The following is a 57671-nucleotide window of genomic DNA, read 5'->3' as shown; positions in this document are numbered from 1 at the left end:
CTCCATGTTTCCAATCAGCCGGTGTGGCAACCTGATAATCAGCGGTGAGTTGCAATGAATCTATCACCCTCAAGATCTCATCAAAATTACGGCCAGTAGATGCAGGGTAAGTCAAGGTCAATTTTATCTTTTTATCCGGGCCAATAATGAACACCGAACGTACAGTAGCCGTTACCGAAGCATTCGGGTGAATCATATCGTAAAGCTCAGAAATATGATGATCTTCATCGGCAATAACCGGAAAATTCACTTCCGTCTGCTGTGTCTCATTGATATCCTTGATCCAGTTCAAATGATCATTTACATTGTCTACGCTCAACGCGATTGCTTTGACACCCCTTTTGTCAAATTCAGATTTCAATTTCGCCGTACGCCCCAGCTCAGTTGTACATACAGGCGTATAGTCAGAAGGATGTGAGAAAAATACCACCCAGCTATCTTTAATATAATCGTGAAAATCTATTTCACCAATAGTCGTTTGCGCTTTAAAATTTGGCGCTTCGTCTCCTAATCTTAAACTCATAATCTTATGTTTTAAATATGTTCAAAACCACATACTCTACAAATATAGTAGATTAAATTTAGCAAACAAATAATTCCCTGCTTTTTTAGATTCAGATGAAAAAACAGAACTTATATACTATGCAAGCATAATATATATTTTGTATATTTGATTATAAGCGAGCGCCTTCCAAGTTGCCTTGAGAAACAGGGCCAAGGATACAACGTAAAATATTTTTGCTTCAAGGCGAGTTGTTCACGTAGGACTGAAGGAGTACATTACTGGAGAAATAAAGTTATAGACCATAAAAATTGAGATATCATGAACTTTGAATTAAGCGAAGAACATAAAATGATCCGTGATGCAGCACGAGAGTTTGCTCAGGAACTAAAAGCAGGTGTCATACAACGGGATGAAGAAGCCCAATTTCCAACAGATTTTGTCAGACAAATGGCCGAACTTGGATTTATGGGTATCATGACCCCAGAGGCCTACGGCGGTGCCGGCATGGATACACTGGCCTATGTACTGGTATTGGAAGAAATCGCCAAAATTGATGCATCTGCAGCCGTTATTGTTTCAGCACATAATTCGTTGGTGCTTTATGGACTCAACGCCTACGGAACTGAAGAACAAAAACAAAAGTATCTGGTTCCACTTGCCCAGGGAGAGAAACTGGGTGCATTTGCACTTTCGGAACCTGAGGCTGGCTCGGACGCTTCCTCGCAACATACAATAGCCGAAGACAAAGGCGACCACTATCTATTGAATGGCACGAAGAACTGGATTACAAACGGTGGTCACGCCGATATCTACCTCGTTATTGCACAGACTCATCCAGAAAAAGGTCATAAAGGAATCAATGTGTTGATTGTCGAAAAGGGATTACCGGGTTTCACCATTGGGCCAAAGGAAAATAAATTGGGAATTCGAAGTTCAGACACACATTCCTTGCTATTTTCGGATGTTAAAGTTCCAAAGGAAAACCGTATCGGTGAGGATGGTTTTGGATTTAAATTTGCCATGAAAACCCTTGATGGAGGCCGTATAGGCATCGCGGCGCAAGCCTTGGGTATTGCCGCCGGCGCTTACAATCTGGCACTTGCCTACGCCAAGGAACGCAAAACATTTGGAAAACCCATTTCAGAACATCAGGCTATCCAATTTAAACTGGCCGATATGGAAGTCGATATCGAAACGGCCCGACTGTTGACCTATAAGGCTGCATGGACCAAAGATCAGGGACTGCCGTATGGAAAGGAGGCCGCAATGGCCAAGCTTCATGCCTCTGAGGTCGCCATGAAACATACCGTCGAAGCTGTTCAGGTCCACGGTGGTTACGGTTATGTGAAAGAATATCATGTAGAAAGACTAATGCGTGATGCCAAAATCACCCAGATCTATGAGGGTACATCCGAGATACAACGGCTGGTCATTGCGCGGGAAATCTTGCGGTAAGAACGTACAGCATTGCTTAGCATAAAAAAATTCAGTTCGCATTTAAAAAAACGGACTGATTTTTTTTATTGGTTATTCAATTTACTATCTATCATCGATAGGTACTGATAATCCTGAAAAGAAAAACTCGCCGTCTCAGCCATCGCCAAATTTAAGAGGAGCTTTGCTTTACGCAATAAATTATGCTGTTCTTCACCCTGTACATTCAACCCATCAAAGAAGAAGGTCAATGCCAGTGGATGTAGTTGCTGTGCTTGCAATTCTTCTCTTGAATAGGACGTAAGTTCATCGTCAGAGAGCTGCAGATAAAAATTGCGATCTTTGTCAAAAAACTTTTGATAGGCATCTGCAAATAAAGCGGGGTCACTGGGTTCGGCAAAAGCATCATATCCTTCGATCCAAATACGAAGAAATTTTCCGATATCTTCAACCCAACGCACCATTAAATCTTTTTTAAAACTTACTCCCATTTTGAAATCTATTATCGGATCTGTCCATTGCCACGGACAATCCATTTTTCTGTTACCAATTTTTCCAGTGCAAAGGGACCACGTGCGTGCAATTTTTGCGTTGAAATACCTATTTCAGCCCCCAGTCCAAATTCCCCACCGTCCGTAAAACGCGTCGAAGCATTTGCATAGACTGCTGCAGCGTCCACTTCATTCAAAAACCGTTCAATAGCCAACTCATTTGAAGACACAATACACTCCGAATGTTTTGAAGAATACTTTTCGATATGCTCCAATGCTTCGTCCAATCCATTGACTGTTTTTATCGAACACTTCAAATCTAGAAATTCTCTTCCAAAATCCGCTTCTTCCGCCGCCACTAAATTTGAAAATCCATGCTGCTCCAATAGCTCAAATGCAAAAGGATCGGCGAAAACTTCCACGCCGGCATGCTCAAAATAAGGTGCCAGTTTAATTAAAAACTCTGGTGCCACCTGCTGATCCACTAAAACTGTATCCAAAGAATTGCAGACTGACGGTCTGGAGATCTTTGCATTGGCGACAATTTTTGCTGCCATTTCGAGATCGGCAGTTTGATCCACATAGGTATGACATACTCCTGCACCAGTTTCAATCACCGGAACTTTCGCATTTGCCCGTACAAAATTTATCAGGGATTGTGAGCCTCGCGGAATAATAATATCCACATATTTAGTTGCCTCCAGCAATTCAGACACATGTTTGCGATCGACCGGTAATAATTGTACGATATCTTTTGGTATCTCCTGCTCTTCGAGGACAGCATAAATGACCTCCAGCAAGGCCATATTTGTATAAAGCGCATCAGAACCACCCCGCAACAGACAAACATTCCCAGATTGTATGCAAAGGGCTGCGACATCAATTGTCACATTTGGGCGGGATTCATAGATCACACCAACCACACCAAGAGGCACGGTAATTTTCTCTATTTCCAGTCCATTGGGCAGCACTTTCTTCAGCAACAGCTGATCCGTCGGGTCTGCCAAATCAGCAATCTGCTTTACACTATCGGACAGCGCTCTCAAACGATCACTATTCAGGAGAAGACGGTCTTTTTTGGGATCTTCATCGTCCATACGATCCAGATCCATTTTATTAGCCTTCAGGATCGGCGCTTCTTCTTCAATAAGAGCAGCAGCAATCGCATCTAATGTTTTCTTTTTACCTTCTGGAGAAAGCTGCTGCAAGAACTGTTTTGCCTTCGTTGCCGCCTTCAGTTGTTCAATTATTGTTTCACTCATAACAACACGATATCATTTGCATGCGCAATTTCTAAATTCTTTTTACTGGACTGGGATAACAAGGATGAATCCATTTTTGCCCGGGCCACTGCCACCGTCAGACCTTCGAGGTTCACAATATTCAGCACCTCCCCCTTCTCAAAATGTTCAACAATACGGGTTACCCCAACAGCCAATAAGCTTTTATGTTTTAATAAAGCCTCTTCGGCTCCACGATCAATCATCAATTCACCCTTAATTAAGCTTCCGCTCGCTAGCCATTTTTTTCGTGAAGAGATCTTTTTACTCTCAGGCAAGCACAAGGTACCCGTCTCATGTTTGATGGCTTTTGTGATTGCATCTTCGGTCTGCATGCTAAAAATAACCACCCCGATCCCCATCTGATTGGCAAGCCGTGCAAAATTCAGTTTTGAGGTCATACCACCTAATCCGACGGCAGATTTATCTTTCCTTGCCAATCCCAGAATATTCCGGTCAATGGTCTCAATAGTTTCTATAATTTTATTATTCGCATCCAATACCCCCGGAACAGAAGTACTAAACAATAATTTTTCAGCTCCAAATCCAACAGCAATAAGTGTTGCTAGTTCGTCGTTATCCGAAAACTTCAGCTCTTTATTGCTCACCACATCATTTTCATTGGCTACAGGGATAACATTGTTGCGCCACAGTTCCTCATAGGTATTCTTTAACTGCAGGAACTGATCCCGATTGGAAAAATGATGTCGCTCACATAAGCTTTGTGCCAATGAAATCTTAAAAGGCCTGAAATAGGTGGAATACGTATTAATCAATATCGGATTCCCAATAGCAGCTGCGGCTTTCCGCTCGGACAGCGTGCCTGTGTAACTGGGGAGAAAACGCTTGCCGGCAGCAACAGCACCCGAAGATACCAGGACAATATTATACTTCTTCTGTAAAGAAGCGATCTGCCGGGCAATCTCCAAAACAATACGTTCATCAACTTCTCCCTCTTTCGTGGTAATAGAAGCCGATCCAAATTTGACAACGAGAATAGGCTTTTTCATTGTAAGTATGCTTTAGTTTAGATTAAAGCTCTAATTTAGTGAGAAGAATTTGATTTTTGCAAAATATGTTAATATTTGAACAATATAGCGCAATAAAATACCAGACCTTGCTATCCAAAAAAACAGCTTACATGACGAATACCTGGAAGATGTTTTAAAATAATATAGACTCTCAAAGAATAAATAACTGAAATAAGCTGTGGAGAAATTCCGGTAAAGAAAACTGTCCAACCTTATTGGACAGCCTTCTTTTAAAGCAATTGTATCTTTACGATGAAAAGCGCTCTTCGTAGAGCTTCTCCAAAGAGAACATTTCGTCACGGTATTTTGCTGCTTCCAAGAAGTCCATTTCTTTTGCCGCTTTATCCATTTTCTTCCGCACATTGTCGATCGCTTTCTTCAGATCTTTCTCGCTCAGGTACTGCATGACTGGGTCCGCTGCAATAACCTGTGTAGGGTCTGGCTCAACGTAAATCTTCTGTTCAACGCCTGAAAAATCAGCAACAGAGGTCTGCTCCAGGATCTCTTCCCTGGTCTTTCCAACCGTGCGTGGCGTAATACCATGTTCTATATTATAGTTCATTTGCTTTTCCCTACGTCTATTGGTTTCGTCTATCGTGACACGCATACTATCCGTCATTTTATCAGCGTACATAATAACCCGCCCTTTATCATTCCGGGCAGCACGTCCGATGGTTTGGATCAGCGAGCGCTCCGAACGTAAAAACCCTTCTTTATCAGCGTCGAGAATAGCTACAAGTGTGACTTCAGGCAAATCCAATCCCTCCCGAAGCAAATTCACTCCCACCAATATATCAAATTCACCTAAGCGTAATCCCCTTAAAATCTCCACACGTTCCAAGGTTTTAATTTCGGAGTGTATATAACGTACTTTCAGATTCAGCTTGGTCATGTATTTGGACAGCTCCTCCGCCATCCGTTTGGTTAGGGTCGTAGCCAAGACACGCCCCCCTTCCTTGATTGTTTTATCGACCTCCTCCAAGAAATCATCGACCTGATTGATCGCCGGACGAACTTCAATAACAGGATCCAATAAGCCTGTCGGACGGATCACCTGCTCAACAACAACACCTTCCGTCTGCTGCAATTCATAGTCTCCGGGAGTAGCTGAAACATAAATGGTCTGATTGGTCAGCGATTCAAACTCCGGAAAATTGAGCGGTCTATTGTCCAATGCTGCCGGCAATCGAAAACCATGCTCCACCAAAGATACTTTTCGAGACCGGTCACCGCCATACATAGCCCGTAGCTGAGGCAGGGTAACATGACTTTCATCAATAACAAGTAGGTAGTCTTCAGGAAAATAATCCAGCAAACAGAAGGGACGCATACCCGGTTTTCTACCATCAAAGAAGCGTGAATAATTTTCTATCCCTGAACAATAGCCCAGTTCACGCATCATTTCAAGATCATAATTCACCCGCTCTTCCAGACGTTTGGCCTCTAGCATAAGTCCTTCCTCTTCCAGCTGCGTCTTACGCTGCATCAATTCGTCCTGAATAGCCCAAATGGATTCCTTGAATTTTTCCTTCGGCGTAACGAAAAGGTTCGCGGGGAAAAGCGCCAGATCTTCCATTTTATTCAAGGTCTTACCGGACACCGGATCGATCTCACTCAATTCATCAATCTCATCACCAAAAAATGAAATACGTATTGCAAAATCCAGATAAGCTGGATATACATCAACTGTATCCCCTTTCACACGAAATGTACCACGTTTAAATTCAGTTGTTGTTCTGGAATAGAGTATCTCGACCAATTTATGCAAAAAGGCATTCCGGGTGATTGTCATCCCTACACCAAAACGAAAAATTGACCGCGAGAAATCCTCAGGATTCCCCATACCATAAATACAGGACACCGAAGAGACCACAACAATATCCCGTCGTCCGGACATCAGTGAAGAAGTCGTTGCCAATCGCAACTTTTCGATTTCCTCATTGATCGCCAAGTCTTTTTCAATGTAGGTATTCGTTGAAGCGATAAATGCTTCCGGCTGGTAATAATCATAATAAGAAACAAAATAGTTGACCGAATTATTCGGGAAGAACTGTTTAAATTCGCCATACAGCTGCGCAGCCAATGTTTTATTATGACTTAATATCAGGGTAGGCTTTTGGGTTTCTTGAATTACATTGGCTACAGTAAATGTTTTACCGGATCCCGTAACCCCCAAGAGCGTCTGATATTGCTCGCCCTGCTCAACACCTGCTACCAATTCTTTGATTGCCTCTGGCTGATCACCCGTCGGTCTATACTCTGATGTCAATTCAAATCTCATACAATTCCTATTTCTTAAAGAAGACTATTTTAACCTTTCGGTACACATCACAGCAGGAGCTTCAATGAATTTCTGCTAAAAAAGTCCTTCACACTAACACCATGATGTAATCTACTGACGCTGCGATTTTGCAGTATACGGTCCAGGCCCATATTTTAGATGGTCTTCATACAAATTTACTAATTTTTTTACCATTTTATATCAAACTATAATTATGCTGAAGATGTTATTACTTTCAGTTGATTATTTACTATCTTTAGCTTTAACTGAACTAGCACGCACGTCATGGTCACTATTCTATCTACCCAAAACAGCATTGCAAATCATTTTATTGCAGAATTGAGAGATGTCACGATTCAGCGGGACCGCATGCGCTTCCGTCGGAACCTGGAGCGACTCGGAGAAGTATTTGCTTATGAGATCAGCAAAACCATGGCATTTAAACCTGTTGAAGTTGAAACACCGTTGGGCGTCGCCAAAACACATCTATTAATGGAACAACCGGTATTGGCGACCATCTTGAGAGCCGGACTTCCCTTCCATCAAGGCTTATTAAATATCTTTGACCAAGCAGACAATACCTTTATCGCGGCTTATCGGCACACCAAAAAGAGTGGTGAGTTTGAAGTTCATAAAGAATATGTAAATACCCCCAATTTAGATAATAGAACAGTCATCATCGTCGACCCGATGCTGGCAACCGGAAAGAGCCTCGTCTTATGCTGCAAAGATCTACTGGCCGAGTACGAGATTAAAGAGCTTCATATTGTTGCGGCAATTGCTTCGGAAGAAGGGTTAAACCATGTCAAGGCTTTCGTTCCGACCGCGCATATCTGGGTAGGCGATGTCGACCATGAATTGACAACAAAAGCCTATATTGTTCCTGGTCTTGGCGATGCAGGAGATCTGGCCTATGGTGAAAAACTTCATTAATGTGGATAATTATTTAAAATTAAATTAACACTCAGCTCATTGAAATTCAGTAAATTTATGTCAATGATGAAGTTTAATTTTTTTATATCTAATTTATACCACTATGAGATGGCAAAAATACAATGGCGAATCCATTCGCTCCACGATTTTCGATGCTGTTGAGGAAGTCATTAAACGAGAAGATGCCCTCGGGAACAAGCTCAAGGTTTATATCGGTACCGATTCCCAAGTAAAGAGAGGAATCATCGACTTCGCCACCGTCATCGTCTTTCTCAGGGAACATAAAGGTGGATTTATGTTTATCCAACGGGACAAAAGGCATCACCGGATGAGTATTAAAGAACGGATGCTACTCGAAGTCCAAAAATCCATCGACATCGCCTACCAACTCTGCCCCCTCCTCGAAAAACACAAAGTAGACCTCGAAGTCCACGCCGACATCAACACCAATCCAAATTTTCAGTCAAATGTTGCCCTCAAAGAAGCCATGGGATATATTATGGGTATGGGTTTTGTATTTAAAGCCAAACCTGAGTCGTTTGCGAGTACCAATTGCGCCAATAAACAGGTGCAGTAGTTAATTTTTGGACAGACTTTGTATCTTTAGGTGTAATTTTTAACACAGCAGATGCAGGATTTTTTTCAGCAGATTGCCAGTCAATTTGCCCAGACCACTTGGCTCGAATGGTTAGGTACACTAACCGGATTCCTTTGTGTTTATCTGGCCGCAAAGCAAAATATATGGAACTGGCCCATTAGCATCATCAGCGTGGTGTCCTATGCCATTCTGTTTTATGATGCAAAGCTCTATGGCGATACCGTATTACAATTTTATTTTCTATTCACGGCAGTGTATGGCTGGTATTACTGGCTTAAACGAAAGGAAGAAAAAAAGAAACCCATTGTTAAAGCCAATAAAAAACAGCTGATGCTAATCGTGCTCGCTATCATCTGTTTGACAGCCCTAATAGGTTACCTCTTGGACAATAAGACGAATTCCGATGTCCCCTATATCGATGCATTCTGTACCGCTGTTAGCTTTGTAGCCCAATTTCTAATGACGAGGAAAGTACTTCAGAACTGGCTTCTCTGGGTTTTTGTCGATATCTGCTATATTCCATTGTATATACACAAAGAGCTTATGCTAACAGCTGTACTGTATCTCGTATTCGCTATTATTGCCTGGAATGGCTACCGTGACTGGCAAAAAACCTATAAAAATTTTGCGTAATATTGCCTATCAAAAAGATAGATGTGGGAAAAGAGTTAATAAAAATTGCCGTCGTAGGCCCCGAGTCTACAGGAAAGTCAACCATGGCACAGTATCTCGCTGAAAAATTTCAAACGGTCTGTGTTCCGGAATATTCGCGCTATTACTGTCAGAGCCTCAATAATAAATATACGTTGCAGGATGAGGTCAACATGTTTTATGGACAGGTTGCTTTGGAAGAAGCACTCCTCCCTTTGGCAAAGGATAACATCCTGGTCTGTGACACCACTTTTATGACCGTGAAAATCTGGTCTGACTATCTATTCAAGCATACCCCAAAAGAAGTCACTGACAAGATCCGGCAACATCCCTATGATCTCTACTTACTGATGGATATCGACCTTCCCTGGCAGGACGATCCCTTAAGAGATTTTCCAGAGCAACGAGAACACTTTATGAAGGTGTGGAAAACAGAATTAAATGCTGTCAATGGTCAATATCACATTATCTCAGGCGAGGGACAGCAGCGACTGGAAAATGGCTTAGCAGCTGTTAACGATTTTCTGACATTGATTTGAGACAAGCACCTTGACGAAGCAGCCTTTTACAGCTATATTTGTACTTGTAAAGTATACCTTTAGTGCAATGAACAAGAAAATTAAAATGTAACTAAAAGCTGTACGCTACCGAATTAAATTAGAATATTAACATTTTACTTAAGAAATAATGTATCCAGAATATTTAGTAGCTCCAATGCGTCAAGAGTTAGTTGATGCGGGATTCGAAGAATTAAAAACTCCAGAAGCAGTTGATACTGCAATCGCTTCAGAAGGAACCGTTTTTGTGGTTGTAAACTCCGTTTGTGGTTGTGCGGCAGCAAATGCACGTCCTGCAGCAAAAGCGGCTGTAAAAAACGAAAAACATCCGGCAAAATTAGTTACTGTTTTCGCAGGTATGGAAACTGATGCTGTTAACACAGCACGTAACTACATGTTGCCTTACCCTCCATCTTCTCCAGCAATGGCATTGTTCAAAGATGGTAAATTGGTACACATGATTGAAAGACATATGATTGAAGGTCGCCCGGCACAAATGATTGCTGACAATTTAGTTGCAGCATTTGACGAGTACTGCTAATCACGTATTTTGATTTTTGAATTAAAACGGCTATCCGAATTATTTGGATAGCCGTTTTTGTAAACCCCATCATATACTTTACGATATTCCAGCCAGTTCATATTTCAAAGAAATACCCTCTCGCTTTATAAACACTTTTTTTTATTTTTAGGATATGAGAAAATTTTCAGTTATCGTTTTCCTCCTTTCCATGATCTTCCTTGCCTGTTCCCCTCAAGAAAAGGTAGACCTGATAGTATACAATGCCCAAGTGTATACCGTTGATTCCACCTTCAGCGTAGCACAGGCATTTGCAGTTAAGGACGGTAAATTTATTGCCATAGGATCAGACGAAGAGATTCAACGAAAATATAAAGCCAAAGAAAAAATAGACGCTGAGGGAAAAGCGATCTATCCCGGATTCTACGATGCACACGCGCATCTATTTGATGAAGCCGAACTGATGGATCAGGCTGATCTCAACGGCGCGGATTCTTTCGAAGAAGTAATTCAACGGGTTAAAAGTTATCAGCAAAAAAATCCCAATAAAACCTGGCTCATCGGCGGTGGCTGGGACCAAAATCGCTGGAAAGACAAATCCTTCCCTACAAAGGAACTACTGGATAAAGCTTTCCCAGATATACCAGTGTACCTGATACGGGTAGATTATCACGCCGCTGTGGTAAACTCCAAAGCTTTAGAATGGGCCAAATTGACAAGCATTCCCATTATTCATGGTGGCGTTGTCGGTGGAAGTAACAATATACCGAATGGTCTTTTGATCGACAATGCAATGGATCTGGTCAACAAAACAATCCCGGTACCCCATGAAAAAGAGTACCTGAGAATGTTAAAGCGAACCCAGGACTCGTTGCTTTCTGTGGGACTTACTTCCATTGTGGATGCCGGTTTATCAAAAGAAAGACTAGACCTCTTAAAAAAATACTACCAGGATGGGGAATTGAAATTTAGGGATTATGCCATGATCCTTGGCAATCCGCAGAATATCTCCTCATTTATAGCGCAGGGCTTTTATGAAACGGATCGTTTAGAAATCAAATCATTCAAATTACTTGCAGATGGCGCATTAGGCTCAAGGGGCGCCTGCCTCCTCGCTCATTATCATGATGCACCTACACATGGATTCTTATTGCATAGCCCACAGGAATATGAAAACATGATCAAAGCGATTGCAGCCAGTAATTTCCAGGCGAATACCCATGCGATCGGTGATTCAGCCAACCGTATTATACTGAACATCTATGGTAAATACTTACAGCCGCATACAGACCGTAGATGGCGCATTGAGCATGCGCAGATTATCTCGCCAGTAGATTTCGATAAATTCCGAAAATTCCAGATTATACCCTCTGTACAACCTACCCACGCCACATCGGATATGTACTGGGCAAAAGACCGTCTAGGTGAAGAACGGATGAAAGGAGCCTATGCTTACAAACATCTATTGAAGGAGTACGGTAAACTCGCTCTGGGAAGTGATTTCCCGGTTGAACATTTCAATCCGCTATACGGCTTTCACGCAGCCGTGGCCCGTGTCGATAAAAAAGGATATCCAAAGCAGGGCTTCCAGATGCAGGACGCCATCAGTCGGGAAGATGCATTGCGCGGAATGACCATCTGGGCAGCATACTCCTGCTTTCAGGAGAAAAAACGGGGAAGCATAGAAGCCGGCAAAGACGCTGATTTTGTTATCCTCGAGCACGACATCCTCAAAATACCGAATGAGCAGCTGCGAAACGTAAAAACAATGCGGACGGTGATTGCTGGAGAAACTGTTTTCAATAGACAACAATAATAGTTTCACACACACGGAGCTTCACTTCATCCCCTAGAAAAGTACAGTTCAAGGTATAATAGTGAAAATCTACAATAATTTTTATTTTTACGAATATTTCGTATATTTACGATATAAACATAATTTTATGAAATATTCATTATCCTTCTTATTATCGCTGACGATACAGATTCTATTTGCTCAAGAAAATTCGCCAGCAATAGCTAAAGTACATTACGAATTCAAACACATTAATGACACCACGCAACGTGATCAATTTATTCGCGACGAAACGATCACTTACCTTAATCAACAGGCCAGTTACTATACCTCATACTCCACAAATCGTATGCAGGATGAAGTCAAAAAACAGATGGATGCCCCCTCCTTTGACGGGAATATAACTATCCAGACACGAACAACTCCTTTAGGGGCATCGTATTTACTAGATGTCAACAACAACAAAATGACAGAATTGATATCCGTTGCCGGGGACAAATTTGCTATACCTCAAACTTACCCAGCTCAAGAATGGGAAGTATTAGGGGATCATAAGGAGATCGGAGGATACAGTTGTCAAAATGCAAAAACAACTTTCAAAGGTCGCACCTATGAAGTATGGTTTACGACAGAGCTGCCATTTCCTTACGGACCTTGGAAACTTCATGGACTACCAGGACTCATTTTGGATGCAAGGGATTCAAAAAACGAGGTCATTTTTGCATATGCTGGATTTGATAAACTGGAAGACAGCAAAGTACAGGTGGCGCTACCACAAGGCGTGATTACAACCTCACTAGAGGAAGTTCAAAAAATCCAAGCTGCATTTAAAGCAAATCCACAGGCCTATATGAACGCTCAATCGGCAAAGAGTCGAAGTATCAGTGTAGGTTCTAGCAATGCCATTACTGTTAAAAGCGGTTCAAGCGCTGGTATGAAAACAGGAGATGGTGGTATGGATGTCTCTAGGATCAAAAGTTTTAATATACGGAAAGATGAACTATATAAGCCTTCTAAAGTCACCAATAATCCGATTGAGCTAATACCTTAATGAAAGTACCTATATGTTTACTTTTAATCACTTGGTTTGGGCAAATTTGTTTTGCCCAACAAATGATTAGTGGGAAGGTACAAGAAGCAAATACACAGAAGCCAATACCTTTCGCAAGTGTAAATATCCTGTCTGAAAATAAAATCGTCGCTTTTAAAACGACTGATAAGGAAGGACGGTTTATGATGCAACTTTCTAAAGAATATACCACCGTCTACCTGCAGATCCACCATCTTACTTACGAAAAATTCGAACAGCAAATTGACAAAAAGTCGACCGATCTCCGGATTGTCTTAACCCCCAAAACCAATCTATTAAAAGATGTCGTAGTCAAGAGTAAACCCAAAGTAAGTCGTTCCAATGACACCATTTCTTATGATGTAGGTTCTTTCGCTAAGGAAGAGGATCGAAATATCGGAGATATCATCAAACGCCTACCCGGTATGGAGGTAACAGAATCCGGCTTAATAAAATATCAGGACAAAACGGTTTCCAAACTTTACATTGACGGTGATGATCTGTTAGAAGATCGTTACGGAATAGGCACACGAACAATTCCGCACAGAATGGTCAAAGACATTCAGGTCCTCGACAACCATGAACACTATAAAGTACTTAAAAACAAAAGATTTACAGACGATGTAGCAATTAACCTTGTCATCAAAGAAGATGCTAAGTTAAAGTTAACCGGACAGGCTAAAATAGCTGCTGGTACTCCCAATAACTATGACCCCGAGCTAAACACAATCCTTTTTAACAAAAAAGTTAAAATGCTGAATGTACTCAGTGCAAATAACATCGGTAGGGATCTTTCTGGTGATGTCGTAGGCAATAACCAGTCATCTTTACTCGCAAAGTTTGGCGCTTCCGCTATTCACAACCTCCTTGCAACAAGTACAACTGGAGCTCCCAATATTCCAAAAAACAACTACTACTTTAACAATACAGGTTCCCTCAACACCAATAATCTATATAATTTCAAAAACAAATGGCAATTGAAATCAAATATTCAGTTACTATTTGATAAAGAAAGACAGAATAACGCTGCTAGTACACGATATTTACTCGATGGAGGTGATGTGTCCTTTGAAGAACAAAACGGCATCAGAGCAGAGAAATGGCTGGGTGTGGCAAGACTCTCTGCATCTGTGAATACAGAAAAAAAATACATCAGCGAAATACTTTCCTTTGAATATGAAAAAAAAGATATAAAAGCCCTATTAACAAACTCGACCAGTAAAATTGACCAATTTCAAAAACACCATATCAAAGGAGTCAGCAACCAGTTCAGTTATATACCGCAATTAAAAAACAACGATATTATAGCAGTTAATTGGACATTAAACTATGGAAATAAACCACAATCTCTACAGATTTATCCAGGTGTTTTTTCTGAAATATTGAATGACAGCATTCCATACAAAAGTACCACTCAGCAGATCGAGGTTCCCTCATTTTTCACTGAGGTTTCGACAGGTTACCACTTCAATAAAAGTAAGATCAAACAGTATTATCAGATCGGTTTCAATACCGACCGCCAACATTTTACTTCATTGTTATATCTTCAAGATAATGAGCAGATAGATAGAAGACCGCGCCAGAATACGAGCAACGATCTGCACTGGAGCAGATCTCAAGTGTTCATTACACCACAATATGACTGGAAAAACGATCGCTTCGAGGCTCACCTTGATATCCCGATCACTTATCTGATCACCCAATATAAAGATAATACACAGGCTTTGGACATTTCAAAAAATTCATGGTTGATCAACCCCGGCCTAAAAGCGCGCTGGCGAGTCTCCCAAGAAGATTATCTCCAATTTGCTTATCAATATAGCCAGGACATTGGGAATATTGAAGACGTATTCCATGGAGCGGTACTGCGCAATTATAGGATGCTTAGCCAAAACAATGCTGCGCTGAATGAATCCCAAAAACATGCTTTTAATCTCAATTACAATCTGGCGCGTACATTGAAAGTATTATTCGCTAATGCAGGAATCAGCTATTCCAGGCTTTCATCCAACACGATGTTATCCTCAATTATAAAAGACGATATCACAGAGAATATATTGGTTAATATGGACAATCTGCAAGAACATTGGTCCTCACAAATTGGGTTTGATAAATATATATTTCCTTTGGCAAGTACGCTCAAGTTAAAAGGCAGTATGGCCTATTCCCGATTCAATCAATTGCTAAACAGTAGTGTTGTTCCCATAAAAAGCATCAATTACACGCTCCAACCTAGTTTAGAAGCAAAAATATTCAAATCATATAATATATCTTATACAGGTACTCTCAATTGGAATAGAAGCAAGCAACAAGGGAAAGACTATCTGATTCGGAATAAAACAACTATGATGACACATAACTTAGGTTTCCCTATAAGCCCTTTTAAAAATGGCTTTATACGTGTAAACATACGTAACCTCTCCACTTTCCAGACGAATATGAAGAATGCAAGTTATACCTTTATAGACGTTTTTGCGCGTTATCGATTGAACAAATGGAAAACTGACTTTGAATTGGATATGAGCAATTTGACGAATATAAAAAATTATCGGACCTACATGACAACAGCCAATATGATTTCCCAAAATGAATTTGAACTACGGGGAAGAACAATTTTACTACGCGCTGTCTTTAATCTTTAGGCCTTAAATGCACTTGAAACCAGCATTTTAAAAAAAAGCAGCGGTCGAAGGTAATTACTTACAAAGTTCGACCAGGATAAGATGATCCATAAAAAGGCCCGGGTGAAATATTCACCCGGGCCTTTTATATGTTAATATGGAAACAATTTTTGCTTTTCCAAGAAGTCTAACTGTTTAGCACGCTATTATTGCATATCAAATAAATGCTTTTCAGCATGGTAGGACGAACGTACCAATGGTCCTGATTCAACATACTTAAATCCCATTTCCAAACCAATTTTTTGATATTTCTCAAATTGAGCTGGTGTGATAAATTCAATAACGGGATGGTGTGCTTTTGTAGGCTGCAAATACTGACCGAGCGTCAAAATATGAACTCCTACATTATATAAGTCCTGCATGGCCTCGATTACATCTTCTTCCGTTTCGCCAAGACCAAGCATAATACCAGACTTCGTACGAAGACCTGCTTCCGAAATCCGACGCAAACATTCCAAAGAACGATCATATTTGGCCTGGATACGTACTTCCCTTGTCAGACGGCGTACAGTTTCCAAGTTATGTGAAACGACCTCAGGACGAACCGCAATGACACGATCCAGATTGTCCCATTGCCCTTTAAAATCTGGCAATAGCGTTTCCAAGGTTGTCTCGGGGCTCTCTCTACGGATGGCATTAATCGTTTCCGCCCAAATCGTCGAACCACCATCTTTCAAATCATCACGGTCAACAGAAGTGATGACACAATGTTTGACCTGCATCAGCTTCACTGAGTTTGCGACCCTGTTAGGCTCATCCAAATCGACCGCCAGAGGACGACCTGTTGCTACAGCGCAAAACGAACATGAACGTGTACAGATATTACCTAGTATCATGAAGGTCGCTGTTCCTGCCCCCCAACACTCACCCATATTTGGGCAATTTCCACTCTCACAAATCGTATGTAATTTATGTTCATCTACAAGACTTCTGACATGTCTATACTCTTTACCAACAGGCAATTTGACACGCAACCAATCGGGCTTGCGTTGTGCAGGAGTTGCCGGAATAACTGGAAGTTCAATCATACAACAAAGTTAAGGATTAAAAATGTAATTTCTATCCGGCAATTTGTTGGATTTATATCATAAAAACTTATCGAATGACGGCAATAATAGAATAATGAAACAAAAATTAGGATATTTGTGTTGATTATCTATTGATCTAAATACTATACTATGCGATTGAGTCAATCCTTATCCCTTTTATTGCTTGGGGGAACTTGCATTTTCGGTGCACAGGCCCAAACTAATTTTGATCTAATTCCCAAGCCATCCAAGGTGACCGTAGCGACCGGAATATATAACATCCCAACACAGCTCTCCGTTATTGTTTCAGACGATTTTCAGGCTGCGGCGCAATTGCTTACCGAGCATCCCGCAATCAAAGGCTTAACCTTTGAGGTGCTAAAGAAAAATAAAAAAACTCCAAAAGAAGGTTTTCGTATTATTAAAGCTGTTGATGCAGACAACTTGAGCAAAAATGCGTATTCGATTCAAATTGATGAAAAAGGTCTTCTGCTTAAAGCCTGGGATACGCCGCAGGTCATCAATGGGATTTATACCTTGATCCAGTTGGGTTACCTACAGACTGACCCCAGCCAAATAGCATTTGCAACAATCGTCGATGAACCTCGTTTTTCTTACCGCGGGCTTCATTTGGATGTTTCCCGTCATTTTATGCCGCTCTCTTTCGTGAAGAAATATATCGACGTCATGGCCATTTATAAGTTCAATAACTTTCACTGGCACCTGACAGATGGCGCCGGATGGCGATTGGAAATTAAAAAATATCCGGAATTAACACAAAAGGCTGCCTGGCGTACACATGCGCATTGGAAAGATTGGTGGAACAATGGCCGTCAGTATGTAGAAAAAGGAAATCCGAATGCAAATGGCGGCTTTTATACACAGGAAGAAGCGCGTGAACTGGTAGACTATGCTGCTCGAAAAGGCATCAATGTCATTCCTGAAATAGAAATGCCCGGACACTCGGAAGAAGTACTGGCCGTGTATCCCGAACTCTCCTGTTCGGGTAAACCCTACAGCCAGGGCGAGTTTTGCATCGGCAATGAAAAGACTTTTGAGTTCTTAAAAAATGTACTGGATGAAGTACTCACCATATTCCCTTCCCAATACATCCATATTGGCGGGGACGAAGCCGAAAAGAAACATTGGGAAAAATGTCCAAAAGACCAGGCCCTGATGCAAAAGGAAGGTTTAAAATCAGTAGATGAATTACAAAGCTATGCCATCAAGCAAATGGATTTATACCTGCAATCGAAAGGGCGAAAGCTTATCGGCTGGGATGAAATCTTGCAAGGCGGTCTGACTGAAGGTGCCACGGTCATGAGCTGGCGCGGCGAAGACGGAGGAATAAATGCGGCAAATGCCGGCCATGATGTCATTATGACTCCGGGTTCACATCTGTATTTTGATTCTTATCAGACCGATCCAAGGACACAACCCGAAGCAATTGGCGGATACCTAACCCTCGATAAGGTATATTCTTATGATCCTATTCCAAACGCGATACAAGCGGACAAGGCGAAACACATCCTGGGTGCACAAGCTAATATTTGGACAGAATATGTACCGACGACAGAGCACGTTGAATATATGGTATTTCCGCGAGCATTAGCGTTATCCGAAGTCAATTGGACCGCAAAAGATACAAAAAGCTGGGCTGACTTTCAACGCAGATTACAATCACATTATAAATTGCTACAGGAGCTGAATCTGAACTATTATCGTCCATCATTCAATGTTGCTTATACAGCGTCTTATAATGCAATTAAAAACAACAACAAAATTACACTTACAACAGAGCAATTAAACACGGATCAGATCCGATATACCATTGATGGAAGTGAACCTACGATTCAGTCTACGCCATATACCGGTCCATTTGAACTTAGTTCAACAGGACATATCAATGCAGCATACTTTCAGGACTCTATCAAAATAGGCCCTACATTATCCTTTGATATTGATATTCATCGTGCCATTGGAAAAAAAGTAACGTACAATACGCAATGGTCAGGATATCCAGCGCAAAAAGATTCGACTTTAACCAATGGGCTAATGGGAGGCCTGTCTTATCACGATGGACAATGGCAGGGTTTTACCAGCCCGATTGATGTTGTTGTTGATTTGGAAAGAAGGGAAGAAATCCATCAAGTTGCCATGAATTTCATGCAAATGATAGGTCCCGGAGTTTATATGCCCGGGGAAATGGAGGTTCTCGTTTCTGACAATGGTCGTACATTCCGTTCAATAGGGACAGTAAAAAACGATGTATCCGATAAAGAATCCAAATTGACATTTAAACGCTTCGAGCTGAAACTTAATAAAGCGCAGCAGGCACGCTACATAAAAATCAAAGCCAGCAACCCGAAAAAAGGATATTTATTTACAGATGAAATCATTGTTTATTAACAGAAAATAAGCGATTCCCGATACTAGTTGGAGAACCTATTCCTTACGTTTTCCAACTAGTATTCCTATTTTCAAGACCACTTTTCCAACAAAGCTCATTTTATTTTGAAATATTCTTAAAATAAATACTTCATTTTCAAAATTTAAAATGTAACTTTGCACTCCGACAAAGCAGTCGGAATGACCCTTCCCCATGAGCTATTTTTGATTGTCTTTGCTCAGATTTACAATAGGAAATTTAATTTTTTGAACTAGATATAATGCCAAGAAACACTTCCATTAAGTCGGTTTTAATCATCGGATCAGGTCCCATCGTTATCGGTCAAGCTTGTGAATTTGATTATTCTGGATCTCAAGCATCCCTTTCATTGAAAGAAGAAGGTATTGAAGTATCCATCATCAACTCAAACCCTGCAACAATCATGACGGACAAAGTTGTTGCAGACAATGTCTATTTACTTCCATTAACGTGCGAAAGTATTGAAGAGATATTGCAAAAACATAACATTGACGCAGTACTTCCTACCATGGGTGGCCAGACCGCTTTGAACTTATGTATCGAAGCATCCAACCTGGGCCTTTGGGAAAAATACAACGTAAAAGTTATCGGTGTTGATGTTGCTGCCATTGAAAAAACTGAAAACCGTGAAGAATTCCGTCAATTAATGGTTGATATTGGTGTGGGTGTTGCAACTTCAAAGATTGCAAACTCATTCCTGGAAGGTAAAGAAGCAGCACAAGAAATTGGTTATCCTCTTGTTATACGTCCTTCCTACACCCTAGCCGGTACAGGTGGTGGATTTGTACACAGAAAAGAAGATTTTGATGCGGCTTTAAATAGAGGTTTACATGCTTCGCCGACACATGAGGTTTTGGTAGAGCAGGCCGTGTTGGGTTGGAAAGAATTCGAATTAGAATTGCTTCGCGATACCAACGACAATGTCATCATCATCTGTACCATTGAAAACTTCGATCCAATGGGCATCCATACGGGAGACTCGATCACGGTTGCACCGGGAATGACATTATCAGACAAATGTTACCAAGATATGCGTAATCAGGCTATCCTGATGATGCGCTCGATCGGTACATTTGCGGGTGGATGTAACGTGCAATTCTCTGTTAACCCAGAAAATGAAGAAATCATCGCAATCGAAATCAATCCACGTGTATCCCGCTCATCTGCTTTAGCATCAAAAGCAACTGGTTACCCAATTGCAAAAATTGCCGCTAAATTAGCGATCGGATATAACCTGGATGAGTTGCAAAATCAGATTACTAAAACAACATCGGCATACTTCGAACCAACATTAGATTACGTTATCGTGAAAATCCCGCGTTTCAACTTTGATAAATTCAAAGGTGCAAACAAGGAATTAGGCCTGCAGATGAAAGCGGTAGGTGAAGTAATGGCAATCGGACGTACATTTATCGAAGCTTTACAGAAAGCATGTCAATCACTTGAAACAGGTCGTGCCGGTCTAGGGGCTGATGGTCGTCAATGGAGAAATCTTGACGAAATTATGGATAGCTTGGAACATCCAAGTGGAGACCGTCTATTCCATATCAAAGATGCATTCGAATTAGGTGTTCCTTTGGAATCAATCCGTAAAGCAACACGTATCGACAAATGGTTCTTAGTACAGATCCAAGAGTTGGTACACCTGGAGCAAGAATTACGTCGTTACCAATTGAATAATATCCCACGCGATTTCTTTATGACCTTAAAACAAAAAGGTTATTCAGATGTACAGATTGCTTGGTTGTTAGGTAATGTAACAGAAGATCAGGTATATGATCGTCGTAAGGAACTTGGCATCAACCGGGTTTACAAAATGGTTGATACTTGTGCCGCGGAATTCCCAGCACAAACTCCATATTACTATTCAACATTTGAAGAAGAAAACGAATCCATCTCTTCAGACAAAAAGAAAATCATTGTATTAGGTTCAGGTCCAAACCGTATCGGTCAAGGTATCGAGTTCGATTACTCTTGTGTACACGGGTTATTGGCTGCGAAAGAATGTGGTTACGAAGCAATCATGGTGAACTGTAACCCGGAGACTGTATCTACGGACTTCAACATGGCCGATAAATTATATTTCGAGCCTGTATTCTGGGAGCATGTCCGTGAGATCATCGAATTGGAAAAACCAGAAGGTGTAATCGTTCAATTAGGTGGACAGACAGCACTTAAAATGGCTGAACGCTTAGAGCAACTTGGCGTAAAAATCATCGGTACATCATTCGAGAATATGGACTTGGCGGAAGACCGTGGCCGTTTCTCTGATCTATTGAAAGAATTAAATATTCCATATCCAAAATATGGCGTAGCTACTTCGGCAGAAGAAGCATTACAAGTAGCCAACGAAGTTGGTTATCCAGTATTGGTTCGCCCTTCGTATGTATTGGGTGGACAAGGCATGAGTATTGTCATCAATGACGAAGACTTGGAAAAAGCAGTTGTTAACTTATTGAAAAACCTTCCCGGTAACCATATCCTGATCGACCATTTCTTGGATCGCGCTGAAGAAGCGGAGTCAGATTCCATCTGTGATGGTGAAGATGTACATATCATCGGTATGATGGAGCACATTGAGCCTGCAGGTATTCACTCTGGAGACTCATCGGCGGTATTACCTCCATTCGGACTCTCACAAGCTGTTCAGGATAAAATGGAAGAATACTCGATCAAGTTAGCGAAAGCACTAAATGTACGTGGTCTATTAAACATTCAGTTTGCTGTCAAAGGTGAAAATGTGTATGTCATCGAGGCTAACCCACGTGCATCACGTACAGTTCCTTTCATTGCGAAGGCTTACGATGTTCCTTACATCAACATCGCGACAAAGGTCATGTTAGGTGTCAATAAATTAAGTGACTTCACCATCGAACGTAAATTGAAAGGATACGCGATTAAAGAGCCTGTATTCTCCTTCAATAAATTCCCTGAGGTAGACAAACAATTAGGCCCTGAAATGAAATCAACCGGTGAAGCGATCCGCTTTATCAAAGATCTTCAAGATCCATATTTCAGAGAATTGTACAATCAAAAATCAATGTTTTTGAATGCACAATAAGGTGTCTCTATAAAATAGAAAAGGCTTGCAATGCAAGCCTTTTCTATTTTATATCTTTTACACATCGGAAACCGACATTATTTGTTGGGCTATTGACCTCCCCTTTTCCCCTGCTTCCCGCTTTATAACGTTCACAATATTGATCATTGCAGAGAAATGATCCACCACGCTGAACACGTTTTTCAAGATTAGGTTCCTGTGGATCATAGGAGTTTTCAGGTCCTTTGGGATTTGCCACCGTGCTACTTTTGTAATAATCCGGACGGTAGTAATCGGAGCACCATTCCCAGACATTCCCTTCCATATCATAAAGTCCTAAGGCATTTGCCTGAAAAGATTTTACGGGAGCGGCTCCCTCATATCCATCTTCTTTTGAATCTTCAATCGGAAATTTCCCTTGGTATATATTTGCAGTCCACTTACCATTGGGTTTAAGCTCTTTTCCCCAATAGTACAGGTCTTCATTCGTATCCTTACCCGAGCGGGCAGCATATTCCCATTCCGCCTCTGTAGGCAATCGCTTTCCTGCCCATTTTGCATAAGCATCAGCATCTTCATAGGCGACCTGAACAACGGGGTAATTCATTTTATCTTTTATAGAACTATCAGGCCCTTCGGGATGTTGCCAATTTGCGCCAGGAACATATTCCCACCACATCAGATAATTATTTAAGGAATTAAGCTCTTTGGGTTTCGAGAATACGGCAGATCCGGGGACAAGCATATTTGGATCCACACCGGGAAAATCTTTTGGATCCAATTTCCGCTCGGCTACCGTCACATATCCTGTTTCCTTTACAAATTGAGCAAATTGGGCATTTGTTACCTCGTGTTCATCCATGTAAAATGAAGTGAGTTCGACCTGATGTACAGGCTTACTATCTTCAAAATTTGAACTTCCCATCAAGAATTTACCACCTTCGATTAGAACCATCTTTCCAACAGCGGCATTGCTTTGTTTGGATAACTGAGATTTGATCATGCCAGCTCGTGTAGGTATATTTTCACCAACACAACATGAGAGTGTATCTTTTGTGGAAAACAGAGATAGACAGGCAACTAGCGTCAGATTGATTAACATACCTAAAGATAAACATAAAAGGGGAACAATAAAATGCTCCCCTTTTAATTATTGAACAAATGCAGATTTTATACATCCAATTGTACATTTTCCTTTTTCACATTTTTGGAGCGAATAGGCGTATTCCCACCACCTTTTAGTGTAATATCTACGGGATTATTGCTTTTCCAGGCGCCTTTTGTAAAATCAGGTACAGCCACAGTTTTACAGTTCTTTTCAACAGATTCAAAGCTCAATGGCACGATACAGCTCCACGAAGCAGCATCGTAAACGTCCTGATCCAATGGCAATCCGTTACGCAGACAATCGATTAAACGCCAGTCCATCATAAAATCCATTCCACCGTGACCGCCGACTTCTTTTGCTTTATCACCGATATATTTCACCAATTCGGGCGTGTATTTATCATACAGCTCCTTGAGTTTCTCCTCCTTGATGAATTCATGGCCAAATGCGATATTTTCCGTAGGATATTTTTGGGCAAAACCCTTTGTACCGCTAAGTGTATGCAATCTCGAGTAGGGTCTAGGTGAAGTCACATCATGTTGTAACATAATTGTTTTTCCTTTGGCTGTACGGATCAATGTCGTATTCATATTGCCACGGTATTTCTTTCCGACAAATTCCTGAAAGAAAGAATCTTTGCCTGCTAGTTCTTTTGCCTTCTCACCCATCATAAAATCATTGGATGACATGGCTACAAGATGATCCATCTTGTCTCCTCTGTTGATATTTAAACACTGTGCTACGGGGCCAAGTCCATGAGTTGGGTATAGGTTACCATTGTACTTGATATTTTCCCGTAAACGCCACATCTGATCGTAACCATTCTTTGCGAAATTTAAATCCAACAAATCATGGATATAAGCTCCCTCACCGTGGATTAATTCACCAAATAGACCTTGGCGGGCCATATTCAATGTCAACATTTCGAAAAAGTCGTAGCAACAATTCTCCAACATCATGCAATGTTTTTTTGTTGTTTCAGATGTTTTGACGACCTCCCAACAATCTTTTATTGTCAGCGCAATTGGCACTTCACAAGCCACATGATTACCAGCTTTCATTGCCGCAATACTCATGAGTGCATGGTAATCCCAAGGCGTGCAAATATAGACAAGATCTAACTTCTCCTCTTTCAGCAATGATTTCCAGCCATCTTCTCCTGAGTAAGACTTTGCAGCGTTCAAGCCCTTAGAAGTAAGAATCTTCTGTGCTTTCTCAACACGTTCAGGGTGTTTATCGCAAAGTGCAACGATCTCACAACCTTCGATAAAAGCCAGTCGTTCGACTGCTCCGGGACCACGCATCCCCAATCCAATTACAGCAACTCTCACCTTATCAATTTTGGGCGCAGCATAACCGCACATATTAAATGCTTCTGCAGTCGCATTGGCATTAACCAAAGTAGGAAGTGAAACAGCCAGTGATGATAAAATCCCGGCTTTTTTTAAAAAATCTCTTCTAGAATCCATAATTTAAAGTCATGTAAATTTAAAGGGACCAATTGGTCCCTCTAAAAAATCACCTATTTTAAAACAAACTAAACAGTCAATAAGAAAAATCCCTTTGGATTTGGATTTATATTTGGTTCTTACTAAAGAACTTAATCTCTTTAACAATAATATAACACTTTTCTCAAAATAAAAAATCAAACTTGAAAGCAATCGTTTGTTTAATCTACACAAACGATTGCTTAATTTATTATTATCTTGTCTTTTTAATGAAAAGTATCGCATCACAGTAAATACGCTATTCCAATCTCAGGGCAAAATCCAAAAAAACATATACACAAAACTTTACTCCTGTATTCTCCCATCGTTAGGTCTTATTGTGGGGCCTTTTTTGAATAGTTATCTAAAATATTTTATCATTAAACCGAAATTTAATGGTTATATCTTCAACTCAGTCTTCGGCTAATTCCTATGTGTTAAAGATTCCAAATTTGAACCTTTAGTAGCAAATTACATATTAATGAACTCCTCTTTGCATATCCAGCGATAAAATGAGAATAGTTAATCGACCAAGTTAGCTAAATGAACGAAGCTATCAAATCTATTTTCCAAGCGAAAAGGGAAAAAGCCAATAAAGTGCGGTGGATATGTCAGATGATTATTACTCAGTCCTTTGGAACAACATTATTCTGAATGGATTTTTGGATCCTTGTTCCGTAGCTGTTCCCCGGGGTTTCCCCGCCCGGAGCTTCTTCATAGAGAACATCGGCCGGAAGCATAGTATCGGCAAAGGGAGATAAAAGAACCGGAGGACAAATAAAAGATCTTCCGGAAAGGAGATATGACCTAAACGAAAGAAGCCCTTGACTGTTTCCAGCAAGGGCTTCCGTGTAAAAAAAGGCACCGACCTACTCTCCCACCTGTTACGGCAATACCATCGGCTCTGGCGGGCTTGACTGCTCTGTTCGGAATGGGAAGAGGTAGACACCGCCGATATAGGCACCTAAAGATCTTTTTAGATGTGAGATATGAGATATGAGTACCGGGATCCTGTTAGGTCCCACATAGCACGTATCCATGTCCACGTCTAAATGACATATATATTGAAAGAGGTTCGTTTCTTTTTGTTATTCTTTTCGTTTCAAAAATTAAAGAGGAAGACAACAGTGTCTGTCTGCTTGAGAAAGCTTCGGGCTATTAGTACCACTTGGCTCTGGTCTCTCAACCTTTACACCTATGGCCTATCAACGTAGTCATCTCCTACGACCCTATAAGGAAGTCTCATCTCGTGGCTAGTTTCGCACTTAGATGCTTTCAGCGCTTATCTATTCCAGACGTAGCTACCCTGCCGTACACCTGGCGGCATAACAGGTTCACCAGAGGTCTGTCCAACCCGGTCCTCTCGTACTAAGGTCAGATCCACTCAAACTTCCAACGCCCACAACAGATAGGGACCGAACTGTCTCGCGACGTTCTGAACCCAGCTCGCGTGCCACTTTAATGGGCGAACAGCCCAACCCTTGGGACCTTCTCCAGCCCCAGGATGTGACGAGCCGACATCGAGGTGCCAAACCTCCCCGTCGATATGAGCTCTTGGGGGAGATCAGCCTGTTATCCCCAGCGTACCTTTTATCCTTTGAGCGATGGCCCTTCCATACAGAACCACCGGATCACTATGTCCGTCTTTCGACCCTGTTCGACTTGTAGGTCTCACAGTCAAGCAAGCTTATGCCATTGCACTCCACGTACGGTTACCAAGCGTACTGAGCTTACCTTTGAAAGCCTCCGTTACCTTTTTGGAGGCGACCACCCCAGTCAAACTACCCACCAAACAATGTCCTCGGAAATACCGAGTTAGAAACCGGATACAGAAAGGGCGGTATTTCAAGGTTGATTCCACGACTCCTGGCGAAGCCGCTTCAACATCTCCCGCCTATCCTACACATCCTGTACCCAATCTCAATGTTAAGCTATAGTGAAGGTGCATGGGGTCTTTCCGTCCCGTTGCGGGTAATCGGCGTCTTCACCGATACCACAATTTCACCGAGCTCATGGCTGAGACAGCGCCCAGATCGTTACACCATTCGTGCAGGTCGGAACTTACCCGACAAGGAATTTCGCTACCTTAGGACCGTTATAGTTACGGCCGCCGTTTACTGGGGCTTCGATTCAATGCTTCTCTTGCGATGACATCCCCTCTTAACCTTCCAGCACCGGGCAGGTGTCAGGCCTTATACCTCATCTTGCGATTTTGCAAAGCCATATGTTTTTGTTAAACAGTCGCCTGGGCCTTTTCACTGCGGCTGCTCTTCTCAGAGACAGCGCCCCTTCTCCCGAAGTTACAGGGCCATTTTGCCGAGTTCCTTAGCCATGACTCACTCGAGCACCTTAGGATTCTCTCCTCGACCACCTGTGTCGGTTTGCGGTACGGGTCTTCATAACCTGAAGCTTAGCGGGTTTTCTTGGAAGTCTGTTTACCTGCTCTATCAGCGCCACCGGAGCTTTGCTGTACTATTGGGTTTCAGCAGGGTCGGCGGATTTGCCTACCCCCTATACCTACGCCTTTCAACGAACTATTCCGTCAGTTCGCGGCAGTGTCACTACTCCGTCACCACATCGCAGTTATGAAGAGTACTGGAATATTAACCAGTTGTCCATCGGCTTGCCCCCTTCGGGTGCGCCTTAGGTCCCGACTGACCCTGATCCGATTAACGTTGATCAGGAAACCTTGGTCTTTCGGTGGGCGGGTTTCCCACCCGCCTTATCGTTACTTATGCCTACATTTGCTTTTCCATACGGTCCAACACCCATTACCAGGTATCTTCGCCCCATATGGAATGCTCCCCTACCAGATGCATATCTTTCAATGCAAATCCATAGCTTCGGTACCGTTCTTGATGCCCGTTTATTATCCACGCCCGGCCGCTCGACTAGTGAGCTGTTACGCACTCTTTAAATGAATGGCTGCTTCCAAGCCAACATCCTAGCTGTCTGGGCAACCGGACCTCGTTAGTTCAACTTAGAACGGATTTGGGGACCTTAGCTGATGGTCTGGGTTCTTTCCCTCTCGGCCTTGGACCTTAGCACCCAAAGCCTCACTGCCGGCCATATCTGATAGCATTCGGAGTTCGTCTGGATTTGGTAGGATTTGACTCCCCCGCACCCAATCGGTAGCTCTACCTCTATCAGACTCCATGCCGACGCTGTTCCTAAAAACATTTCGGGGAGTACGAGCTATTTCCCAGTTTGATTGGCCTTTCACCCCTACCCTCAGGTCATCCGGAAACTTTTCAACGTTTATCGGTTCGGTCCTCCATTACATGTTACTGCAACTTCAACCTGCCCAAGGGTAGATCACAAGGTTTCGCGTCTACCTCATCTGACTATGCGCCCTATTAAGACTCGCTTTCGCTTCGGCTGCGTCCCTGAAGGACTTAACCTTGCCAGACAAGAGTAACTCGTAGGCTCATTATGCAAAAGGCACGCTGTCACAGAATTCTCTGCTCCAACCGCTTGTAAGCACACGGTTTCAGGTTCTTTTCACTCCCCTGTTCGGGGTTCTTTTCACCTTTCCCTCACGGTACTGGTTCACTATCGGTCTCTCAGGAGTATTTAGCCTTACCAGATGGTGCTGGTGGATTCCCACAGGATTTCTCCGGTCCCGCGGTACTCAGGATACCACTATGCCAATATTCTTTACCTGTACGGGGCTCTCACCCTTGTCGCGCAGTTTCCCACCTGCTTCCAGTTCATAGCATTGTACAATATCGTGGTCCTACAACCCCGACCATGCCGTAACATGATCGGTTTGGGCTCTTTCCCGTTCGCTCGCCACTACTTGGGAAATCATTGTTATTTTCTTCTCCTACGCCTACTTAGATGTTTCAGTTCAGCGCGTTCGCGTTTTATACGACATGTCTTCAACATGCCAGGTTGCCCCATTCGGAAATCTACGGATCAAGTCGCATTTGCCGATCCCCGTAGCTTATCGCAGCTTATCACGTCCTTCTTCGCCTCTGAGAGCCTAGGCATCCCCCGTGTGCCCTTATTTACTTTCTTCACCGGCATAGCCTTTTGCCACTATGCGGCTGCTTTTGATATATAACCCGTATGCTACGCAATGATTCGTTCGGCCTTGACCGAGGGTCTCCTCATCACATCAAACACATACAAGCATTGTCTCTATACTGTTGTCTTCTCTTGTAATTTTTTTTCTCTTTCAATATGTCAAAGAACTCTTTTTTTAGTAGTGAGTAGTTAGATAGCAGTATCAAGATTTTTATATGTCGCCATATCATCTCTAAATACTATATACTAAATACTTGGTACTACTAAGAACGTGGAGAATAACGGATTCGAACCGTTGACCCCCTGCGTGCAAGGCAGGTGCTCTAGCCAGCTGAGCTAATTCCCCTTTTTTTAGATATGAGATGTTAGATTATAGATATGAGATCCTGTATGTCGCCATACTGTTTATCCCATCTCCTATCTCATCCCTCAGATCTTTTAAGTAGTCCCGAGCAGATTTGAACTGCTGACCCCTACATTATCAGTGTAGTGCTCTAACCAACTGAGCTACGGGACTAGCTATTCTGTTCATCTATCTCTCTCGGTCCTGCTCCTTATAGGGGCGGGCACTTTCTTCTGATGTTTTTCTTTTTTAGCAGTGAGCGTTCGTTATGCGTAAAGGATACCCTCTATGTCGCCATAAAGTTATCCGGGTACTCATATCTCAATTCTCAGTACTATCTGCAATCATATGTAACGTGACGAGCACCGGTCCGCGATACTCTAGAAAGGAGGTATTCCAGCCGCACCTTCCGGTACGGCTACCTTGTTACGACTTAGCCCCAATTATCGGTTTTACCCTAACACGCTCCTTGCGGTCACATGCTTTAGGTACCCCCAACTTTCATGGCTTGACGGGCGGTGTGTACAAGGCCCGGGAACGTATTCACCGCGTCATTGCTGATACGCGATTACTAGCGAATCCAACTTCATGGGGTCGAGTTGCAGACCCCAATCCGAACTGTGAATGGCTTTTAGAGATTAGCATCATATTGCTATGTAGCTGCCCGCTGTACCATCCATTGTAGCACGTGTGTAGCCCCGGACGTAAGGGCCATGATGACTTGACGTCGTCCCCACCTTCCTCACTGTTTGCACAGGCAGTCTGTTTAGAGTCCCCACCATTACATGCTGGCAACTAAACATAGGGGTTGCGCTCGTTGCGGGACTTAACCCAACACCTCACGGCACGAGCTGACGACAGCCATGCAGCACCTAGTTTCGTGTCCCGAAGGACGGATGCGTCTCTGCATCCTTCACTAACTTTCAAGCCCGGGTAAGGTTCCTCGCGTATCATCGAATTAAACCACATGCTCCTCCGCTTGTGCGGGCCCCCGTCAATTCCTTTGAGTTTCACCCTTGCGGGCGTACTCCCCAGGTGGATAACTTAACGCTTTCGCTGGGACGCTGGCTGTCTATCGCCAACATCGAGTTATCATCGTTTAGGGCGTGGACTACCAGGGTATCTAATCCTGTTCGATCCCCACGCTTTCGTGCATCAGCGTCAATACCAGCTTAGTGAGCTGCCTTCGCAATCGGAGTTCTAAGACATATCTATGCATTTCACCGCTACTTGTCTTATTCCGCCCACTTCAAATGGATTCAAGCCCATCAGTATCAAAGGCACTGCGATGGTTGAGCCACCGTATTTCACCCCTGACTTAATGGGCCGCCTACGCACCCTTTAAACCCAATAAATCCGGATAACGCTCGGATCCTCCGTATTACCGCGGCTGCTGGCACGGAGTTAGCCGATCCTTATTCTTCCGGTACATTCAGCCAGGTACACGTACCTGGGTTTATTCCCGGACAAAAGCAGTTTACAACCCATAGGGCAGTCATCCTGCACGCGGCATGGCTGGTTCAGGCTTCCGCCCATTGACCAATATTCCTTACTGCTGCCTCCCGTAGGAGTCTGGTCCGTGTCTCAGTACCAGTGTGGGGGATTCTCCTCTCAGAGCCCCTAGACATCGTCGCCTTGGTAAGCCGTTACCTTACCAACCAGCTAATGTCACGCGAGCCCATCTCTATCCTATAAATATTTAATAACAAACGATGCCGAATAGTTATATTATGCGGTGTTAATCTCTCTTTCGAGAGGCTATCCCCCTGATAGAGGTAGGTTGCTCACGCGTTACGCACCCGTGCGCCACTCTCACCATCTTCGAGCAAGCTCTCCGACGGATCCCGTCCGACTTGCATGTATTAGGCCTGCCGCTAGCGTTCATCCTGAGCCAGGATCAAACTCTCCATTGTAAAATGAAGTTTTTGATTCCAACTATTTACATAATCAGAATTCTTTTTTATATCTCTGATCTTGGACCGAATTGAACCAATTCTTGAATTTGTTCATGACTTTCGTCTCCTACTCGTCACGCTTACATGATTGTGTTTTCTTAAAGAACTTTTTGCGCTTCAACTTCCGTATCCGCTATATTCCGATGAGCATTGCGCCCGTCTTTATCTTTTTTGTTTTTCCCTCCGTTTCCGTTGGGACTGCAAAGGTAGAAATCTTTTCTGAACTTCCAAAAACTTTTTTAAGTTTTTTTCTTTTCTCTTTTTCCGGTTTCTGCGTCTAACTCCCGTTAAACCCTTCTTTTTTCATTGGCTCCCTCTTTCGAAGCAACCGTTCCTCCCTTGCGGAGTGGTGCAAAGATAGGGAGTTTTCGGGCAAACTTCCAAGCCTTTTGTTCTTATTTATTTCATTTTACCCCTAACTCGCTGGACATGTGGCTGATTGTTTTTCCGCAGGAGGCCTTTCCGCGCCCCGAAAATTTCCATTCAATAGCCTATGGGAAACATTAATCATAACTCAAGGACAAGTTATGCTTTTAGTTAGGGTTTAGTTAGGGTTTGTTTAGGTTTAGTTTAGGTTTTCATTAGGTAAAAGCTAAACTAAACCTAATGGATAGCTAACTTAAATCTCACTTATTGCTAAATTAAAATCGAACTTGTCCATAAATAAGGGTAAAACTGGGGCGATCATAAACAGTATTTGTGATTTTAGGACTTGTGATCTACCAGGATAAGCAATTAGATAAAGTATGATCAACCATTATATCGACAGAGTCCAAGAATCAAAAGGAATATAACGGCGGCCAATCCTTGTTATACCCATCTATATTACTTGGGCATCTGAACGAAAATTCTTTTAAGAAAACAAATAGCTTTCCCACCCGGGAGATAAATGAGATTCAATCAGAGGAAAACACTAAATATATAGGGAATGAATTTATTAAAAACAGGATAAACGTGGCGCAGCCATCGTCTTCTTCTCAAAAACTATGGCTGCGCCACGTGAATTAAATACTATATCTGAGCCAACAACACGAAATCTTAAACAAAACATCATATTGTTATCATCAATTTGAACAATATGATGTTCCCCTATTTGATTTGCATTCAGATTTAAGAAAATGCATTAAGCCCTGTGATATCCTGGCCAGTAATCAATAAATGAATATCGTGAGTTCCTTCATAGGTAATAACAGACTCAAGATTCATCATGTGTCTCATTATTGGAAAATCTCCAACAATGCCCATTCCTCCCAAGATCTGTCGGGATTCACGCGCAATCTGTAAAGCCATATGCACATTATTCCTTTTGGCCATCGAAATCTGTTGTGGAGTTGCCTTACCTTCGTTTTTCAAGACACCCAAGCGCCATGACAATAATTGCGCTTTTGTAATTTCTGTCAGAAATTCGGCTAATTTCTTCTGTTGTAATTGGAATCCACCAATTGGTCGGTCAAATTGCTCCCGTTCTAAAGCATATTGAACAGCAGTTTCATAACAGTCGATCGCTGCGCCTATCACGCCCCAAGATATTCCATACCGTGCTGAATTCAAACAAGACAGCGGCCCACGCATTGAGCTTACCTCAGGTAATACATTTTCCGCGGGAATAAAAACATCATGAAAAACCAACTCACCCGTTTTAGAGGCCCTTAACGACCACTTATGTAATGTTTCCGGCGTTTCGAAACCATCCATTCCACGCTCAACAATTACCCCCCGTACTTTTCCAGCCTCATCGCGTGCCCAGACCACGGCAAGATCGCATATCGGCGAATTTGTGATCCACATCTTTGCTCCATTTAATAGAAAACCACCGTTCTTAGCGGTCAGTCGTGTTTCCATACCTCCCGGATCAGATCCATGATTCGGCTCGGTCAAACCAAAGGATCCTATAAGCTCACCCGAAGCAAGTCGCGGCAGATATTTCCGTCGTTGCTCCTCACTACCATAGGTATATATCGGATACATCACCAAAGAAGATTGCACCGAGGCAGCCGAACGGACAGCAGAATCACCAGCCTCCAATTCCTGCATGATCAAACCATAAGAAATCTGATCCAATCCGGCACCACCATACTCTACAGGAATATAGGGCCCTAAAGCCCCTATTGCACCAAGTTTAGGCATTAACCCCGGTATTGCCTGATGTGCCTGTGCCGCATCTTCTATGACAGGTTTTATTTCTGACCGGACAAAATCTCGCACGGCACCACGAACAAGCTTTTGCTCCTCGGATAACAGGTCATCTACTTGAAAATAATCAACATTTATTTGTTTCATCATCGTATAGTCTACATTAGCTTATCTAAGATAACAAAATATTTTCAAACTGAACAATATTCATTCAAAACTTGTTTAACAGAATTTTATTCCTTACATTTAACGTAATACACGAATAAAATAAACCATTATGATAAAAAAGGAACTTAAAATACTTGGCATAACCTCCCTGAATTTAGGCTCGTCAACAGGCGAGAACTGGTTTTCTGGAGGCGAAGCATTCGAATCCTTATCTCCAGTCGACGGAAAACTCATTGCGAAAGTATCAGGGAGCAGCCAAAAAGATTATGAAACCATTATCGATACAGCCGAAAACACATTCAAAGAATGGCGACTTATCCCCGCTCCAAAGAGAGGAGACATTATCCGTCAATTAGGCGATAAATTACGAGAATTGAAACCGACACTCGGAAAATTAGTCTCCTATGAAATGGGTAAATCTTACCAGGAAGGCATGGGGGAAGTACAAGAAATGATCGACATTTGTGATTTTGCCCTTGGTTTATCCAGACAGCTCTACGGAAATACTATCCATTCCGAACGTCCGGGCCATCGCATGTATGACCAATATCATCCACTGGGCGTCGTCGGAATTATTACTGCATTTAATTTCCCCGTTGCCGTATGGGCATGGAATACGGCCATCGCTTTGGTTTGCGGAAACACAGTGGTATGGAAGCCCAGTGAGAAAACACCACTATGTGCGATCGCCTGTCAGAAAATATTAGCTGATATCCTTCACAATAACGGATTACCAGAAGGTATCTCCAATCTGGTCATGGGTGATAAAGAAGTTGGTGAATGGCTTGCTGCTGACAGCCGCATTGCCTTAATTTCAGCAACTGGCTCAACAAGAATGGGAAAAGAGGTCGCTGTTACTGTTGCGCAGCGTTTAGGCAAAACGCTGCTGGAACTCGGCGGTAACAACGCAATTATTGTTACTCCCGATGCCGATCTCAACATGACGATCATCGGTGCCGTATTTGGTGCCGTAGGTACCGCGGGACAACGTTGCACCAGCACACGAAGACTTATTATCCATGAAAGTATATATGACAAAGTAAAGAAACAACTGACCAAAGCTTATGGACAACTAAAAATTGGTGACCCTCTGGACACCAAAAATCATGTAGGACCATTGATCGACAAAGCCGCCGTAAAATCATATTTAAACGCACTGGACAAAATTAAAACACAAGGAGGAAAACTTCTCATTAAAGGAAAAGTACTGGAGGGAAAAGGTTATGAAAGCGGCTGCTATGTGCAGCCCGTTATTGCGGAAGTTGAAAATCACTATGAAATCGTACAGCATGAAACCTTCGCTCCAATTTTATACTTAATAAAATATCAGGGTAATATAAGCGATGCGATTGCCCTCCAAAATGGCGTTACTCAAGGGCTATCCTCGGCCGTCATGACAAACAACCTGAGAGAAGCTGAACTATTTCTCAGTGCTGCCGGATCGGATTGCGGCATCGCAAACGTCAATATCGGTACCTCAGGCGCAGAAATCGGTGGAGCATTTGGCGGAGAAAAAGATACTGGAGGAGGTAGAGAATCCGGCTCTGATGCATGGAAAGCATATATGCGTCGCCAGACGAATACCATTAATTATACGACAGACTTACCATTAGCACAGGGTATAAAATTCGATTTATAAACCATTCAGATTCGAAAATATGAGCAACGTACATGAAAGACTAAGTAAACATATATTGGCGGACGGATTTCCACTGGTCATGGATATGGAAAAATCGCACGGCTCTTATGTTGTCGATGAAAATGGAGATGAATATTTGGATATGTTTAGCATGTTTGCCTCCATGGCTGTTGGCTACAACCATCCTCATTTAATTAAACATCGCGATTTTCTCGGCAAAATGGCAGTCAACAAACCAGCAATGTCAGATATCTACCCAAAAGAATTTGCAGATTTTGTGGATACCTTCGACCGTGTGGCCATACCCAAGGAACTCGCTTACACATTCTTCATCTCGGGAGGAACATTGGCTGTGGAAAACGCCTTAAAAGCAGCATTTGACTGGAAAACAAGACTTAATTTCGCACAAGGGATACAAAAAGAAGCCAGCCAGGTCATCCATTTTAAACAGGCTTTTCATGGTCGATCAGGCTATACGCTTTCCCTAACAAACACACAGGATCCCAGGAAGTACATGTATTTTCCAAAGTTTAACTGGCCTCGGATAATTAATCCCAAGCTTACCTACCCTTTAACACCGGAGCGCATAAGCCAAACAGTAAACCTGGAAGAAAAAGCAATCGCCGAGATCAATCAAGCCATTGAGAACAATCCCAATGATATTGCATGCATTATCATTGAACCCATACAAGGTGAGGGGGGGGACAATCACTTCCGGAAAGAATTCTTTCAACAACTGCGTCAGATCTGCGATGAAAATGAAGTGCTGCTCATCTTTGACGAAGTACAGACAGGCTTGGGTATTACTGGAAAAATGTGGGCTTATCAACATTACGACGTTATACCTGATGTCCTGGCTTTTGGCAAAAAGGCTCAAGTCTGCGGGATATTGGCGAATAAGGAAAAATTTGATCAGGTCGAGCATCATGTATTCAAAGAATCCAGCCGGATCAACTCAACCTTCGGTGGAGATTTTGTAGACATGCTCCGTTTTAAATTAATTTTGGAAGTCATTGAACAGGAGAATCTATTGGCAAATGCCGCCGAGAAGGGAATATATCTTAAAAATAAGCTACAGGAACTGATAAACGATAAACCGCAGCTCAGTAACTTAAGGGGGGAAGGCTTATTTGTTGCGCTGGATTTTGATACTGCAGATTCCCGTAACGAATTTATCAAACGGGCTTATGCCAATAAATTGATTATGTTGGGCTGTGGCGAGAAAAGCATCCGCTTCAGACCGCACCTTAATGTCAGTAAGCAAGATATCGACAAAACAATAGCGATCATTGAAAACAGCCTATAAGACAAAATGCAGTATTGCCGAGGATTATCCCCCTAACAATACTGCATTTTTGAACGGAATGTCTCAGATCACTAGTTCCTACACACATTTGGACGATCTATGTCGACCAGTTCTGAGATCCCATATTCGTCAAAACGATCCAATAAAGCGTCTGTTCCTTCTTCCAGTTTGAAATCCATCTCCTCCTTATAGACCGGAATCATCGCATAGAAATTGATGATATTACCATCCTTCGTTTGAAGTTCCAAAAATTCCTCATCAAAGCTCAACATGGGAGGCAATAAAAGCATACAACCAAAACCGGTATTTGCTATTTCCTCAGCTTCCATCCCGTTAGGGATCGTGTGCCCATAGCCTAACCAGGTTTTATACTCATGCGGAAAACGTGCGAGTCTCTTCAAAAAATAGACCGGCCAATAATTGTTATCATCCTGAAACTCCTCCTCACCTATCTTCCAGTCCGCAGGAAGGACAACCATCAATTCGGCACGTTCATAAGCTTGCTTATCGTCTATTTCATCCGGAACACTCATCGGCAGGTCACTCATACCGGATGTTACCAAGATATTGTACGGATAATTCGCGCTAGGTTTGATCCAATGCACATCAATATGCACCAACTCAGATATAATTTCGTGAAAAACCCAATCCGGCTCAGCGATGTATTTCGCCAGATGCTCTTCAATCTCTTCCAAATAAACACATTGTACCTCGGGGAATAGGTCTTTTGGATCTTTTTCCTCAGGTTGATTTTCATAACGATACACAGTCGAACCCCCGGCGGTAATTTCAACATCTTTCTTTCCAGTGGAGGATTCATCCTCTTCCCCACTCATGATTTTTTTGACTTTATCCCAAAATGACATACTATGCGAATAAATGGTTAAATTTTCAGATTACAGCTTGTATTTATTTATTCAATAACAGCAACTACAGGTTGCCTAAATCTTGTTTTGACCGGCTTTCCTTTGACTAAGGCTGGCATCCATTGCGGTGATTTGCGCATTGTTGACAGTACTGCTTTAGCAAATTCAGGACTTATCTTTTCTGGATTCTCAATTTCGATATTACAAATCGCGCCATCCTCACAAACGATAAAATTAAGAATCGCTGTTTGCTTGGAGCCATATTTTACATAGGCAATGCTATCCATAGCAACTGCTGTACGCGTTAGATCGAGGTTATTTTGTAAGAACTTTGACCATGCCGTTATCCCGCCCTTAAAATAAGGAAAATCATCCACATTTTGAACTAGACTATCTTTAGGAATGTTACGAACAACGCCAGTCTGTGCCTTTGAGGTCAAGCAAACGATAAAAAATAGGACTGATAAAACAGTCATTTTAAAATTTGGTGAATACATACCTGATCTTATCCATAATCATACCATTTTAACGCGTATTTGGAACAACTTATTACACTACTTTCTTCAGATTTAATTTAGCGGCATATCAACATCCCCGATAAAAGCACCTTGATCATCCAGCAAAAAGCTAATTGGTTGTTCTGGATTTTTGATAATTTCAAATAAGGTCAGCCCCCAAGGCTTCCAGAAGTTTTCCAATACCTGCCCATACGTCTTGTTCTGCCAATGATCAAATATTGGTTTCATCGACATATCTGCTAAAGGCATTGGTTCAACATAAACTTTCTGCGGTGTATTTAAATAGGTATAATCGGGTAAACGATTGAATAAATAGGCTGAATAGAAATAGCGGGCACATAATTCTTCAAACTGTATCGGGTGAAGCTTTTTGCCAGCAATCACTTTCAGTATGTCTTCGTGATAGATATTGTTTGTCGCATTATCCTGAAGGCAAGCAATGACCGCAAAGTCTTTCATTCGAATCGAAAAAATCAGGGTATTTATTTCATCACGATACATGAAGGTATCCGGTGCATTTTCTACGGGTACAACAACGAGGGAAAATGGGAATGTATTTTCAAATTCCATTGGAACAACCAACGACTGCAACATGGCATGCAGGTTGGTAAAACGCTGCGCCAAAGCCTGTGAAAAATTCATGTCCTCACCTGAGGCTTTCTGTTGGCGGATTCCTGCAAGAATTTCGTTATAAACAACTCCATAAATGATCTTTGTCATCCATTGAAAAAGTAGCAAAGGATCCAATTGGCGGACCGCTTCATAGCCTTGCTCGAATGATTGCTCAACGGCACGTTCCATCTGCTCTATTGCTTCAGCAGCAAGGATAGAACATGGAAGTTTTAAGGACTTATAGGTCACTAAATTCTCATCTAACATTTTGAACGGCTTATCTTCCAATTGAAAAGATTTCATCATCCAGACAGGAAAGACATGGATACTCTCCTCCTCAGACTGAAGTTGATTGCCCGTTAAAAAACAAATAGCCGGATCAAACTGAAATTGTTTGAATGGATTATACAAAGTTGTTGCCATAATGCCAGCAAAGTTAATACAAATCAAAAAGGACACAAGAAAAGGAAAACCTTATTACGATATGGTGACTTGCAGGTCCAAGACTTTAAATTAATTTATGGAAACCGACAATGAAAAGAATCTTATTATAAACACTAAATTATGGAAACAACAAAAGAGGAAAAATTCCAAACACTTCTTGTCTTGTCCATCAGAATATTGTTAGCACTCATTTTTCTAAGTTACGGAATGAGCAAAATCTCTGGTGGACAATTTGGAGGTTTAACCCAAGCCGAACTCAATACCCCCATAAAAGATTTAAGCTTATTCAAAATCGGCTGGTACCTTTTTGACCACCAACCATTCAAAGCTTTCATTGGAATTTCACAGGTCATGGCCGCCGCATTCCTGTTGTTCAACCGTACAGTTATTTTGGGGCTACTGATGCTCATACCTATTATTTTCAATATTTTAGTAATCGATCTGACCATTATGGGTTATGGTCTCAAAGTGGGTTTCTTTTTCAGGTTGACAGGCTATCTATTTTATATAGCATTACTACTTTTTTATTACAAGCAATCCACTTTCCCCGCTCTTCGATCGATAACGCAGACACATTCCACGCCCACTAATCTCAAAAATAAATGGACTTATCTGTGGATTCTATTAATTATTCCTTTACTAGAGATTATTCCCGCAGCGCCCAAGATGCTATTTCTGATAGCAACGCATCCGAAAGAAGTTTGGGTACAAATCATGCACTGGTTTACGTGACAACTGCGATTCCAGTGTTGGCTGATTTCAGCTTACCCCACGTTGACTTTAAAGTTTTCAAATACAAGGGGAGCATTTACGATGGCGCCCTCGCTATTTTTAACACCTTTAAACTCCGAAGTTTTCCCTTTTTCCAACAGATTCTTCATCTCCTTTTCCTCCAGAAAAATACCATTCAAGGTTCGCCAAATCTTAAAATCACAACCGCGGGCGTAGTGATCACATTGTGCCACCCGATCATAGAGCAGAATTAAGCCCTTCTCACATTTAGGGCACTTGATTTTCCCCTTCTGCTGTGGTTTGACTTCCTCTTGCGCCAATGAAATACGCAATGTCAATAACTCTTTGGTAATTTTCGCCGTATAATCCTTAATATGCTTCATAAAAACATCATAAGAAACCTTATTAGCCCGCATTTCTTCCAACTTCTGCTCCCATTTTCCCGTCAGTGTTACTTTAGCGATCGAGCGATCTTTGACAAGGTTATATACGGCTAGCCCTTTTTCTGTTGGAATCAATTTTTTCTTATCCCGTTTAATATAATCCCGTTGAAAAAGCGTCTCTATCGTTGCCGCACGGGTAGCTGGTGTTCCCAGTCCACAGTCTTTCATCGCCTGACGCATTTCATCATCCTCAATTTCTTTACCTGAAGTTTCCATTGCTTTTAAGAGGGAAGCTTCGGTATGAATCGGACGTGCCTTGGTAAAACGCTCAGCAAGTTCCAAAGTCAATATTTGCAGAAATTCCTCGGCCAGCAGTTTAGGCAGCTGGGCATTTTCGTTATCTTGGTCATCGCTGTTCTTATCCTCATCCGGAGCTTCTATCTGCTCGGCAGAAAGGCGCCAACCGTACTGTTTGATGACCGTTCCCTTTGCGATCAGCTCTACCCCCTGTGCATCTATCGTGACCGTAGTGATATCCTTTATACAGACTTCGGAGAAACTCTCGACCATACGCTTGGCAATCATGTTGTAAATATTTTGCTGTTCTTTCAACATATGGCCCGGCTTTTCATCAGTAACCAACAACGCATGGTGATCAGTTACCTTTTTGTCATCAACAGAACGCTTATTTAACTTTGCCCCAATTAAATTCTTCGCGATGGAAGCAATAGATTCCTCCGCATGATCCGAAAGATGCTGGAAAAGTTCTTCAATTTGTTCGAAAACATCCTCACCGATATAACGGGATCCCGTACGTGGATAGGTAATAACCTTTTTCTCGTAAAGTGTCTGCGCAATACCCAGGGTTTGGTCGGCCGAGTAGCCGTATTTTTTGTTTGCATCCTGTTGCAGGGAAGTCAAGTCAAACAATAAAGGGGGTTGTTCCTTTGTCTCTTTAGCTTCAACCTTAGCAACGCGGGCATTTGTTCCAACAGTCAATCGGGCGATGGTCTGTTCGGCAACATCTTTTTTGTCTATTTTGTTTGAAGTGGCTTTAAAGCTAATATTATCTTTCTCAAAGCCCGCCTGAATTTTATAAAATGCCTGCGGCTTAAAATCTTTATTTTCGAGGTAACGCGAGCAGATCATCGCCAAGGTTGGCGTCTGAACTCTTCCCAAAGAAAGAAGCCCTTTGTTGCCTGCTGCCAAGGTGATCGCCTGTGTAGCATTGATCCCGATTAGCCAATCTGATTCCGATCTTGAGCGGGCAGACATGTATAAACTATCGTATTCAGTGCCTTCTTTTAAATTAGCAAAACCTTCTTTGATTGCTTTATCCGTCTGACTCGAAATCCACAGCCGTTTAAACGGCACCTTTGAGCCCAAGAAGTAATAGATATTACGAAAGATGAGCTCACCTTCCCGTCCGGCATCCGTCGCTACAATAATTTCTTCGGCCTGTTCTAATAGTGATTTTATCGTATTGAGCTGTTTGACCGCACCTGTGTCATCCATCTGCTTTCCATCCCGCTTAACTTTTTTCGATTCCAGTTTAAAATTTGCAGGTATAATAGGAAGATTGGAAATGGTCCAGCTATTATAACCGTAAGCTTGAGGCGTGCATAGTTGAACCAAATGACCAAAAGCATAGGTAAAGGCATAGCCGTTTCCGGCGATATAGCCATCTTTGACTTCCTTCGCTCCCATGACACGGGCCAGATCACGTGCCACGGAGGGCTTTTCAGCTATTACAACTTTCATTTTAACGTTTTGAGATTTGAGTATTGAGATTTGAAACGCAACATGTACATGCTCTTAGCTTATCGAGTACTTTCATTTTTACTTTGACAAGATAGCTTACAAAAGTAAGCCTGATCTTAATAAATCGATAACCAGGATCACAAGTTAACAAACTAAATTGTTCGCAAACCTATTCGATACTCGGAATTGTTATTCCTTTAATCTTACGATAGAGTTCGATGGCATATACATCGGTCATTCCAGAAACAAAATCCAGTACACAACGGATTTTGGAATAGGAGTCCTGTTTGTCTGTATAAAACTGCTCCGGAATCAAAGCGACTAATTTCTTGTCGTAATTATTTTTGTTCTTTTTAAGGTATGCTGGTACAAACTCTTTCAACAGGGCATCCATAACACGATAGCCTGCAATCTCAATCTGGACTACAGTTGGCGCATTATAGATCTTCGCTATAGAAATTTTTGAGATCTTGTTCATTTGCTTGACAATACTGTCATCCAGCGCATCCATCAATGCGGATGAAAAAGTTCCATATAAAAACTGTTCTTGCTCACGAACAAATACATCGACACAACCTTTGATCAGGGTATTAATTGCCTTAGCCCGTAAGAGCGCTACACGACTCGGTGTATCCAGCAAACCATCCAATCGGTCACGAAGATTTTCGGAGCCACATAACGGCAATAAAAGTTCCTCGACCTCTTGGTAGGATAATATTTTTAAATGATGCGCATCTTCCAGATCAATGATATTATAACAGATATCGTCGGCAGCTTCTACAAGATACACCAAGGGATGTCTCAAATAACCCTTGGGATTGGAAGGATCTCTTAGTAACCCTAACTCGTCCGCAATTTTTTCAAAAGCTTTTTGCTCCTCTGTAAAAAAACCATATTTTTTGCGATGGTGGCTTTTTTTGACATGCCCATCAATAGCTAAACACGGATATTTCACAATAGATGCCAATGAGGTATAGGTCAAAGCAAATCCTTTTGGATCTTTTCCTTGAAAAGCGTGGGTCAGAATCCGTAGCGCATTGGCATTACCTTCAAAATGGGTCAGATCTGCCCATTCTTCGGCTGTTACCTGTTCCTGATACTTACGCCCTTCTCCATCTGTGAAGTAGGTGGATATCGCAGACTCCCCGGAATGTCCAAATGCAGGGTTCCCCAAATCATGAGAGAGACAAGCCGCTGAGATAATATTTCCGACTTCCTGAAGAAATGGGTATTCGGTATCTATATTGGAATTTTCCTGCTTTAACTGTGCATAAAACATACGGCCAAGTGAACGGCCTACGCTGGCAACCTCCAAGCTATGCGTTAGCCTATTGTGCACGAAAACAGCTCCCGGAAGCGGAAAAACCTGTGTTTTATTCTGTAATCTTCGAAATGGGGAAGAAAAGATCAACCGGTCATAATCCCGTTGAAATTCCGACCTAGCCACAAGGTAGCTGTCAGCTGTTCTATCTTCATAGCCCCAGCGTTTTGCAGAAAGCAAATCTTTCCAGTTCATTTTTTCAGACATAGCGCAAATATATAAAAAATAAAAATTTAGGCACCTATTAGATCAACCCGAAAAAACCGCCTAACCGGAGTCTCCCCTCTCAATTCTCATATCTCACGACTTATATGTATCTTTAACCTAAATACCAATGGGAATCAATCATGACAAAATATCAAACACTTATTCCAAAACATTTTGAAACCAATATTGAGGGGAAAAACACCCATTTACTTTTATTAAAAAATGAGGGCGGTATGCAGGTGCTTTTAACGGATTACGGCGCCCGTATTGTCAGTATCCTAGTCCCCGACAACAAGGGCAACCTAGTTGATGTTGCTCTCGGCTTTGATTCCATTCAGGGTTACCTGGAATCCGATGAAAAATACCATGGCTGTACCGCTGGCCGATTTGCAAACCGCATCGCAAACGGCAAATTTGAAATAGACGGGAAACAGTATACACTTCCGCAGAACAATGGCACAAATTGTCTGCATGGTGGAATATCGGGCTTCCATGATAAAGTTTGGGACCGTAGAGTAACCTATCAGTCTCATGTAGAATTTTACTACGTTTCTAAAGATGGCGAGGAGGGTTTCCCGGGAAACTTAAAAATAATGGTTTCCTACACGCTAACGAGAAACAACGAAATCATTATCAAATACCACGCAGAGTCCGATGCTGACACGCATATTAATTTAACAAATCATACCTATTTCAATCTTGATGGCGAGGGAAGCGGAGATGTATTGCAACAAGTGCTTCAAATAAATTCAGACGAAGTGCTGTTTGTGGATGAGAATCAAGTACCCAATGCGATCGTACCGGTAGAAGGGACGGCTTTTGACTTCAGAACCCCTAAAAAAATTGTTCAGGACATCACGGAAAATGACGAGCAGCTCATTGCAGCCAAAGGCTATGACCATTGTTATGTCAATAATAAACCAATCTCCCAGCCCTGCGCAACAGCTTACTCAAAAAACACAGGCATTCAGCTGGATGTATTCACTACCGAGCCCGGAGTACAACTGTATACCGGAAATTGGATGACGGGAAATGATATCGGCAAAAGAGGGTATAAATATCTACCTTATGCCGGATTCTGTCTGGAGACACAACATTTTCCTGATAGCCCCAATCAAGCAGAATTTCCCTCCACGCTATTAAGGGCCGGTGAATCGTTTGATTCAGAGACACACTTTAAGTTTTCAATTAAGAAATAACAAAAAAGAGCTGTGATAACATAAATATATCACAGCTCTTTTTCTTCAAGCCTGTCTCAATCAGCAACTATTGTTGCCAAGTGTTACGGACTGAGTAGGATAATTGGCCTTATTTCACCAATTCTTCCAAGGCCTTTTCTACTTGTTCAAATCCGAAAGTCGCTTTTACCTGCTGAAACATTCGTTGAATCTGATCGTTACAAAGATTTCCGATACTACCTTCATGTGTATGGTTAACCTCTTTCGATGGTTTGAAACGTCCTTCGTCAATATCAATACCAATAGTCCGGTAAGCCTCACGGAAAGGCACGCCTTTAAGCACCTCATTGTTTACCACCTCAACGGAGAAAAGGTAATCGTATTTTGGGTCATCAAGGATATTGTCTTTTACAGAAATATTTTCTAGCATGAAGGTCGCTATTTCAAGACATTCATTCAGCGATTTAAACGCTGGGAATAGATTTTCCTTTAACAATTGGAGATCCCTATGGTAACCCGAAGGAAGATTCGTTGTCATCAATGCAATCTCATTCGGCAATGCCTGAATTTTATTACAACGTGAACGGATCAGTTCAAAAACGTCAGGATTTTTCTTGTGTGGCATAATACTCGAGCCTGTTGTCAAATGGGCCGGGAATGAAATAAAGCCAAAATTCTGATTGATATATAAGCACACGTCCATCGCAAACTTTGCTAATGTAGCCGCGATCGAACTCATCCCCTGCGCTAAAATCCGTTCGGTCTTACCCCTACCCATCTGCGCATAGACCACATTATAATTCAGATCCTCAAATCCCAATAACTGTGTGGTCATTGTTCTATTTAACGGAAAAGAAGAACCATAACCTGCAGCCGAACCCAATGGATTTTTATTGCAGACCTTCCAGGCCGCTTTCATCATTTCCAGATCATCAACCAGACTTTCCGCATAAGCTCCAAACCATAAACCAAAAGATGATGGCATCGCAATCTGAAGATGTGTGTAGCCTGGGATCAAAATATGTTTATAACGTTCACTAAGCTGGATCAGTTCATTGAAGAAAGCTTCGGTATTCTGAATAATATGTTGGATCTCTGTACGGAAGTACAGTTTTAAGTCCACAAGCACTTGATCATTTCGGGATCGGCCTGAATGAATTTTTTTACCAGCCTCGCCGATGCGTTGTGTAAGTAACATCTCAACCTGTGAATGCACATCTTCTACCGAATCTTCAATCTGAAAATCCCCCGCTAAAATTTCCTTATAGATATTTTTCAGTTCCTTCTGTACCAAAGCAAGATCCTCATCAGTCATCAGGCTGATGCTATTTAGCATCCGTGTATGGGCCAAGGAGCCCAAAACATCCGCTGCAGCAAGCTGTAGGTCCATCACACGGTCATTACCTACGGTAAAAGATTCTACAAACGAATCAACATCTATATTTTTTTGCCAGATTTTCATTAATATATATTGTTTTATGGTAACGAAATTATGATGAGCCAATATTCATTTCGGTTTAGCAGCTGATCATAGCTCATCAGAATATTTATTTGTATGTCATTTTTTTGCCTTAGGGCCATTCGCCTACCCTCAGCAAATAGTTATTTGTCAATTGGCGCAATCTCGCATTTACAACTCAGCTTTTTTACGCATAAAACGATCTCTATTCATTATTTATGATCTCTCTTAAACAGATTGAAGTTATTGATCAAAATGCACCCGATTTTTTAACAATGCAAAAATACCAATTGCAAATGGTTATATCAATGCCAAGCTGTGCAAGGAGAAACAATAATCAAAAGAGGGGCAAAAAGGAGAATTTTGGAATAAAAAAATATATGTTACAAAAAAAAACAAATGTTAAAAGTTTGTTAAATCGCAATAAACACATTTTATAAGTAACCACTCACTTTATTTTTAAAAGTTATTTTGTCAGTTTTTTAAGTATTCCTATGTTTGTAGTGTAAGGGAGATGAAAAAATAAAAGCCGGTAAGGTTAGTAAATACTTACCACTTTAAATACACCGAGATTAAAAACCAAATATGATAGACCCCAACGTCTTAAAACTTGCAAGAAATTACCTAACCAATTGTGAATCGAAATTTAAAGGCACGTCAAACCAAGATGTGCCTTTTTTCGTATACACGGGTGCTAAAGCCAGTCAATAGGTATGCATGTGATTCTAGCCTAAAATACTTATCTTTGTGTATCATATTGAGCATATTCAACATAAAACGTATACGATGGGAACAGAAAGCAAGAGACAGCAACGTTTTGCTGGAGTCATTCAACAAGATTTAGCAGCATTATTTCAACGGGAAGGTAAAGCGTGGGCTCCGGGAGCATTCATTACAGTTACACGTGTTCGAGTTACTCCTGATTTGGCTATCGCACGTGTTTATTTGAGCTTTTTAAACACGAAGACTGCGCAGGAAGACATGAAAGCTATACGTACCAAAACATCCGAGATACGTTATAAGTTGGGATCAAAAATTAAAAACCAAGTCAAAATTGTCCCGCAATTGGAATTTTTCCTGGATGACACCAATGAGTACGTGGAGCACATGGAAAAATTGTTTGAAGAAATAAGTAAAGAGCCTCGTCAACCAGAAGAATAACGCAATTTAAATTGGCCTATCTAAAGGATCGATGGTATTTGAACTGGATAACAAAAAGCTGGAGTTTCCACATCCGAGCTACGCTGATGAAGATGGTTTATTGGCTGTCGGGGGTGACCTTTCGGCTGACCGACTGCTTTTGGCCTATAGCAATGGTATATTTCCCTGGTTTAGTGAGGATACACCGATATTATGGTATGCACCTCATCCACGCTTCGTCATCTATCCTTCCAAGATCAAGATCAGCAAAAGCATGGCTGCCTGTATCCGGAAAAAGACCTTTTCCATTTCGGTAGACCGCAGCTTTCATACGGTCATCCAGAATTGCTCCACTATCAATAGAAAGGATCAAGATGGAACATGGATCACAGAAGACATGATCCGGGCTTATACAGCATTGCATGAAATGGGATATGCACATTCAGTGGAAGTATGGCAAGATGGATTACTTGTAGGTGGGCTCTATGGTATGCTGATCAATGGTGTATTTTGTGGAGAGAGCATGTTTTCCAAAGTACCTAATGCTTCGAAAGCTGCACTGATTTACCTGGCGCAAGAAATAGACCTGCAATTGATAGACTGTCAATTTCATACGTCCCATTTGGAAAGCATGGGCGGTGAATACCTTTCCTTACCTGATTATTTAGCAATATTAACAAAAGACCCAAGATATGAACAGTCCATATAGTAAATATTTTGACATTGATGAAGCGACAACTTACTTGACCACCCCCGGCTCAGGTCTACTTTCACGTGAAACAAAGCAATGGCGCACGCAACGCGATCAAGCGTTTCATGAGTCAAACACATCGCTTCGTGAACAACAGGGCGCCATGTTGGATTCTTGCAGAAATACACTTGGACAGTTTTTCAATTGTCCCGGAACCAATGTATTTTTGTCAAGCTGCTTTTCTTTTGGATTCAATGCATTACTAGCGGGCCTTCCCAAACATTATAAGGTGCTGCTTTTGGACAATGATTATCCCTCGGTAAATTTCCCAACTATAGTTAGTGGGTTTGAGCATAGCTTTGTCAATATGGACGAACAGCTTGAAGCTAATATTCTGGATGCCATAGCAACTTTTAGACCTAACGTACTTATTCTATCCATTGTTCAGTACATTTCCGGTTTAAAAATAGACCTTTCTTTTATACAGGAATTAAAACATCAGCATCCTGATTTGTTAATCATTGGCGATGGAACGCAATTTTTAGGAACTGATTTATTTGACTTTGATACCTCGGGCTTTGACGCCGTATTGAGCAGCGGATACAAATGGCTAATGGCCGGATTCGGAAATGGCTTTATCCTGCTGAACGATCGACTTAAAGAAATCCTTTATGCTGATATCCAGAAAAACTACAGTTACCTCAACAACCAATGGATGAATAAATCCGTAGTACAGTTATGCTTTGAACCAGGGCATCTGGACACCCTAGCTCATGGAACCTTACAACAGTCTCTATTGCAGTTTGAACAATGGGGATATGCTGAAACAGTCTTGTATACACAGGATCTGGTGGCACAGGCCCGGGCTGAACTGGCTAGTAGAGGGCTACTCCTGGATCGTATTATAAATAGACGTCCGCAAAGCAATATTTTCAATATACAGATCGACCCCAAAAATTTTCAGCTTCTGATGGATGAAGGTATAAAATGTTTCCCCCGCGGTTCCGGTATCCGGGTCGGATTCCACCTCTACAATGACCATGCAGATCTTGAAAAACTATTATATATTATAGATACAAAAGTAAATTAATCATGAAATTTAGAATAGGCGACTTAGTCAGGTTTGTGGATGAGCCCATTGAAGGACATATCACTTCCATGCAAGCGAACAATATTGTCGGAGTAACAGATGAAACAGGATTTGAAATTCCTGTTCCCATGGACAAGATCACGCTCGTCTTTGGAAATATGCGCAGAGCAGATGACGAGCTTGATCAGCATGCCGCCCCATTGACGCCGCATCGATTTATCGAAAAAGGAATTTTACTGGCTATCTCCGGAGATCATAAAGATGGATTGGCCAAGCTTCATATCATCAATGAGACAAGTTATGAGCTCCTAGTATCAGTTTCTGAAGCTACGGCGAATAAAGTGAAAGGCCTTTTTAGCAATAAAATACCACCGCACGATTCTATCCAATTTTATACAGGAAACTTCGCCAATGTTGGAAAATGGCCGACATTCCGTTTTCAGATCATTAGACATAGCAGCAGTTTGCAGGAACTGACTAATCCAATCAATAGAGAGCAGCGTGTACGTCCTGTGGACCTCACCAATCCGAAAGTGCTGCATGAAATTTTGGATGAGAAAATCTGGTCTTATGAGTTAGACAAAATTGAAGAGGATCTCGGTCTGGATAAACTAAAGGCACATTTTATACCGCATCGTCCAAACAAAAAATAAGCTAGATAAAATATCTAGCTTATTTTTTTCGCATCACTCATTTGTTGACACAATCTTCTTTGTGCTCAACAGCAATAGCAGGATCCCGATCAAATAGACAATCCACCCCCAGCGCATGTGAAGCGATTTGGACAACAATTTGTCCGCAACCCCCCAGCCAAAATAATTGTTGATTTTAAACCATACGGCGGTAATACTGACTAGATACCAACATGCGGACAGTCTTGTCATCCATTGATAGGCGCGTACCGCACGAACAAAAAATAACAATGCTGTTATTCCCAGAATCAGCATGGTAATAAAAAATAGATAGGCGTCCACCTGATAAAGATTCCAGTTACCCTTGATAGGAACTTTTAAAAATGGAGTCATACTGGACAAAAAACAAATGATTAGTCCAACAATGGCAAAATACTTCCTGATGATGACCATGGCTCAAATTACTTTAAAATTGATACGAATATAAGTTGAATATCGCCACATATATAACTTGTATTTCATTTTTTGGAAATTTGTTCTAATTTTAAAACGAAGTTCTCGTATAGCATTCTGGACAAATAACAATAATCCAAAAGATCATTCAAAATTGAATAAAATTGATTCCTTCAAAATTGAGTTATAAAAAGTATTTGAAAAGAGTCTTTACCCAAAAGTTGATTTAAAATTTAAGCCCAATATTGAACATGAAAAGAGCATTTGAAGAACCTGAAACAGAACAGGCACCAAAACAAAAATCAAAGAAAAATATATATATCATTATTGGAATAGTCTTGCTATTGGCCATACTTGCCGGCGGAGGATATTATAATTTCGTCCTGCGGCAAGACCTTGATGCCATACCTCTAGATAGCGGAGCAACAGCCGTGGGCGGATTTGAGAATGCAGATCCAAAAGATCTCGAAGATGCTGATGGCTGGAGCTCCATTGATGAATACGCCCATTGGAACAATGCCATCTTTACAATCCCCGAATATGACAATATTCCATTACGTTACCGCAGAGGCATTACAAAAATCTTTATGGGAAATAGTTACCTGGAACCTTCCGGTGATAAACCCATCTATAAATTTACCCGGATAAAGGACCGCGCAAAATCGGTATTCTGTTACGGTAATTTTACTGATCGTCATGATGCGGACAATTGGAATAAAGAAATGGCTTTTTTAGTGGAAAAAAATGACTATCAAAGTAGTGCCATCTGGATTATATCAGCAAAAGGAGATATCTTGTTTTGGAAAGAATATTCCAGTGAACTTCCTTTGATCAATAGTTTTAAAAAAGGACAGAAGATTTTTATGGATGAGATGAAATTAGTTCCCGCTCCAGCTGATGGAATTATTGTCAAAAACAAAAGTTCCAAGTATGCATTGATTTACAATAAAGGGACTAAAACGTTTGATACTTATTATCAATATAGTGACAGTGAAATAGCGGAGGCGACCGCCGCTGAAGAAGTCCCCTATGTAGAGGAACTGGAAGATATCACCATAGACTCAGCACAAACAAATACAGGCGATAATGAATAGTTTAACGCCTTCAAGAGGTTGAAATTTTCATCACACATCTGTGTGATGAAAATCATTTAATTTTATAACGATTTTTAAAACATTAAAAATCAAATACTTAATTACAAAATAAAACTATTTAAAATCTTTCTAAATTAATGCGTTTGACAGATTTTTGACACAAGCACAAAGCATTTAAGCTACATTTGTACCGTTAAATATAAGCGAGGGATTAGAGCTTTGAAAAATCTTAAAGTATTAGCGTTTACTCATAAACATGTCGAATTAAAAGATCTAGGTAATCTAGTGATCTGCAATGAGGATTTAGAAAGTCGCCTCATTAGCTTAAAACACAGCCTAGATATTCCGGAGATCTTTTACATTGGTACTTGTAACCGGGTAGAGTTTGTATTTTATGGAGCTCACGAATTGACCAACGAATTTATTGCGGAGTTTATGGGAAAATTGAATTTCTGTGTTCCGCAAGAACGACTCCAATGTTATTTGGGTCAGGTCAACAAATATGAAGGAATGGATGCTTTACATCATTTACTTCGGATGTCCTGTTCACTCGAAAGCTTGGTTGTTGGTGAGAAAGAAATCTTGGCGCAGGTACGTAGAGCGTATGACCGCTGTAGAGAAGCCGGTTTTACGGGTGATTTCCTTCGTTTAATGATGGATCGTCTTGTAAAAACAGCAAAAGAAGTTTATACCTATACCAAAATTTCCAGAAATCCGATTTCTGTTGTTTCTCTTGCCTACCGCAAATTACGTGAATTAAAGCTCGTTGAAAACCCGAGAATCCTTATTATCGGATCAGGCGAAACAAACCAGAACTTAGCAAAATATTTCCAAAAAAATCAAAAGGCCAAATTTGTCGTTTTTAACCGCACGCTTGAAAACGCAAAGGCATTAGCTACGGAGTTAAATGCTGAGGCTTATCCGCTTGCTAGCATTGACGAATACAAAGAAGGTTTTGATATTCTGATTACATGTACCGGCGCTCCAACATCAATCATTGATAACACGTTGTACCAATCGCTACTAAATGGTGAAACTGACAAGAAAATTATCATTGATTTAGCTGTTCCAAATGATATCGATGCCGAAGTAATCAAAAACAACCCGATTCATTACATTGAAGTCAGTAGCTTACAAGCTATTGCGGAGAAAAATATCCAGGAACGTTATAATGAACTGGACAGTGCTGAAAAAATCATTCAGGATAATATTCAGGAATTTTTACCACTGATCAAACAAAGACGCGTAGAGGTTGCTATGCGTGAAGTTCCTGAGAAGATCAAAGAAATCAAGTCATTTGCCTTAAACGAGGTCTTTGCCCAAGAAGTACAGGCGCTGACACCGGAAGCGAGGGAGGTTCTTGAAAAAGTCATCAACTATATGGAAAAGAAATACATTAAAGTTCCGATGGTTATGGCGAAAGAGATCCTGGTTAAAACGCCTGAGATTGAGAAAAACTAATTGCAATCCTATCGCTGCAATCATTTCTGACAAAATACATTTATCCTTTTCTGAATTGCGCCCAATAATGGCGACCGTATGCAATTGATTTTTTTGTCAAAAGAGCTCCTACTGCTATTCTAATTTTCGGTTTATCAATCATTTCCTTCTAGATAATGACAGTAACGTGTCAACATATTCCACCTATTTATTTATTTTTGCTTCGATAAATGGTATTAAACACATTTTAATAGGTAAAGTAAAATAACGTGAATAGAAAACTAATTATTGGCACCAGGGGAAGTGTTCTTGCAATGTGGCAGGCAAATTTTGTGAAAGACCGATTACAGGAAATCGGTATAGAAGCAGAGTTAAAAGTCATCAAAACTCAAGGCGATATTATTCAGCATCTCCGTTTGGATAAATTGGAAGGTAAAGGATTTTTCACCAAAGAACTTGAAGAAGAACTTTTGAACGGGACCATTGATTTAGCTGTACACTCACACAAAGATTTACCTACAATCAATCCGCCGGGATTGATTATTGCCGCCGTTTCCGAACGGGAGGATCCTTCCGAATTATTGATTATCCACAAGGATTGTGTAGATATCAAGAAGCGGCTGTCACTAAAACATAACGCAACTGTCGGAACATCTTCCAACCGTAGAAAAGCACAAATATCGGCTTTACGCCCAGACCTGGAATTCGACGATCTAAGAGGGAACCTGCAGACAAGAATGCAAAAACTGCGGGATGAACAATACGACGCAATTGTACTGGCAAAAGCTGGTATCAGCCGTATCGAAATGGATATCTCTGATTTTCATGTCGAAGAAATCCCACCGGTCGAAATTATTCCTGCTCCGGCACAGGGTGTATTAGCTATTCAGATCCGTGAAGTCGATAAAGAACTCTTTGCTGCATTGCAACCACTAAATAACAATGAGGTCGCTACAACCATCGCTGTAGAACGTTTGGTATTGAACAAATTTGACGCTGGATGTCATGCACCACTCGGATGTTATTGCCGCAAAAGTGGTGATGAGTACGAAGCTTGGGCTTCCATTGCCGATACAAGTGAAGACTTTCCTGACCGTGTGTACCTCAGAGATGCTGATCCAAACCGGTTGGCAGAGCGTATTTTCAGCAAGTACGCAAAAGACCGTAAGTTGCCTCAATCTGTCTTTATTTCCAGAGAGGTGGACGAAAATTCCTACTTCGCGCGCGCAATGGCCAAACATAATATTTCCATCGAAGGGCGTTCATTGATCAAAATATTTCCGATCATCAACAAACTGGATCCTTTTATCCTGAAACATGTGGATTGGATTATATTTTCAAGTAAGAACGGGATTGAGCATTTCTTCAATCTGGAGCCCCGATTGAGTAAAAAGACCAAAATAGGCGTTATTGGCCGTGGCTCAGAAGAAGTATTGCGTAAGTACGATCGTGTAGCTGATTTTTCTGGTGACAGCGAAGGCATTAACATGGATGAAATCGCTAAGAAATTTGCCGAATTGGCAAATGGTGGAACAGTACTTATTCCGCGCGCAAAGGAATCGCTTGAGACCATTCAGAAAGCACTAAGTCCAGAGACTAAAATCATTAATATCCCAGTCTATGAGACTGTATTGGAAGAGGACGTCGATCCATCCAATGCAGAAGTACTCGTATTTACAAGCCCTAGTAATGTAGAGGCTTATTTTGCGGACAATCTTTTAGAACCGGGACAAAAGGTTATCTGCATTGGTCGTTCAACCGGAGCGAAGTTTGATGAGATGAATGTTCCTTACACCCTTCCCTATTCACCAGACGAGATCGGTCTCTCAGAGGCTGTTTTTGGTCTGGACTATTAAATCGTATCACGTAATTAGTATTGCGTATGGAAAGGTTGGCAAACAGATTTATCGCTGTTGCAATTGAACGACACAAAATCACTGGATCATAATAAATAAATAAATAATAATGTTACAACGTCCGAGAAGAAATCGTAAATCTGCCGTGATTCGCGACATGATTCAAGAGACACGTTTAGACGCGTCAAATTTGATTTTTCCACTTTTTATCGTAGATGGCCAAAATCAAAAAACCGAGGTTAAATCAATGCCGGGTATCTACCGCTATTCAATAGATAATTTATTGAAAGAAGTGGAGAGCTGCCTCAAATTAGGCTTACGTTCATTTGACTTATTTCCCAATATCGAAGAGTCATTGAAGGACAAATATGCGACGGAGAGTTACCGTGACGGAAGTTTGTATTTACGGGCTATTGAGGCCGTAAAGAAAAATTTTCCCGAAGCTTGTATCGTTACGGATGTAGCGATGGATCCTTACAGCAGCGATGGTCATGATGGAATTGTCGAAAATGGCGAAATCCTAAACGACGAAACATTGGAAGTATTGGGCAAGATGGCACTCGCACATGCGCAGTCCGGTGCAGATATTATCGCACCTTCCGATATGATGGACGGACGTATCGGGTATATTCGTGAGCTATTAGACCATAATGGTTTCATCAACGTGTCTTTAATGTCGTATACAGCGAAGTATGCATCAGCCTATTACGGTCCATTCAGAGACGCTTTAGGTTCGGCTCCAAAACATGGTGACAAGAAAACCTATCAAATGAATCCTGCAAATGCGAAGGAAGCGCTTATTGAGGCTCAACTCGATGCACAAGAAGGTGCAGATTTCCTAATGGTCAAACCAGGGCTTCCCTATTTAGATATTGTTAAACTCCTCGCTGATAATTTTGATCTTCCGATCGCGGTGTATAACGTCAGTGGTGAATATGCGATGTTAAAAGCTGCTATTCAAAATGGATGGTTAGATGAACGCGTCATCTTGGAAACTTTATTAAGTTTCAGACGTGCAGGCGCAACAGCAATTTTGTCCTACCATTCCAAAGAAGTTTTGGAAAAAGGTTTTATTTAGTATTTAGTATTGAGATAAGAGTATTTAGATTATGGTCGTGGAAGCCTGCGGCTCACAAGTGTCTCTTTTTTCTACTTTTTAACGAGCGATAGCGAGCTCATCATTAGATAATTTTTACTTTTCAATTTGACAATGCAAACACCTGATATTTCAAGAGCAAAATCTGCTGAATTATTCGAAAAGGCAAAACAATATTTCCCGGGCGGTGTAAACTCGCCAGTTCGGGCTTTTAAATCCGTATTTGGCACCCCTTTATTTATTGAACGTGGCGATAAAGCGCATCTTTGGGATGCTGATGGCAATGAGTTCATCGATTTCTGCTGTTCATGGGGTCCCCTGATTCTGGGGCATAATAACGACCAGGTTCGCCAGGCCGTTTCCGCACAGCTCGGTAAAGGATTGAGTTTTGGAGCGCCTACTGCTCTAGAAAACCAACTGGCTGAATTGATTATTGAAAACAATAAATATATCGAGAAAATCCGCTTTGTCAGTTCGGGAACAGAGGCCGTGATGTCCGCAATCCGTTTGGCAAGAGGATATACCAAACGCGATAAGATTATCAAATTTGATGGTTGCTATCATGGGCATTCGGATTCTCTTTTGGTAAAAGCTGGATCTGGCTTGGTGACATTTGGAGAAACATCTTCTGCCGGTGTACCTAAAGCTTTTGCGGATGAAACAATTGTCATTGAATTAAATGACAAAGAGGCGCTACGAGCTGCTTTTGCTGAATTTAAGGATCAGATTGCCGCAGTAATCATTGAGGGCATACCGGCCAACAATGGGCTATTAATGCAATCAAAAGAATATATGCATTTCTTGCGTGCTATCACCAAAGAGCATGGCAGCATGCTAATCATGGATGAGGTCATCACCGGATTCCGAATCGGTTTTGAAGGAGCCTCTGCTTACTACGAAATACAGCCTGATATTATCACCTATGGTAAGATCATAGGCGGCGGAATGCCAGTGGGAGCCTATGGAGCATCCAAAGAGCTTATGGCTTGTATATCACCTGACGGTGCCGTTTATCAAGCCGGGACATTATCAGGAAATCCTGTAGCCATGGCAGCAGGTATAGCAGCCTTGACTGTATTGGCACAAAAGGATTTTTATACAAATTTAAATGCCAAAACTGCAGCATTTGTTCAGGATCTTCGTCAATATATCGCTGAAAAAGGTTATCAAGTACAGTTATTCCATGTTGCATCTATCTTTTGGTTTGCATTTACCGAGCAAGAAGATATCAAGAAAGCAAGTGAAATTGACCCCGCGTCAATGGAATTATACAAAATTATGCACCGCGAACTCTTGAATAGAGGTGTATATTTCGGCCCTTCGGGCTATGAAGTTGGTTTTGTTTCCGCTGCGCATACCGACGCGGATTTAAATACTGCCAAGAAGCATATTTTCGACGCCTTGGACATCGTATTTCAGTCATAAAAGGAAAGTATAATACAACAATGCCCCAAAAACTATTTTAGTTCTTGGGGCATTTATATGCTGTTTAATAAAGAATCGCTGTCTCAGCTAAAGTTCCTGTTGAACTACAGTATGGGTATCAGCCAATTTGGTGGACAGCTTTTTATCCTTCGATTTTATCTTATTCAATCCCTGGATAAGTTCATCCAATGAAAATTTGCCTTTAATATCCATAAATACGCTTTCATCGCCTTCGTCGTGTACCAAAAGTGAAACCCTACTGATCACATTATCTTTGTCAATACGTGCATTAATTGATATCTCTTCCCCCTCGCTGTTGATCACCAGCAGTTCCTCAAATTTGTTCTTTTTTAGATATTTGTGGTAATCCTCCAAAATCAGCGCATTTTTTTCCTGGTCATTGTTTGATAATGTCATCATCCTGAATTTTTTCAGTTTTTTGACGATTGCAGTCATCGCTCGTGATTCCTCGTCGTTATCATCCTTTAACGCTTTTTTGATAAACGGTTTCGTTAACCACATCGGCAAATTTATGGCAACAATCTCCGCGTTATTTGAAATATTGGATCCTCTCACGTAATCCATATTGGATCCTTTTCTAATCATACAGGACTGCAATGAAGAAAGCACTCCAATTAGGCATAACAATGTTAGTAATCTTTTCATAATATCTACTTTTTATTGTTATTTTCGTTCACCAAACCAGTCACTTCCTTCAACGGTATAGCTCCATCCAAAATCATAAACAAGTTTTGGCCATCACCATTGATTGTCAAAAGCAAA

42 protein-coding genes, 2 tRNA genes and 3 rRNA genes (2 of these 47 running past the window's edge) are annotated in these 57671 nt (G+C 41.5%); 24 read left to right on the top strand and 23 right to left on the bottom strand.

Going from position 1 to position 57671, the window contains the following annotated elements; all coding sequences use genetic code 11:
• A protein-coding gene (locus G6053_RS03400; RefSeq protein ID WP_104385099.1) for a peroxiredoxin crosses the window boundary here: on the bottom strand, window positions 1–523 show its 5' portion. Its footprint begins 113 nt before the window's first position; the window shows 523 of its 636 coding nt (coding positions 1–523); it begins with the start codon at window positions 521–523; its stop codon lies off the left edge, out of view.
• 300 nt (window positions 524–823) lie between these two features.
• Here G6053_RS03400 and G6053_RS03395 point away from each other — a divergent pair, with 300 nt between their 5' ends.
• The gene (locus G6053_RS03395) at window positions 824–1960 is read left to right on the top strand and encodes an acyl-CoA dehydrogenase (RefSeq protein ID WP_165305545.1); all 1137 of its coding nucleotides are present in this window, start codon (window positions 824–826) and stop codon (window positions 1958–1960) included.
• A 65-nt stretch (window positions 1961–2025) separates the two neighbouring features.
• Here G6053_RS03395 and G6053_RS03390 read toward each other — a convergent pair whose 3' ends face one another.
• The 4 genes from G6053_RS03390 to uvrB form a co-directional block, all read right to left on the bottom strand.
• A complete protein-coding gene (locus G6053_RS03390) occupies window positions 2026–2430 on the bottom strand; it encodes a hypothetical protein (protein ID WP_165305544.1) in 405 nt (134 codons plus the stop codon).
• 11 nt (window positions 2431–2441) lie between these two features.
• On the bottom strand, window positions 2442–3692 hold the full coding sequence (locus G6053_RS03385; RefSeq protein WP_165305543.1) for a glutamate-5-semialdehyde dehydrogenase: 1251 nt from the start codon (window positions 3690–3692) through the stop codon (window positions 2442–2444).
• The gene (gene proB / locus G6053_RS03380) at window positions 3689–4720 is read right to left on the bottom strand and encodes a glutamate 5-kinase (RefSeq protein WP_165305542.1); all 1032 of its coding nucleotides are present in this window, start codon (window positions 4718–4720) and stop codon (window positions 3689–3691) included. Before proB ends, G6053_RS03385 begins: the two co-directional genes overlap by 4 nt.
• A gap of 268 nt (window positions 4721–4988) precedes the next feature.
• On the bottom strand, window positions 4989–7022 hold the full coding sequence (gene uvrB / locus G6053_RS03375; RefSeq protein WP_165305541.1) for an excinuclease ABC subunit UvrB: 2034 nt from the start codon (window positions 7020–7022) through the stop codon (window positions 4989–4991).
• A gap of 285 nt (window positions 7023–7307) precedes the next feature.
• Here uvrB and upp point away from each other — a divergent pair, with 285 nt between their 5' ends.
• The 8 genes from upp to G6053_RS03335 all read left to right on the top strand — a co-directional run bounded on the left by upp (window position 7308) and on the right by G6053_RS03335 (window position 15787).
• Complete coding sequence (gene upp, locus G6053_RS03370; RefSeq protein WP_108636092.1) at window positions 7308–7955, top strand: uracil phosphoribosyltransferase; 648 nt, start codon at window positions 7308–7310, stop codon at window positions 7953–7955.
• Between the two features lie 103 nt (window positions 7956–8058).
• Complete coding sequence (locus G6053_RS03365) at window positions 8059–8532, top strand: ribonuclease H-like YkuK family protein (protein ID WP_046672303.1); 474 nt, start codon at window positions 8059–8061, stop codon at window positions 8530–8532.
• A 51-nt stretch (window positions 8533–8583) separates the two neighbouring features.
• Window positions 8584–9186, top strand: coding sequence for a nicotinamide riboside transporter PnuC (gene pnuC / locus G6053_RS03360; protein ID WP_108636093.1), 603 nt, complete (start codon window positions 8584–8586; stop codon window positions 9184–9186).
• Between the two features lie 23 nt (window positions 9187–9209).
• A complete protein-coding gene (locus G6053_RS03355) occupies window positions 9210–9743 on the top strand; it encodes an ATP-binding protein (RefSeq protein WP_165305540.1) in 534 nt (177 codons plus the stop codon).
• Window positions 9744–9891: 148 nt separating this feature from the next.
• The gene (locus G6053_RS03350; RefSeq protein WP_104385107.1) at window positions 9892–10302 is read left to right on the top strand and encodes a BrxA/BrxB family bacilliredoxin; all 411 of its coding nucleotides are present in this window, start codon (window positions 9892–9894) and stop codon (window positions 10300–10302) included.
• A gap of 154 nt (window positions 10303–10456) precedes the next feature.
• Window positions 10457–12097, top strand: coding sequence for an amidohydrolase (locus tag G6053_RS03345; protein WP_165305539.1), 1641 nt, complete (start codon window positions 10457–10459; stop codon window positions 12095–12097).
• Window positions 12098–12224: 127 nt separating this feature from the next.
• The gene (locus G6053_RS03340; RefSeq protein ID WP_165305538.1) at window positions 12225–13127 is read left to right on the top strand and encodes a GLPGLI family protein; all 903 of its coding nucleotides are present in this window, start codon (window positions 12225–12227) and stop codon (window positions 13125–13127) included.
• A 62-nt stretch (window positions 13128–13189) separates the two neighbouring features.
• A complete protein-coding gene (locus G6053_RS03335) occupies window positions 13190–15787 on the top strand; it encodes a carboxypeptidase-like regulatory domain-containing protein (protein ID WP_241254910.1) in 2598 nt (865 codons plus the stop codon).
• 185 nt (window positions 15788–15972) lie between these two features.
• On the opposite strand, the gene lipA is transcribed toward G6053_RS03335, so the two are convergent.
• Window positions 15973–16854: a lipoyl synthase gene (lipA, locus tag G6053_RS03330; RefSeq protein ID WP_104385109.1), complete on the bottom strand. Its 882-nt coding sequence runs from the start codon at window positions 16852–16854 to the stop codon at window positions 15973–15975.
• A gap of 150 nt (window positions 16855–17004) precedes the next feature.
• Between lipA and G6053_RS03325 the strand changes: the two genes are divergently transcribed.
• Entirely contained in the window at window positions 17005–19263 is a 2259-nt protein-coding gene (locus G6053_RS03325; protein ID WP_165305536.1) for a family 20 glycosylhydrolase, read from the top strand.
• A 260-nt stretch (window positions 19264–19523) separates the two neighbouring features.
• Window positions 19524–22343, top strand: coding sequence for a carbamoyl-phosphate synthase large subunit (gene carB / locus G6053_RS03320; RefSeq protein WP_108636098.1), 2820 nt, complete (start codon window positions 19524–19526; stop codon window positions 22341–22343).
• Window positions 22344–22386: 43 nt separating this feature from the next.
• Here carB and G6053_RS03315 read toward each other — a convergent pair whose 3' ends face one another.
• The 8 genes from G6053_RS03315 to G6053_RS03280 form a co-directional block, all read right to left on the bottom strand.
• Window positions 22387–23325, bottom strand: a complete 939-nt coding sequence (locus G6053_RS03315) for a formylglycine-generating enzyme family protein (protein WP_241254909.1) — start codon at window positions 23323–23325, stop codon at window positions 22387–22389.
• A 167-nt stretch (window positions 23326–23492) separates the two neighbouring features.
• A complete protein-coding gene (locus G6053_RS03310) occupies window positions 23493–24899 on the bottom strand; it encodes a Gfo/Idh/MocA family oxidoreductase (protein WP_206531861.1) in 1407 nt (468 codons plus the stop codon).
• A gap of 874 nt (window positions 24900–25773) precedes the next feature.
• A 5S ribosomal RNA gene (gene rrf, locus G6053_RS03305) occupies window positions 25774–25885 on the bottom strand.
• Between the two features lie 171 nt (window positions 25886–26056).
• Window positions 26057–28937 (bottom strand): 23S ribosomal RNA (locus G6053_RS03300).
• Between the two features lie 281 nt (window positions 28938–29218).
• Window positions 29219–29292, bottom strand: a tRNA-Ala gene (locus G6053_RS03295).
• A 97-nt stretch (window positions 29293–29389) separates the two neighbouring features.
• A tRNA-Ile gene (locus tag G6053_RS03290) sits at window positions 29390–29463 on the bottom strand.
• Window positions 29464–29673: 210 nt separating this feature from the next.
• Window positions 29674–31202 (bottom strand): 16S ribosomal RNA (locus G6053_RS03285).
• Together the 16S, 23S and 5S rRNA genes with 2 tRNA genes alongside form the textbook arrangement of a ribosomal RNA operon.
• 1152 nt (window positions 31203–32354) lie before the next feature.
• Window positions 32355–33524 (bottom strand): acyl-CoA dehydrogenase family protein, encoded by a 1170-nt coding sequence (locus tag G6053_RS03280; protein WP_108636375.1) that lies wholly within the window; start codon window positions 33522–33524, stop codon window positions 32355–32357.
• Window positions 33525–33654: 130 nt separating this feature from the next.
• On the opposite strand from G6053_RS03280, the gene G6053_RS03275 reads away from it, so the two are divergent.
• Both G6053_RS03275 and lat read left to right on the top strand, forming a co-directional pair.
• Entirely contained in the window at window positions 33655–35184 is a 1530-nt protein-coding gene (locus G6053_RS03275) for an aldehyde dehydrogenase family protein (RefSeq protein ID WP_165305534.1), read from the top strand.
• A 19-nt stretch (window positions 35185–35203) separates the two neighbouring features.
• A complete protein-coding gene (lat, locus tag G6053_RS03270) occupies window positions 35204–36490 on the top strand; it encodes an L-lysine 6-transaminase (RefSeq protein ID WP_108636120.1) in 1287 nt (428 codons plus the stop codon).
• A 71-nt stretch (window positions 36491–36561) separates the two neighbouring features.
• Here the strand turns inward: lat and G6053_RS03265 are convergent, their stop codons facing one another.
• The 3 genes from G6053_RS03265 to G6053_RS03255 all read right to left on the bottom strand — a co-directional run bounded on the left by G6053_RS03265 (window position 36562) and on the right by G6053_RS03255 (window position 38909).
• On the bottom strand, window positions 36562–37326 hold the full coding sequence (locus G6053_RS03265) for a suppressor of fused domain protein (RefSeq protein ID WP_206531860.1): 765 nt from the start codon (window positions 37324–37326) through the stop codon (window positions 36562–36564).
• A 77-nt stretch (window positions 37327–37403) separates the two neighbouring features.
• The gene (locus G6053_RS03260; protein WP_165305533.1) at window positions 37404–37832 is read right to left on the bottom strand and encodes an energy transducer TonB; all 429 of its coding nucleotides are present in this window, start codon (window positions 37830–37832) and stop codon (window positions 37404–37406) included.
• A gap of 93 nt (window positions 37833–37925) precedes the next feature.
• Window positions 37926–38909, bottom strand: coding sequence for a hypothetical protein (locus tag G6053_RS03255; RefSeq protein WP_108636123.1), 984 nt, complete (start codon window positions 38907–38909; stop codon window positions 37926–37928).
• Window positions 38910–39050: 141 nt separating this feature from the next.
• Here G6053_RS03255 and G6053_RS03250 point away from each other — a divergent pair, with 141 nt between their 5' ends.
• The gene (locus tag G6053_RS03250) at window positions 39051–39662 is read left to right on the top strand and encodes a DoxX family protein (protein ID WP_165305532.1); all 612 of its coding nucleotides are present in this window, start codon (window positions 39051–39053) and stop codon (window positions 39660–39662) included.
• Between the two features lie 32 nt (window positions 39663–39694).
• Here G6053_RS03250 and G6053_RS03245 read toward each other — a convergent pair whose 3' ends face one another.
• Both G6053_RS03245 and G6053_RS03240 read right to left on the bottom strand, forming a co-directional pair.
• Complete coding sequence (locus tag G6053_RS03245; RefSeq protein WP_165305531.1) at window positions 39695–41806, bottom strand: type IA DNA topoisomerase; 2112 nt, start codon at window positions 41804–41806, stop codon at window positions 39695–39697.
• Window positions 41807–41975: 169 nt separating this feature from the next.
• On the bottom strand, window positions 41976–43334 hold the full coding sequence (locus tag G6053_RS03240; protein WP_165305530.1) for a deoxyguanosinetriphosphate triphosphohydrolase: 1359 nt from the start codon (window positions 43332–43334) through the stop codon (window positions 41976–41978).
• A gap of 140 nt (window positions 43335–43474) precedes the next feature.
• On the opposite strand from G6053_RS03240, the gene G6053_RS03235 reads away from it, so the two are divergent.
• Window positions 43475–44533, top strand: a complete 1059-nt coding sequence (locus G6053_RS03235) for an aldose epimerase family protein (RefSeq protein ID WP_108636127.1) — start codon at window positions 43475–43477, stop codon at window positions 44531–44533.
• Between the two features lie 109 nt (window positions 44534–44642).
• On the opposite strand, the gene argH is transcribed toward G6053_RS03235, so the two are convergent.
• Complete coding sequence (gene argH, locus G6053_RS03230; protein ID WP_108636128.1) at window positions 44643–45974, bottom strand: argininosuccinate lyase; 1332 nt, start codon at window positions 45972–45974, stop codon at window positions 44643–44645.
• Window positions 45975–46757: 783 nt separating this feature from the next.
• Here argH and rbfA point away from each other — a divergent pair.
• The 4 genes from rbfA to G6053_RS03210 are packed head-to-tail and all read left to right on the top strand — an operon-like array spanning window position 46758 to window position 49545.
• A complete protein-coding gene (gene rbfA, locus G6053_RS03225; protein ID WP_108636130.1) occupies window positions 46758–47132 on the top strand; it encodes a 30S ribosome-binding factor RbfA in 375 nt (124 codons plus the stop codon).
• A 31-nt stretch (window positions 47133–47163) separates the two neighbouring features.
• Entirely contained in the window at window positions 47164–47820 is a 657-nt protein-coding gene (gene aat, locus G6053_RS03220; protein WP_108636131.1) for a leucyl/phenylalanyl-tRNA--protein transferase, read from the top strand.
• On the top strand, window positions 47804–48892 hold the full coding sequence (locus G6053_RS03215) for an aminotransferase class V-fold PLP-dependent enzyme (RefSeq protein WP_165305529.1): 1089 nt from the start codon (window positions 47804–47806) through the stop codon (window positions 48890–48892). Before aat ends, G6053_RS03215 begins: the two co-directional genes overlap by 17 nt.
• Before the next feature lie 2 nt (window positions 48893–48894).
• The gene (locus G6053_RS03210; protein WP_108636133.1) at window positions 48895–49545 is read left to right on the top strand and encodes a hypothetical protein; all 651 of its coding nucleotides are present in this window, start codon (window positions 48895–48897) and stop codon (window positions 49543–49545) included.
• A gap of 33 nt (window positions 49546–49578) precedes the next feature.
• Here G6053_RS03210 and G6053_RS03205 read toward each other — a convergent pair whose 3' ends face one another.
• The gene (locus G6053_RS03205; RefSeq protein WP_241254908.1) at window positions 49579–49917 is read right to left on the bottom strand and encodes a hypothetical protein; all 339 of its coding nucleotides are present in this window, start codon (window positions 49915–49917) and stop codon (window positions 49579–49581) included.
• A gap of 311 nt (window positions 49918–50228) precedes the next feature.
• On the opposite strand from G6053_RS03205, the gene G6053_RS03200 reads away from it, so the two are divergent.
• From G6053_RS03200 to hemL, 5 genes are all read left to right on the top strand, one after another.
• Window positions 50229–51071, top strand: a complete 843-nt coding sequence (locus tag G6053_RS03200; RefSeq protein WP_165305527.1) for a hypothetical protein — start codon at window positions 50229–50231, stop codon at window positions 51069–51071.
• A 219-nt stretch (window positions 51072–51290) separates the two neighbouring features.
• Entirely contained in the window at window positions 51291–52532 is a 1242-nt protein-coding gene (gene hemA, locus G6053_RS03195; protein ID WP_165305526.1) for a glutamyl-tRNA reductase, read from the top strand.
• Window positions 52533–52780: 248 nt separating this feature from the next.
• Complete coding sequence (gene hemC, locus G6053_RS03190) at window positions 52781–54367, top strand: hydroxymethylbilane synthase (RefSeq protein ID WP_165305525.1); 1587 nt, start codon at window positions 52781–52783, stop codon at window positions 54365–54367.
• A gap of 109 nt (window positions 54368–54476) precedes the next feature.
• Window positions 54477–55445, top strand: coding sequence for a porphobilinogen synthase (gene hemB, locus G6053_RS03185; RefSeq protein ID WP_165305524.1), 969 nt, complete (start codon window positions 54477–54479; stop codon window positions 55443–55445).
• Between the two features lie 132 nt (window positions 55446–55577).
• On the top strand, window positions 55578–56888 hold the full coding sequence (gene hemL, locus G6053_RS03180) for a glutamate-1-semialdehyde 2,1-aminomutase (RefSeq protein ID WP_165305523.1): 1311 nt from the start codon (window positions 55578–55580) through the stop codon (window positions 56886–56888).
• Between the two features lie 87 nt (window positions 56889–56975).
• Here hemL and G6053_RS03175 read toward each other — a convergent pair whose 3' ends face one another.
• Window positions 56976–57554 (bottom strand): DUF4252 domain-containing protein, encoded by a 579-nt coding sequence (locus G6053_RS03175; RefSeq protein WP_165305522.1) that lies wholly within the window; start codon window positions 57552–57554, stop codon window positions 56976–56978.
• A 5-nt stretch (window positions 57555–57559) separates the two neighbouring features.
• Window positions 57560–57671, bottom strand: the 3' portion of a protein-coding gene (locus tag G6053_RS03170) for a DUF4252 domain-containing protein (protein WP_108636142.1). 380 nt of this gene lie beyond the right edge of the window; only the last 112 of its 492 coding nucleotides appear in the window; its start codon lies off the right edge, out of view; it ends in the stop codon at window positions 57560–57562.

It is taken from the genome of Sphingobacterium sp. DR205 (assembly GCF_011064245.1).
In the GTDB taxonomy this organism is placed as follows: Bacteria; Bacteroidota; Bacteroidia; order Sphingobacteriales; family Sphingobacteriaceae; genus Sphingobacterium; species Sphingobacterium athyrii.
The sequence above is the reverse complement of the archived record's forward strand: the minus strand, read 5'-3'. Positions and strand labels throughout refer to the sequence as shown.

Bases quoted from the DNA above. Each gene is read 5' to 3' on its own strand.
- G6053_RS03395 (WP_165305545.1), top strand. From the start codon at position 824: ATGAACTTTGAATTAAGCGAAGAACATAAAATGATCCGTGATGCAGCA.
- G6053_RS03390 (WP_165305544.1), bottom strand. From the start codon at position 2,430: ATGGGAGTAAGTTTTAAAAAAGATTTAATGGTGCGTTGGGTTGAAGAT.
- G6053_RS03385 (WP_165305543.1), bottom strand. From the start codon at position 3,692: ATGAGTGAAACAATAATTGAACAACTGAAGGCGGCAACGAAGGCAAAA.
- proB (WP_165305542.1), bottom strand. From the start codon at position 4,720: ATGAAAAAGCCTATTCTCGTTGTCAAATTTGGATCGGCTTCTATTACC.
- uvrB (WP_165305541.1), bottom strand. From the start codon at position 7,022: ATGAGATTTGAATTGACATCAGAGTATAGACCGACGGGTGATCAGCCA.
- upp (WP_108636092.1), top strand. From the start codon at position 7,308: ATGGTCACTATTCTATCTACCCAAAACAGCATTGCAAATCATTTTATT.
- G6053_RS03365 (WP_046672303.1), top strand. From the start codon at position 8,059: ATGAGATGGCAAAAATACAATGGCGAATCCATTCGCTCCACGATTTTC.
- pnuC (WP_108636093.1), top strand. From the start codon at position 8,584: ATGCAGGATTTTTTTCAGCAGATTGCCAGTCAATTTGCCCAGACCACT.
- G6053_RS03350 (WP_104385107.1), top strand. From the start codon at position 9,892: ATGTATCCAGAATATTTAGTAGCTCCAATGCGTCAAGAGTTAGTTGAT.
- G6053_RS03345 (WP_165305539.1), top strand. From the start codon at position 10,457: ATGAGAAAATTTTCAGTTATCGTTTTCCTCCTTTCCATGATCTTCCTT.
- G6053_RS03340 (WP_165305538.1), top strand. From the start codon at position 12,225: ATGAAATATTCATTATCCTTCTTATTATCGCTGACGATACAGATTCTA.
- G6053_RS03335 (WP_241254910.1), top strand. From the start codon at position 13,190: ATGATTAGTGGGAAGGTACAAGAAGCAAATACACAGAAGCCAATACCT.
- lipA (WP_104385109.1), bottom strand. From the start codon at position 16,854: ATGATTGAACTTCCAGTTATTCCGGCAACTCCTGCACAACGCAAGCCC.
- G6053_RS03325 (WP_165305536.1), top strand. From the start codon at position 17,005: ATGCGATTGAGTCAATCCTTATCCCTTTTATTGCTTGGGGGAACTTGC.
- carB (WP_108636098.1), top strand. From the start codon at position 19,524: ATGCCAAGAAACACTTCCATTAAGTCGGTTTTAATCATCGGATCAGGT.
- G6053_RS03315 (WP_241254909.1), bottom strand. From the start codon at position 23,325: ATGATCAAATCTCAGTTATCCAAACAAAGCAATGCCGCTGTTGGAAAG.
- G6053_RS03310 (WP_206531861.1), bottom strand. From the start codon at position 24,899: ATGGATTCTAGAAGAGATTTTTTAAAAAAAGCCGGGATTTTATCATCA.
- G6053_RS03280 (WP_108636375.1), bottom strand. From the start codon at position 33,524: ATGAAACAAATAAATGTTGATTATTTTCAAGTAGATGACCTGTTATCC.
- G6053_RS03275 (WP_165305534.1), top strand. From the start codon at position 33,655: ATGATAAAAAAGGAACTTAAAATACTTGGCATAACCTCCCTGAATTTA.
- lat (WP_108636120.1), top strand. From the start codon at position 35,204: ATGAGCAACGTACATGAAAGACTAAGTAAACATATATTGGCGGACGGA.
- G6053_RS03265 (WP_206531860.1), bottom strand. From the start codon at position 37,326: ATGAGTGGGGAAGAGGATGAATCCTCCACTGGAAAGAAAGATGTTGAA.
- G6053_RS03260 (WP_165305533.1), bottom strand. From the start codon at position 37,832: ATGACTGTTTTATCAGTCCTATTTTTTATCGTTTGCTTGACCTCAAAG.
- G6053_RS03255 (WP_108636123.1), bottom strand. From the start codon at position 38,909: ATGGCAACAACTTTGTATAATCCATTCAAACAATTTCAGTTTGATCCG.
- G6053_RS03250 (WP_165305532.1), top strand. From the start codon at position 39,051: ATGGAAACAACAAAAGAGGAAAAATTCCAAACACTTCTTGTCTTGTCC.
- G6053_RS03245 (WP_165305531.1), bottom strand. From the start codon at position 41,806: ATGAAAGTTGTAATAGCTGAAAAGCCCTCCGTGGCACGTGATCTGGCC.
- G6053_RS03240 (WP_165305530.1), bottom strand. From the start codon at position 43,334: ATGTCTGAAAAAATGAACTGGAAAGATTTGCTTTCTGCAAAACGCTGG.
- G6053_RS03235 (WP_108636127.1), top strand. From the start codon at position 43,475: ATGACAAAATATCAAACACTTATTCCAAAACATTTTGAAACCAATATT.
- argH (WP_108636128.1), bottom strand. From the start codon at position 45,974: ATGAAAATCTGGCAAAAAAATATAGATGTTGATTCGTTTGTAGAATCT.
- rbfA (WP_108636130.1), top strand. From the start codon at position 46,758: ATGGGAACAGAAAGCAAGAGACAGCAACGTTTTGCTGGAGTCATTCAA.
- aat (WP_108636131.1), top strand. From the start codon at position 47,164: ATGGTATTTGAACTGGATAACAAAAAGCTGGAGTTTCCACATCCGAGC.
- G6053_RS03215 (WP_165305529.1), top strand. From the start codon at position 47,804: ATGAACAGTCCATATAGTAAATATTTTGACATTGATGAAGCGACAACT.
- G6053_RS03210 (WP_108636133.1), top strand. From the start codon at position 48,895: ATGAAATTTAGAATAGGCGACTTAGTCAGGTTTGTGGATGAGCCCATT.
- G6053_RS03205 (WP_241254908.1), bottom strand. From the start codon at position 49,917: ATGACTCCATTTTTAAAAGTTCCTATCAAGGGTAACTGGAATCTTTAT.
- G6053_RS03200 (WP_165305527.1), top strand. From the start codon at position 50,229: ATGAAAAGAGCATTTGAAGAACCTGAAACAGAACAGGCACCAAAACAA.
- hemB (WP_165305524.1), top strand. From the start codon at position 54,477: ATGTTACAACGTCCGAGAAGAAATCGTAAATCTGCCGTGATTCGCGAC.
- hemL (WP_165305523.1), top strand. From the start codon at position 55,578: ATGCAAACACCTGATATTTCAAGAGCAAAATCTGCTGAATTATTCGAA.
- G6053_RS03175 (WP_165305522.1), bottom strand. From the start codon at position 57,554: ATGAAAAGATTACTAACATTGTTATGCCTAATTGGAGTGCTTTCTTCA.